We start from the raw sequence: 57671 nt of genomic DNA on the forward strand, positions 1-57671 counted from the left end.
ATTGCAATGGCCAGTGACGCCTTGTCGTCGGCAGCGCTACATAACTCCCGCAATTCATCGAACCGGTCGCCTGCCGCATGTGCATGGACTCGCCAGGCGATCCCGCACAACATAGTGCGCGGGGCAATGCGCATGGCCGTGCGGTGCGGGTCCTCGGTGGAAAGCACATCGGAGATTTTTCGGGCGCGCTCCCAGCTCAGGCGGGCGGCGGCGATGTCGCGATTGGTCGCCCACGTTGCAGCACGCATGTGCCAGCCGAATGCGGCCTGCCCATCACCGGCGGCCTCCAGATGTTCGGCGATCAGCGCCGCGAACTGCTCGGCCGATTCTGGCTCGCGGGCTTCGATCATGGCGGCCAGCTGCCGATGCATCTGGGCGCGATCGGATTTGAGTTGTGATTCGTAGGCTACGGTGCGGATCAGCGGATGCCGAAACGCATACTCGGCGCGTGGGGCGAACCGTACTTGGTCGATCAGCTCGGCACTAATCAGCTCGTCGACGCAGGGATCGATGCCCAGGCTTGCCAGCAGGTCGTAGCTGACCCGCGACCCGATGACCGCTGCCGCGCCCAGGGTGTGTTTGGCCGCCGGGCTGAGCCGGTCAATGCGCGCAGCGATCGCCGCCTGCAGCGTTGCCGGCACACCGACCGCTGCCACATCGGTGCGGCAAGCGTAGCCGCCACGCTGCCCCACTAGCACGCCACGTTCCGCGAGCTCACGTGCTATCTCCTCGGCGAAAAAGGGGTTACCGGCAGAGCGCGCGGCGATGATCTCGGCGACTTCACCGACGGACGGATCGGGGCCCAGCAATTCAGCAACCAGCATCGAGGTTTCCGACTTGCTCAGGGGCACCAGAGCAATCGTCTGTGCGCCTGGGACATGATGCAGGGCTCCGTGGTATTCGGGGCGATAGGTGATTAGCAGCAACGAGTGAGTCTGGGGGAACACCGCGACAAAGTCGGCCAGCAGGGATTCGCTGGCCTCGTCGATCCAGTGCGCATCCTCCACGATGAAAATTGCCGGTTGGGTCCGGGCCAGCTGGGCCGTGTTGATCAGCGCGGTCAAGCGCCGCCGCCGCGCGTCCGGATCGATCTTGGGCAGTTCCACATCGGGATCGGCGATGCCCAGCAGATCATCAAGCAACAGCAGGTCCTGCGGATCAGCGTCGGGAACGGGAAATTGCGCCCGCACGCGCGCCCGCGCGGTCTGATCGTCCAGACCGCTGAGCTGCCCTACGGCGCGCAGCAGGCGCGCCACCACCCGGAACGGGACGTCGCTGGCGTGTGATTCGCAGAAGGTGAAAAACACCTCCACACCACGGTCTTTCGCCAGCTGCACGGCTTCGCGGGCAAGTCGGGTTTTCCCGATACCAGCAGGACCCGTCACGCCGACCACCGACCCGCGTCCAGCCATCGAGCGGTCCAGCATCGCCGCCAGTGTGCCCAATTCCCACTCACGGCCGACCAGCGTCGAATACGACGGACCCGTCTGCTGGCGCTGCGCGGCCACGCCCAGCAGCCGCCGCGTCGGCACCACGTCATCGCCTTTGATGTGCACCATCTCCGGCTCTCCCAGCACCGCCGCGCCCTCGACCAGCCGCGCAGTGGTTTCGCTGAGCACCACCCCACTCGGCGGAGCTACGGACTCCATCCGCTGAGCCATCCCCACCTGCGCACCAACGGCGGTGTAGCCCAACGCAGCCGAACCGATCTGACCGGCAATCACCTCGCCGGAATTCAGCCCTATCCGCAGCTGCAGATCAACACCGTCGCGGCCATCGATCTCAACCGCCAGCCGCTTGGTCTCCTCCTGAATAGCAAGCGCAGCCAAACACGCCCGCAGCGCGTGATCTTCCAAAGCCGCCGGCGCACCAAACACAGCCATCATGCCGTCACCGGTGAACTTGTCGACCCTACCGCCGTAGCGGCCCACCACCGTGGACGAACGGTTGAGTAGCTCGGTCACGATCTCGCGCCAGCGCTCTGCGCCGACCGCTGCCGCGATATTCATCGAGTGCACCACGTCGGCGAACAGCACCGTCACCTGCTTGTACTCGGCAAGGATGCTCGACATCGCAACCGGCCCACCGCACTCGTCGCAGAACTTAGCGTTCGACCGCAATTCTGCGTGGCAGATCATGCACGCGAACTTAACGGGCATGCAGCACCACCGATCCCGGAGTACCAGCCAACAATACGTCGAAAGCGTAACGTCAACGCGACCGGCGCGCGCGAAATGCAGAGGTGGCATTCGCAAGGCGAAATGGCCTTCCCCGTTCCGTTTGCCTTCCGCATGGTAGGTCGTACTGGTCCAAACACGACAAATGCTGACGACAACAACTCGCCGTCCAACACTGGCCACCGACCCATTTCGGCGTACCGTGCCTGGTCACGTGTTCGGCCTGGCCATTAGCGGCTGTGAAATCAGCGCCGGCTGCATGTTCGCACGTCGGACCGAGCATCACATGCCCTGACGCATCATCGTTCATTGTCGTCGTCCCAAGAGAGTCGTGATCGCGAAATTATTCGCCGTGCGGGACCGCGTCCGCATGCGTAGCGAGCTACTCGAACTTTGGTGAATGCGTTCTCGTGCAAGACGAAAGCCAGATACGAATGTCTCCGTGACAGAAGAGGCGTCACGATTCGTCTCCCCACCCCGGAGGCGGCAGGGGTGACGGTCCGGCCGCGGGGACGAAAATGGCCCCCGGAGGATCCCGGGGGCCATCTCGCGTTGTAGCGGGGACAGGATTCGAACCTGCGACCTCTGGGTTATGAGCCCAGCGAGCTACCGAGCTGCTCCACCCCGCGTCGGTAAATGCAAGGTTACCGGCCCGGTGTCGAGCCGACCAAATCGCACGCTCAGCGGGGGTAACGACCTCGTTCAGTGCGAAGGCGGGTTCAGCCCGTATCGCTGCGCGATGTCGTCCATCCAGGCCGGCGACCCGTAGGTCAGCCCGTACTTGTCGGCGAGTTCGCCGAACTCGGGCAGCTCGTGCAGCGGCGTGCCCACCGGGTCCTGCGCATGCCCGACGAGCAGCTCGCCGAGTTCCCGGAAGTAGTTCTCGAACCCGCCCGGGGTGATGATCTCGACGATGCGGCCCGGCTCGCTGCCGGCGTTCCACATGGCGTGCATCTGCCCCCGCGGCTTGGTGATGTAGCCGCCCGGACCGAGCACCACCTCACTGTCGTCGGAGCGGAAGCCGATCTCACCCGCCAGCACGATCGAGTGCTCGTCCTCGCGGGTGTGCCGGTGCGCGGCGGTGAGCAAGCCGACCTCGAACGGGTGCTCCACGATGGACACCTCCCCGCCGTTGGTTTTGCCGGCCAGTTTGAACACCGCCCCAAAGCCCGGGAGCGCTACGACGTCGCCCTCCCCCGGCTGCACCACGGTCACCCCGATTTGATTCATGTCACCCAACTTCCTCGGAATTCCCTTGCGCTGCAATGCCTCATTCATTCCGCCACGCTCTGCCGCGGCCAGAGTGGCTGCGGCACTTCGATCCCGAACGGCTTGCCCCAGCCGTTTCGAGATGAAACCTCGTGCACGGGATGGCGATTGGCCGCCACACCCCACTTGCCCAGCGGATAACCGAGGCTCAGCATGGCCGACATTTTCCAGCCCTCCTCGACCGGCACGCCCAATAGCTCGTTCACCCTGTCCTCGAAATTGCGGAGCACCATCGTCATGACGCCGCCGACTCCCTCGGCGCGGGCGGCGAGCAACACGCTCCAGATCGCCGGGTAGATGTTGGCGCCGCCGAGGTCGTCGATGGCGAAAACGAAGAGCAACAAGGGAATTTCTTCAAAATGGTCGGCCAGGTAGTCCCCCGAGCCTTTCATCCGGCGCATCGTGTCGGCGTGAGCGGCCGGGTCCGCGCCGGGCGCGGTCGCGACCATCGGTCCCGTCCCCGCCTTGAATTTGTCGTATTCGAGCGCGCGGGCCTGCCGGTACAGCTGGGCGAACTCGCGGATGAGTTGCGGATCGTCGACGGCCAGAAAGTGCCAGCGTTGGGTGTTCCCCCCATTGGGAGCGCGCACGGCCGCGTCGAGAATGCGGGCCTGCGTCTCCAGCGGAATCGGCTCCGGCCGCAGCCGCCGCATCATCCTGGTGGTGTAAAGGCCTTCATAGATATCCATTTCGATGTTCCTTTCCGCTACTCGGGCAGGCTGCTGTTGAGAATGAGATCGACCACGTTCACCCGCTCGAACGTCGGGTCGAAGTGCGCCAGTACGTCGTCGTTCATCGTCCCGAAAGTGGAGGCCGGACGATGCTTCATGCCGTCGTTGAAAGCAGCCAGGATGCGGCTTTTGAAGTCCGGACGCGGGTGGGCGGCAATCACCGCGTCAATGGCTTCCACAGCGAGCTGCTCTCGGCCGACACCGACCACGTCGGTCTTGACACCGGCTGCGAGCAAGGCGGTTTCGGGATCCAAGCGGGCGGGAACCTCGGGCGTTGAATGCAGCGCGATACCGAGCCAGACCCGGTCGGCATCGGCTTGTCCGACACCGCGTTCCAGCAGAAAATCGCGCGCCGCGTCGGCTCCGTCGATCTCAAAGCGCTGGGTCGACGTGCGGTAATGGGCGGTGAGGCCGAGGTCGTGGAACATGGCTGCCACGTAGAGCAGTTCGGGGTCCGGTTGCAGGCCAAGCCGACGACCGTGCAGTGTGCCGAACAGGAATGTGCGACGGGAATGGTGAAAGAGCACGTCTTCTTCGGCGCTGCGAACGAACTCCGTTGCCTCGCGGGCAAGTGCGGTGTCGGGTATCGCGATGCCGGCGATGGTTTCGATTGACCGAATGGCCATAATTGCTTCTCCTTCCATGCCTTTCGCTAAAGTTTGCGCCGCTGCAGGCCCAGCGCCGGTCAGGCGGCCAGAATCAATCCATTGCAGCCCTTCGGTAACCGTGCCTACTCGGGCCAGGTGTTGCTGAGGATGATGTCGACGAAGTTGTCGCGAACGAATGTCGGGTCGAAATGCGCGAGCACGTCGTCGTTGACCGTGCCGAAGGTGCTGTGCGGGCGGTGCTTCATTCCGTCGTTGAACGCAGTCAGGATGCGCTGCTTGAAATTCGGACGCGGATGAGCCGCGGTGACGGCGTCGAGAGCCTCGGGAGAAAGCTCGTCGCGCTCGATGCCCAGCACGTCGGTTTCGACGCCGGCGGTCACCAGGGCGACTTCGGGAGCCAGGAACTCGGGGATGCCGGGAGTCGTGTGCAAGGCGATACTCAGCCACACCTTGTCGGCGTCGGACTGATCGACGTCATGCTCCAGCAGGAATGCGCGTGCTGCGTTGGCGCTGTCGACCTCGAAGCGCAGCATCGAGGTGCGGTAGCGCTCGGTGAGGCCGATGTCGTGAAACATCGCCCCGGCGTAGAGCAGCTCCAGGTTTGGTTCCAGCCCGCGGCGACGTCCCTGCAGGGCGCCGAACAGGAACACCCGGCGGGAGTGGTCAAAGAGCAAGTCGTCTTCGGCGTCGCGGATGTGGGCGGTGATCTCGCGCACCAGTGCGGTGTCGGGTATTGCGATGTCGGCAATGGTGTCCATCAACTGAATATCCATGATCTGCCTCCTCGTTGGTGTTGGTTGCCAGTTTGCGGGGGAATGGGCAAACCGACCCTTGTCGTTCCAGCCGTCTTCTCCACAGAAAGCGACACAATGGTTTGGTGGCTGAGGACGTGGCGCGTGCGCGAGTGGTGGTAATCGTCGTCTACGACGGGGTGACGCTGTTGGATGTCGCGGGGGCGGGTGAGGTCTTCGTCGAGGCCAACAGGTTCGGCGCCAACTACCAGCTCAAGATCGCGTCGCTGGACGGGGGCGACGTGACGAGCTCGATCGGGACCCGATTGGGCGTCACCGACGGCATTTCGGCAATCGAGTCCGCCGATACCGTCCTGGTCGCCGGCAGCGACAACCTGCCCGGGCATGCGGTCGACCCCGCGCTCGTGGAGGCTGTCAGATCAGTGTCGGCCAGAACCCGGCGCCTGGCGTCGATTTGCACGGGCTCGTTCATCCTCGCGCAGGCCGGCTTGCTCAGCGGCCGACGCGCCACCACGCACTGGCACGAGACACGGCGATTGGCCCGGTCCTTCCGGGATGTCACCGTCGAGCCGGACGCGATCTTCGTCCGCGACGGCGACGTCTTCACCTCTGCCGGAGTCTCGTCGGGCATCGACCTGGCGCTGGCGTTGGTCGAAATGGACTACGGGACCGAGCTGGTCCGCGATGTGGCCCGGTGGTTGGTCGTCTATCTCAAACGCGCAGGCGGCCAATCACAGTTTTCGGTGCTGGTCGAGGCCGACCCGCCGGCGGGCTCGCCGTTGCGCTCGGTCACCGAGGCGATCGCGGCCGATCCCGCTCACGACCACAGCGTGTCGAAGCTCGCGGCCAAGGCGTCGTTGAGTACGCGCCAGCTGACCCGGCTATTTCAGTCCGAGCTGGGGATGACGCCCGCGCGCTACGTCGAGCTGGTGCGAATCGACTTCGCACGCGCCGGACTCGAAGCCGGCCGAACCGTCACGGAGACAGCTCATCTCGCGGGTTTCGGCAGCATCGAAACCCTGCGCCGGGTATTCGTCAACCACCTGGGTATCAGCCCGAAGGCCTACCGGGATAGGTTCCGCACCGCGTGCGCGTGAAAATGGCTGCGGCTCAGCCCAAATCGGCCGGCTTCAACAGGTCCGAGGCGAGCTACTTCGTGTTGTTGTACTTGGTGATCGCGTCGTCGAGCCGCTGCAGCGCCGCTCCATAGCTGGCGAAATCACCCTTCTTCTGAGCGTCACGCGCGGCGTTGATCGCGGTCTGAATATCTTGCAGCGCAGCGGCTTTCGCGGGCGACAACGTCGTCGCCCCGTCCGGAGCCGGAGGCACGGCCGTGGGCGGGCTGTTCGGGCCCGGTGCGGCGGCCGGTGTCGGTGGAGTCGCGGGCGGGTTCGCGGGCGCGCCCGGCTCGGTGGGAACGATCCCCGTCGCGGCCGCGCCCGCACCGGGCCCGAACAACCCGGTGAGTGCGTCACCGACGGTCGGGCCGTAGCCGATCTTGTCGTTGTACATCATCGCCACCCGGATCAACCGCGGGTACGACGAGGCGGCGTCGCTGGCGCCCGGAGAGGCGTAGACGGGCTCGACGTAGAGCAGTCCACCCTGAGCAACGGGCAGGGTCAGTAGATTGCCCCAACGTATTCGGTTTTGGTTGTCCCGCCCGATCACACCGAGGTCTTGGGACACCGCCGGGTCGGTGGTGATCGCGTTATTCGCCAGCTTTGGACCGTTGACCTGACCCGGGATGGTCAGCACCGTGATCCTGCCGTACGTGGAGGGATCGGAGCTGGCGCTGATATAGGCGGCCAGATAGTCGCGTTTGAACCTGTTCATCGCGCTCGTCAACTGATATGACGACGTATTGTCGTTCTTCGCAATGTTTTTCGCGACGATGTAATAGGGCGGCTGATAGCTGCTGGCAGTCGGATTCGGATCCAGCGGCACGTCCCAGAAGTCAGAGGTGGAGAAGAACGTCACCGGGTCGTTGACGTGATACTTCGCCAACAGCATCCGCTGCACCTTGAACAGGTCCTCGGGATAACGCAGATGGTCGGCAAGCTCGGGGCTGATGTCGCTCTTGGGCTTGACGGTTCCCGGGAACACCTGCATCCAGGCCTTCAGCACCGGGTCCTGCTCGTCCTGCTGGTAAAGCGTCACGGTCCCGTCGTAGGCGTCCACCGTGGCCTTCACCGAGTTACGGATGTAGGAGACCTGCTTGTCGGGACCCAGCTTGTTGAACGCCACCTCGGTGGAGTCGGCGGTCGCGGACTCCAGCGACGTGAGTTCGGAGTACGGGTAGTTGTCCAATGTGGTGTAGCCGTCGATGATCCACACCAGGCGCTTGTTGACGATCGCCGGGTAGACGGCACTGTCGGTGGTCAGCCACGGTGCCACCGCCTCCACCCGCGCCGCCGGATCCCGGTTGAACAGAATCTTGCTGTTGGAGCCGATCACGCTGGAAAACAAGAAGTTTCGCTCGGCGAACTTGGCGGCGAACACGCTGCGGGACAGCCAATCGCCGATCGGGACTCCCCCGAGCCCGGTGTAGGTGTAGTTCTTGGTTTCGGTGTTGGTCTCGTAGTCGTATTCGCGGTCGGTGCCGTTGCGTCCGACGATCGCGTAGTCGGCCGAGGTGTTGGAGATCACCGGCCCGAAGTAGATACGCGGCTGGTCCAGCGGCGCCGGCCCGTCCGACACCACGCTGCCGTTGGCGCCGACGACGTTGGCCAGAAACTCCGGGTAGCCGCCGTTCTGGGTGGGATCGTTGGCGATGCCACGCACCGTGTTGGCCGGCGACGCGATGAATCCGTTGCCGTGGGTGTAGACGGTGTGCCGGTTGATCCAGTCGCGCTGGTTGTCGATCAGCCTGTCCGGGTTGAGTTCTCGGGCCGCGACCACGTAGTCACGCAGCGAGCCGTTGCGGTCCAGGTAGCGGTCGATCGACAGCTGGTCGGGGAAGTAGTAGAAGTTCTTGCCCTGCTGGAACTGGGTGAACGCCGGGCTGATGATCGTCGGGTCGAGCAACCGGATGTTCGAGGTCGTCGCGCGGTCGGCGGCGACCTGCTGGGCGGTGGCGGCGCCGTCGCCGCTGTAATTGCGATAGGTCACCTGGTCGGCCGTTAGCCCATACGCTTGTCGGGTCGCGGTGATGCTTCGCCCGATGTATTCGCTTTCCTTTTGCGCGGCATTGGGTCTCACGCTGATCTGCTCGACGATCAGCGGCCAGCCCGCGCCCACGATCAACGACGACAGCAACAACAGGACCAGGCCGATCGCCGGAATCCGTAAGTCCTTCAGCACGATCGCCGAAAAAACCGCGGCCGCGCAGATCAGCGCAATCGCCATCAGGATGAGCTTGGCCGGCAACACGGCGTTGATGTCGGTATAACCCGCACCGGTGAACGGCTTGCCGCCGCGCGTGTGCGACAGCAGCTCGTAGCGGTCCAGCCAGTAGGCAAAGGCCTTGAGTAGCACCAGCGTGCCGATCAGGCTGACCAGCTGAATCCGCGCCGAACGACTCAGGGCGCCGGTACGGCCGGACAGCCGAATGCCACCGAAGATGTAGTGCGACAGCAGGTTCGCGATGAATGCCAGGAACACCGACACGAACAGGTAGCTGAGCACCAGCCGGTAGAACGGCAGCTCGAATGCGTAGAAGCCGAGGTCCTTACCGAACTGCGGATCCCTGATCCCAAAGCTTTGGCCGTGCAAGAACAGCTGGATGCGCACCCAGTAGCTCTGCGCGATTACGCCGGCCAGCAGCCCGATCCCCGTCGGGATACCGACGGCCACCAGCCGCAACCGGGACATGACGACGGTGCGATAGCGCGCCACCGGGTCGTTGTCGTTGCTCGGGACGAAGACCGGACGGGTGCGGTAGGCCACCGCGAGCCCGGCGAACACGATGCCGCCGACCAGCAGGCCGGCGATCAGGAACACCACGATGCGGGTCACCAGCACGGTGGTGAACACCGAGCGGTAGCCGAGCTCGCCGAACCATAACCAGTCGACGTAGGCGTCGATGAGTCGCGGGCCGGCGAGCAGCAACGCGATCACACCGAGCGCGATCAAAATCAGAATCCGGCTGCGCCGGGTCAGCTTCGGCATCCTTGCGGTGGGCCGCATCCCCACTAGGTACGCTCCCTGATCAATGTGAGCTGGACGTCACAACTGTACGCAGAATTGCGGGCTAGCAACTCGGCGCCTGACCTCCCTGTTGGATCGCGTGTAGCGCGTCCACCGCTTGCCCGAGGGTCTCGACCTTGATCAAGCGCAACCCGTGCGGATTGTCCGAGGTCGCCTCGTAGCAATTCTTCGCCGGAACCAGGAACACCGTGGCGCCGGCCTCCTGGGCGGCAACCATCTTGTGCGTGATGCCACCGATCTGGCCGACCTTGCCGTCGGACGAGATCGTGCCGGTCCCCGCGATGAACGTCGAACCGGCCAGATCGCCGGTGGTGAGCTTGTCGACGACCGCCAGGCTGAACATCAGGCCGGCCGAGGGCCCACCGATGTTGGCCAGGTTGAAGTCCACCGCGAACGGCGCCCAGGGCGCATCAAGTACCGCGACACCCATGAAGCCGTAGTCGCGGTCTTTATTTGTGCCCAGCGTGATTTGCGCGACGCCGGCCGGTTCGTTCTTGCGGCGGAAGTCGATCGTCACCGTCTGGCCGGGCTTGGTGTTCTTCAGCAATCCGGTGAACTGCTCGACATTGACCACGGGAGTGCCGTTGACCGCGTCGATCGCGTCGCCGGCCTTCAGCTTGTCCGTCGACGGTCCGGCGTCGGTGACGGTCGCGACGGTGACGGCGGGCGCGAATTTCAGATAGCCCAGGGCGGCGTAGGCGGCGCTGTCCTCGGAGTCTTTGAAGTCGGCGTTGTTGGCCTTGTCGACGTCTTCGCGTGACTTGCCGGGCGGGTAGATGAGGTCACGCGGCACCAGCTGTTCCTGTCCGGAGAACCACAGCGTGAGCGCTTCGCCGAGGGTCAGATCGTCACGCTGGGACACCGTCGTCATGTTGAGATGACCGGTGGTCGGGTGAGTTTGGGTGCCTTCGATCGCGACCACTTGCTTACCGTCGACCTCACCGAGCGTGTCGAAAGTCGGGCCGGGGCCCAGCGAGACGAACGGCACCGTCACCACCGCGAGCAACACGCCGAAGACCAGGATGGGCACCAAAGCGACCATCAAGGTCAGAATCCGCCTGTTCACGCCGCTTACCCTAACCGGACACCGCGGCGGCTCGTTCAGCTACAAGCGTGACGCCGGATGGCGCCTTCTGTTCCGCCGGTGAGTACCGTTGAGGTCATGGCTGACCTGCCTTTCGGCTTCTCATACGGAGAAGACCCCGAGCGCGACAAGCACGGGAAGAAGAACCCCGAGTCCGGCTCGGGCCCGTCAGACCCGCTCGGTGCGTTCGGCATGGGCGGGGACTTCAGCATGGGTGACCTGGGCCAAATCTTCACGCAGCTGGGTCAGATGTTCAGCAACGCGGGCACCGGGCCGGCCGGGGGCACCCCGTCGGGACCCGTCAACTACGACCTGGCCCGGCAAGTCGCGTCCAGCTCGATTGGATTCGTCGCACCGATCCCGGCCACGACGAACTCGGCGATCGCCGATGCGGTACACCTCGCCGACACCTGGCTCGACGGCGTCACCGCGCTGCCCGCCGGCACCACCAAGTCGGTCGGCTGGAGCCCCAACGACTGGGTGGACAACACCCTGGCGACCTGGAAGCGGCTGTGCGACCCGATGGCCCAACAGATTTCGACGGTGTGGGCGTCATCGCTGCCCGAGGAGGCCAAGGGCATGGCGGGCCCGCTGATGGCGATGATGTCGCAGATGGGCGGCATGGCGTTCGGCTCGCAGCTGGGCCAGGCCCTGGGCCGGTTGTCCCGCGAGGTGCTGACGTCGACCGACATCGGTTTGCCGCTGGGGCCCAAGGGCGTGGCGGCGATCATGCCGGACGCGGTGGAAGCGTTCGCCGCCGGGCTCGAGCAGCCCCGCAGCGAGATCATGACGTTTTTGGCCGCCCGGGAAGCCGCCCACCATCGGCTGTTCAGCCACGTTCCCTGGTTGGCCAGCCAGCTGCTCGGGGCCGTCGAGGCCTACGCCGCCGGCATGAAGATCGACATGAGCGGGATCGAGGAGCTGGCCCGGGACTTCAACCCCGCCTCGCTGTCCGATCCGGCGGCGATCGAGAACCTGCTCGGTCAGGGCGTTTTCGAGCCCAAGGCCACGCCGGCACAGACCCAGGCGCTGGAACGGCTGGAGACATTCCTCGCGCTGATCGAGGGCTGGGTGCAGGTCGTGGTCACCGCCGCGCTGGGCGACCGGATTCCCGGCGCAGCCGCGCTGAGCGAGACGCTGCGGCGGCGGCGGGCCAGCGGCGGCCCGGCCGAGCAGACGTTTGCCACGCTGGTCGGCCTGGAGCTGCGGCCACGCAAGCTGCGGGAGGCCGCCGCGCTCTGGGAGCGCCTGACCGACGCCGGCGGCATGGATGTTCGCGACAGTGTCTGGCAACATCCCGATCTGTTGCCGCGCGCCGAGGATCTCGATGAGCCGGCCGGCTTCATCGACCGCGTCATCGGGGGCGATACCAGCGGAATTGACGAGGCAATCGCTCGACTCGAGCAAGAAGACCCCGGCGCTGACGGCGGTTCTGCCGAGAACTGAGCGAGGCGTCCGCCCCGCGTAGCAAACCCCTTTTGACAGGGCACCTGCAGCACGTCGTTATCAAAACGTTACATGAACAGCGTTAGATCACTTATTAAACCTCTGTTTAACAAAGTGAGAACGCTAATGGATTACGCTTTGCTGTGCCCGGAGATCAACTCCGGGCGTATGTATGCCGGGCCCGGGTCGGGGCCGATGCTGGCCGCCGCGGCGGCCTGGGATGCGGTGGCCGCCCAGCTGGAATCGGCGGCCAGCGGCTACGCCGCCGAGATCTCGGGGCTGACCGGCCGGTGGTTCGGTCCCTCGGCGCTGGCGATGATCGCTGCGGCCGCACCCTATATCGCCTGGCTGCAAGCGGGCGCCGGCCAAGCCGCCCAAACTTCGGCCCAGGCCTACGCGGCGGCCGCCGCTTACGAGGCGGCGTTCGCCATGACGGTGCCCCCGCCGGTGATCGCGGCCAACCGGGTGCAGTTGACGGCGTTGGTCGCGACCAATTTCTTCGGGCAGAACACCGCCGCGATCGCGGCGACCGAAGCCGAATACGCCGAGTTCTGGGTGCAAGACGCCACCGCGATGTACGCCTACGCCGCCGACTCCTCGACCGCGAGCGCACTGACGTCGTACAACGAGCCGCCCCGCACCACCCGCGATACCGGGCAGGCTACCCAGGCCCGCGCGTTGGCCCAGACCACCGCCAACACCACCAGCGGCCAGACCCAGGCCGCGATGCAGCAGCTGACGTCGGCCAACGTCGCGGCCCAGACCGTCGACGTGCCCATACCCGAGGGCGGCACCGCCACCGTCCCGGCCGGCAGCACGGTCACCATCGGGACCAGCACTCAGATGGTCGTCGACAGCGGCTCGGTCACCGTCACCATCCCGGCTGGCGGGGGCGTCAATGTCCTTGCGCTTTCCCCCGTCACCGTCAACCCCGGCAGCACATTCTTCGCCGCGTCCGGATGGCTAGGAGTGGCCGATGGGACGATCTTCACTCCCACGTCCAGCGCCGTCACCCTCACTCCCGTGGGCGGACCCACCGGGGTGGGCATCGGCTCGCTGCTCGGCAGTGGCTCCGTCACGATCGGTGCCCAATCCGGCGTCATGACCCTGGGCAACACCGCCACCGGCCTCGTCGGCTCCACCGGCGCGACGATCACCAACCTGGCCGGCACCGTCGCCTATACCGCCCCTAGCTCCGGCTTGTCCGGCGCGTTCGCGGCAGTGTCCCCGCTGAGCAGTTCCCCGGGCCTGGCGGGCACCGCGGCAATCCAGCCTCAGCTCGATGCGGATGGGCTCGCGCAATGGGCTCGCACCCTGTCCGGTGTTGACCTGGCCGACGGCCAGCCTAGCCGGTGATCTTGGCGATCTGGGCGTCGGATAACGTCCGGACCGCGTCCGGCAGCGGCCGAAGGTAAATGTGAACCGCGTCAAGGAATTTGGGGCCGCTGCCGTCCGTCACCACCCAGTGCAGGAAGGCCTGCATTGTCTGTGCGATTGCGGGGTCCTTCTGCTTGCTGTAGACGATGGCGTATTCGTAATTGACGATCGGGTATCCGTTCGCGGCGGGTCCGTTGACCAGGGAAACCACCTGATTCGCCGGTGTTTGCGAAGCGGACCCGGCGGCCTCGGCCTCCACGCTTTCGGGGTCGGGCATCACGTAATTGCCTGAGGCATTGGCCAACTCGGCTTCGATCAGCCCCTTCTGCGCGGCCTCCGCTTGGTAGCGGGTGCCGAGGTAGGCGATGCAGCCTGGAGTTTGGGCACAGGTCGTCACAACGGCCACCATGCCGTTCTGACCCGAGGCGCCCGGAACCGCGGGAAAGTCGACGGAGGTCGCGAAGCCGGGCGACTTGCCCCACCCGTTGGGGTCCTGCTTGGACAGGTACTGAGTGAACAGGAAGGTGTCGTTGCTCCCGCTGTCCGTACGGTGCAGCGGAACCACCGGGATGGCCGGCAGGTTTACCCCGGGATTGAGCTCGGCGATCTGCGGGTCGTTCCAGGCCTTGACGGTGCCCTTGTACATGGCCGCCAGCACTTTGCCATTGAGCCTCAGGTTTGCGACGACACCGGGCAGGTTGTAGTTGACGTGCAGGGAAGAAACGGCCAACGCGATGTTCAGCAGACCCGGGTGTGCGGACATGTCACCGTCGGTCAGGTAAAGCCCGGATGCGCCGATGTTGACCGCCCCACCGGCGGCCTGCGAGACCCCATTGCCGGATACGTCGCTCTCGACGGTGATCGTGACGTTGGGGTATTTCGCGTGATAGGCCGCAGCCCACGCATCCATCAGCGGGTAGAGATTGTTGGAACCGGTCTCGGTCAACGTCACGTTCGACGTCGGCGGCGCGGTAGCGACGCGCGGGGCAGGAGCCGACGAACCGGCCGTTGAGGGCGAACCGCAGGCTGCCGCGACCAGCATCACCGGTATGGCAAGTCGCAGCCCACACAGACGAATTTTCATCGACCGACCTCACCTTTGCCCCGGTTTGGTTCTGTGGGCACCGACTGCATCGAGGAGCCCGCGATCACTATCCCAGCTCCGTACTTCGACCGCAGGGGCAACTGGGTGACGGTTTCTTCGGATCACTGAGCGAGGCGATCTCCCGCCCGGCAAACGGCCTTATTGGAATTGCGTCAATACCGCTGCACTTGTTTGCTGAGAGTGCTATCTTGTCGACGAATCAATCGTCCGACTGGCCTTGGCGGCAACATGTTCAGCTCCCGAATTGCGACCGCGGTACGCGCCGCATTGGTTTGCGCTTGCATCGGTGTGGCCAACGTTTCGTTGGTCACGGCATGCGGCTCGGCACCGTCATCGACACGTGCGGCGACGACCTCACCAGCCGCCGCGACCTCTCCTGCCGCCGCGACCGGTGGCACGTCCGGCAACCCGACGGCAAAGCCGACGACGGCGGCCAGCGGCGTCTACGGCGACCCGCAGGCGGCCGCCAAGTATTGGGTGCAGCAGTCGACGGAGGACACCTGCGGGCTGGCTTCGGTGGCCGATGTGGTCGGCGAGGTCACCGGCAAACCCGCGACGGAGGCCCAGATCATCAAGCTGGCGCAGAACACCCCCTCGGTGATCCGCGACGGTCCGATTTACCTCCCCACCGGCGACCCGGGCCACGAAACCGAGAAGGGTGGCATCGATGCGGCCGACACCGTCGTGCTGCTCGACCACTACGGCATCAAATCGCGCATGACGTGGGACAAATACCCCGATGAGGTGACTCTGCCCGCGTTAGAGCAGTACCTCGGCGCCAACCGCAAGGTCATTGCCTGGGTCAACGGCGGAACCATCCTGGACAGCAACGACCAGCGCAAAACCGCCGATCACCTGCTCGTGGTCACCGGGATCGACACCAACAACGACACCGTTCACCTCAACGACCCCTACGCCGATAACGGCGACACGAAGGTCAGCATCACGAGATTCATGACCGCTTGGAAAGCCGGGGAGCACACCATCGTCGTTACCGCCGGCTGACCATCGCCCGGTCGTCCCGGCGGCACCGCTGTGGATAACTGAACCGGCCGTTCGCTGCGGCGTGGCAAAGGAACAACGAAACGCTAGCGCGCACAACATCATTTGCGCGCTGTTCACGGCATCGTCGCACAGTCGACGGGCAGCGTGGGTAACCGTCCGCAGCGGTCGATCGCATCGGCCCGATGCACTAGGCCAGGAACGGGATGCTGGCCACGGACGATAGATCGAGGTGAAGGAAATGCGCAAACAACCAATCATCGCTGTGGGATCGGCGCTAGTAGCCCTGGCGTTCGGTACTGGGATCGCGCACGCTGACCCGGACCCGGACCCGGACGATCTCGGCGAACCGCGCAACTGGCCCTGTGGATACACGTTCGGACCAGTAAATACGCACGCACCAATAGGAACGATCTTGGAATGGCGTTACGCACGGCCGTGTCCACCGCCGCCCGCACCGGCTGAATAGCACTAACGGTCACGGCCAGTTCAAGGTTCACGGCAACGTCCGGGCTCATGATCCTCGGGCCCCGCGCTGGTCCTGACGGCCCTGTGGACAGCTGATCGGGCGTGCGCGGCCGGCGTGGCACAGTCTGGATTCATGCCGCGGGACGCGGAGTATGCGCTGGACCCGGCGATGCCGGTGCTGCTGCGACCCGATGGTGCGGTGCAAGTGGGCTGGGATCCCCGCCGCGCCGTGCTGGTCCGTCCACCACGTGGCCTGGCCGCGGCGGCGCTGGCCGCGCTGCTGCGCGCGATGCGATCACCCCTACCGATCACCGAGTTGCAGCGCCAAGCGGTCGAACGCGGGCTGACCGAACCCGACGGCCTGACACGTCTGGTCGCGCAGCTGGTGAACGCCGGGGTGGTGACCCGTGGCTGCCGCCAGGCCGGCGGGCGGGCGGCCTCGATCCGGGTCCACGGCCGCGGGCCGCTATCGGACCTGCTGATGGAATCGCTGCGTTGCTCGGGGGCGCGGATCGCGCACAGCAGCCAGCCACACGCCGCGATGTCGCGCGCCACCGTGGATCTGGTGGTGCTGGCCGACTACCTGGTCGCCGACCCGCGCCTGGTGCGCGACCTGCACAGCCAGGGCGTCGCGCACCTGGCGGTCCGGGTGCGCGACGGCACCGGGCTGGTCGGGCCGCTGGTCATCCCCGGCGTGACCAGCTGCCTGGGCTGCGCCGACCTACACCGCAGCGATCGCGACGCCGCGTGGCCGGCGGTCGCGGCCCAGCTGCGCGAGACCGTCGGCGTGGCCGATCGGGCCACCCTGCTGGCGACCGCGGCGCTGGCGCTCAGCCAGGTGAATCGGGTGATCGCCGCGGTGCGCGGCCACAATGCCGGTCCCGATCCCGGGCCACCGCAGGCGCTGAACGCCACCCTGGAATTCGACCTGCACGCCGGCGCCATCGTTACGCGGCAGTGGACCAAGCATCCGCTGTGTTCGTGCTGACGCCCGGTGTTACGCAGATCAATCCCGAGACTGACCACCGGTCGTGGATGATGGGGGTTGTGTCTGAGATCAAACGGGGTCGGGCGGCGCGCAACGCAAAGCTGGCGACCATTCCGGTCGGCTTTGCTGCGCGGTCCGCGCTGGGCTTCGGCAAGCGGCTGACCGGCAAGTCGAAAGACGAAGTCCAGGCCGAATTGCTGGAGAAGGCGGCCAACCAGCTGTTCCAAGTGCTCGGCGAGCTCAAGGGCGGGGCGATGAAAGTCGGCCAGGCCCTGTCGGTGATGGAAGCCGCGATTCCCGAGGAGTTCGGCGAGCCCTACCGCGAAGCGCTGACGAAGCTGCAGAAGGACGCCCCGCCGTTGCCGGCCGACAAGGTGCACCGGGTGCTCGATGCGCAGCTGGGCACCAAGTGGCGGGACCGGTTCAGCACGTTCGACGACACCCCGGTGGCCTCGGCCAGCATCGGCCAGGTGCACAAGGCGGAGTGGTCCGACGGTCGCGAGGTGGCCGTCAAGATCCAATACCCGGGCGCCGACGAGGCGCTGCGGGCCGACCTGAAGACCATGCAGCGGATGGTCGGGGTCATCAAACAGCTCGCGCCCGGCGCCGACGTCCAGGGCGTGGTCGACGAGTTGATCGAGCGCACCGAGATGGAACTCGACTACCGGCTCGAGGCCGACAACCAGCGGGCGTTCGCCAAGGCGTATCGCGACCATCCGCGTTTCGCAGTGCCGCGCGTGGTGGCCAGCGCGCCAAAGGTGGTGGTTCAGGAGTGGATCCAGGGCGTGCCGATGGCCGAGATCATCCGCCACGGAACCCCCGAGCAGCGCGACCTGATCGGCACCCGGCTTCTCGAGCTCACCTTCGACGCGCCGCGCCGGCTGCAGTTGCTGCATGGCGACGCGCACCCGGGCAACTTCATGCTGCTGCCCGACGGACGGATGGCCGTCATCGACTTCGGCGCCGTTGCGCCCATGCCGGGTGGTTTTCCGATCGAGCTCGGGATGACCATCCGGTTGGCCCGCGAGAAGAACTACGACCTGTTGTTGCCGACGATGGAAAAGGCCGGCTTCATCCAAAAAGGCCAACAGGTTTCGGTGCGCGACATCGACGACATGCTGAAACAGTACGTCGAACCCGTCGAGGTCGAGGTCTTCCACTACACCCGCAAATGGCTGCAGAAGATGTCCGCCGTCGAGATCGACCGGTCGGTGTCGCAGATCCGCACGGCCCGGCAGATGGACCTACCGCCCAAGCTGGTGATTCCGATGCGGGTGATCATGTCGGTGGCCGCCATTCTGTGTCAGCTGGACGCCCACGTGCCGATCAGGGCGCTGTCCGAGGAGCTGATCCCCGGCTTCGCCGAGCCCGACAACGCGGTGCTCTAGGCAGCGACCGAACCCTTGCGGGGGCGCCCGCGCGGCCGTTTGTAACTCACGACCTCACCCCGCTCGAATATCTCGCCGCCCCAAACACCCCATGGTTCGGCACGGTCCAGCGCCGCGGCCAGGCACTGCCGTCGAACCGGGCAATCCGTGCAGAGCGTCTTGGCGCGCTCCAGGTCCGCCGGGGTCTCGGCGAACCATAGGTCGGGATTGCCGGCGTGACATGGCAACACCGGCCGCGGCTGTCTGGGGACTGTCAGTGCCGACATGTCCTGCTCACCTGCTTCCTGGTTGGGTGTCCTATTTCGGTGATCCGGACCAGGTTGCGGGTTGCCGACCCAAAACTATGGCCACGGATCCTGGTGACTCGGGTCCGTGGCCATGTGGTGAAAACGGGGCAGTTAGGTAAGACCCCAATCCACGGACGCTTGAGTCGCGGCGGCGGCGCGATGCTTAAGCGCGGCCGCCGGCGTAGCGGCGGCGTGGGCAGCGTGGGAGGTCCACGCGGACAGCACCGCGCCGGCCACGCCTACCTCGAACGTGTCGTTGATCATCGTGGCCACCTCCTCTCACCTGTGCGCATGCCGGCGGCAGCCGGCAGCAGATTGCGTTTCCGAGAGTAAATGGTAACCGACGGAACTGACAACCGATTTTCTGACCTGCGCGTTTGTCGTCAGCGACCGCGGACCATTTCCAGCACGTCGGGTCCGTACTGCTCGAGTTTGCGCGCGCCGATACCCGGGATCGCGATCAGGGCCGCTTCGTCGCCGGGTAATAATTCGGCAATCGCGATCAGAGTGTTGTCGGTGAAGACGACATACGCGGGCACCTTCTGCTCCTTGGCGACGTCCAACCGCCACTCCTTGAGCCGCAGCAACAACGCCTCGTCGATGTCCGCGGCGCACGTTTCGCAGCGGCGCAGCATGACGGCCGCCGGCGTGGTCAGGTTGTTGTTGCAGATACGGCAGCGTGACGCGCCTTGCTTGCGCCGGGATTTGCCCGGCGCCGGGTCGGCACGCGTCTGCGGCGCAATACCGTTGAGAAACCGAGACGGCTTGCGGGTCTGCCGCCCGCCCGGGTTGCGCGACAGCGCCCAGGACAGCGCCAAATGCACTCGGGCCCTGGTGATTCCGACGTAGAGCAGGCGACGCTCTTCCTCGACCGGCTCGCTCTCGGCGCCGTGGGACAACGCGTGCGAAATGGGTAGGGTGCCGTCGGCCAATCCGACCAGGAACACCGCATCCCATTCCAGCCCCTTGGCGGCATGCAACGACGCCAGGGTGACGCCCTGCACCACCGGTGGATGCCGCGAATCGGCCCGAATCAGCAGCTCGGCCACCAGGCCCGGCAGGTCCAGCTGCGGGCGCTGCGCCACCTCCCCCTCCACCAGCTCGGCTAACGCGGCCAGCGCCTCCCAGCGCTCCCGGGCCCGGGTGCCGACGGGTTCCTCGGCTGTCAGCCCCAGCGGTTCCAGCACCGCGCGGACCACCTCGGGCACGGGACCCTCGGCACCGCGCTCGGCGGCGCGTCGCAGCGCCACCATCGCCTGCTTGATCTCCTGGCGGTTGAAGAAGCCCTCGCCGCCGCGAACCTGGTAGGCGACGCCGGCCTCGGTCAATGCTTCCTCGTAGATCTCGGACTGCGCGTTGACGCGGTAGAGCACCGCGATTTCAGATGCCGCGGTGCCGGATTCGATCAGCCCGGCGATCGCCTTCGCGACCGCGGCCGCCTCCACGGTTTCGTCGGGATGCTCCTGAAACGTCGGGACCGGACCCGGCGCACGCTGGCCGGATAGCTGCAGCTTGCTGCCGGCGACCCGGCCGCGGGCCGCGGCGATCATCTGGTTGGCCAGCGAGACGACCTGCGGGGTGGAGCGGTAGTCGCGCTCCAGGCGCACCACGGTGGCGTCCGGAAACTGCCGCGAGAAGTCGAGCAGGAAGCGGGGCGAGGCGCCGGTGAACGAGTAGATGGTCTGGTTGGCGTCGCCGACGACCGTCAGGTCGTCTCGATCGCCCAGCCACGCCGACAGCACCCGCTGCTGCAGGGGCGTGACGTCCTGGTATTCGTCGACGACGAAGCAGCGGTAGCGGTCACGGAACTCCTCGGCGACCGCGGCATCGTTCTCGATCGCGGCGGCGGTGTGCAGCAGCAGGTCGTCGAAGTCGAGCAGCGTCACCGTTTCGTCGCGAACCTTGAGGGCCTCATAGGCGGTGTAGACGTCGGCGACCTTTTTGGCGTCCAGCGGGATGTCACGCCCGGCGGCGGCGACCTCGCTCGGGTACGCCTCGGGGCCGATCAGCGAGGCCTTGGCCCATTCGATCTCGCCGGCCACGTCGCGCACGTCGTCGGTGCTGACATTGAGCCTGACCCGGCTGGCCGCCCGGGCCACGACGGCGAACTTGGTGTCCAGCAGTTGCCAGCCGGTGTCACCGACCACCCGCGGCCAGAAATACCGCAACTGCCGGTGTGCGGCCGAGTGAAAGGTCAGCGCTTGCACGGCGCCGACGCCCGATCCGTTCTGCGCCGCGGCGTCCAGGGTCCGCAATCGGGAGCGCATCTCGCCGGCCGCACGCTGGGTGAACGTGACCGCCAGCACCTGTCCGGCGGCGACGTGACCGCTCGCCACCAGCTGGGCGATGCGGTGCGTGATGGTGCGGGTCTTGCCTGTTCCGGCACCCGCCAGCACACAAACCGGTCCGCGCGGTGCCAGCACGGCCTCACGCTGCTCGTCGTCCAGTCCGGCGGTCAGTGGATCGGCGACCATCGGCATGACGTCCATCTTGGCAGCGGTCGCCGACAAACCGGGTGTTTCGCCACGCCGGAGCGCCCCGCCGTCTGCGGTGCCCCGAGCGCGGAACGCATCGTCGCCGGGCTCGTCCGAATTGCCCGTCTCCTCAGCGCCCGCTGCGCGGAACGCATCGTCGCCGGGCTACGTTATCGGGTTATGAGCAACGCTCCGATTACCGTTTACACGACGTCATGGTGTGGCTATTGCCATCGCCTCATGACCGTGCTCAAGTCCAACGGAATCCCCTACGAGACGGTCGACATCGAACACGACGCGGCGGCCGCGGAATTCGTCGGTTCGGTCAACGGCGGCAACCGGACGGTGCCGACGGTGAAGTTCGCCGACGGATCGACGCTGACCAACCCGAGTGCGGCCGAGGTGAAAGCGAAGCTGGCTCAGGTCGCCGGTTAAGCGCTCGGCCTGAACTCGCACTCTCGGCCGGAGCATCGCGTAGGCAGCGCCCTACCATCGGACTATGGCGTCGAATTTGCGTTCGCGACAAGACAGCCCGCTTCGCAAATTCTGGTCGGCCACAATCCTGTGCTGCGCGGTGGTGCTGATGTCGGCTTGCTCGCATTCGAGCACTCCGGCCAAGTCGCACACCACCGTCACACACGTCGACGACATGATCGTCGGCCTCGACGACGTCCGGCGCATCGCCAAAGCGGGCGACCTCGACCGCGCCGAGGCGGACCTGAACAAGCCGGCGCCGTCGGACGCCAACGCTCCGGGGCCGTGTCGGGTGGTGGGACACAACGACCTCACCTTCGGCAACAACTGGACGGAGTTTCGTGCCGCGGGGTATCACGGTGTCACCGACGACATCCAGCCGATGGGCCGGGCCATGATCAATGGAGTCACCCAGGCGGCGGGGCGCTATCCGAACTCCGATGCGGCACAGGGCGCGTTCCATCAGCTGGAATCGTCGCTGCAAGCGTGTATGGATCTGCACGATCCCAACTACAGCTTCACCCTCGACCGACCGGATCCGTCGACGCTGAAGCTCAGCGCCCACCAGTGGACCCATCTGTACCGCACCAAGTCGGCTTATCTGGTGTCGGTCGGCGTGGTGGGTCTTGAAACCGCGGATCCGATCGCGAATTCCGTCCTGCAAATCATCACCGATCGCATCGGTTAGCGGCTCAGTCGATCTCAGCCCAAGATTCGATGATGACCCGTGCGATCGAAATCGAACCGGGCAGAAGCAGTTTCGACTGCGACGAACTGCTCCAGTCACCGACCGCAAGCGCCGCGCGCACTTCGTCGCGAGTGAACCACGCGGCCTCGGCGATCTCACCGTCGTTGAACGAGAACTCCTCGTCGGGGTTGCCGAGCGCGTGGAAACCGACCATCAGCGAACGCGGAAAGGGCCACGGCTGGCTGCCCAGGTAACGAACATCGCGCACGTTCAGGCCGATTTCCTCACGGATCTCCCGGACCACGCAGACCTCGAACGACTCGCCGGCTTCGACGAATCCGGCCAGCAGGGAGAACATTCGCTCGGGCCACACCGCCTGGCGGGCCAGCACCGCGCGGTCACCGCCGTCGTGCACCAGACAGATGACCGCCGGGTCGATGCGCGGGAACTCCTCGTGCCCGGTGACCGGGTTGACTCGTGACCAGCCCGCCCGGGCCGGTTTCGTCGGGGAGCCGTCCACCGCGCTGAATCGTGCCCTGTCATGCCAATTCAGCAGCGCTACGGCCGACGACACCAGTTGGCTGCTGGTGTCGTCGAAGATCGGGCCGAGACTGCGCAGGTTCACCACTTCGGTTTGGACGTCCGGATCCTCCGGTGCTTGCAGCGCCCCGCGGATGGCCCAGACGTGTTGGCCGTTCTCGATGCGGCCGAGGAATACCGCGTCGTGCGGCGGCTTTTCGCCCAGTTCGGCCGCCGAACGAAGTACCACCCGGCCGTTGGCGACCAGCACCTGGTTGCGCGAGTCAACGCGCAGCAGCGCCGCATCCGCCCATCCGACGGTGGCCGCGTCGACGTCGGTGCGCAGTTGGTCGGCCCGGTCGGCGCCGACGCGCGAGAGCAACGGGACGCTGCTCAGCTGGAAGTCCACTAGTGCCCCGCGTTTTTGATGTAGAGCAGCCGGTCGGTGGCCTCGATCGCGTCCACTTCGGGTGCGCCGATGCGAAGCAGATGCCCGTCCCGCACGACGCCGAGCACGATGTCGCGCAGGTGCCGCGGCGATCCGCCGACCTCGCTCGCCTCCACTTCGCGTTCGGCGATGGCCAGCCCGGCGTCCGGGGTCAATAGGTCTTCGATCATCTCCACGACGCTGGGCGTGGTGGTGGCGAGACCGAGCAGCCGGCCCGCGGTCTCCGAGGACACCACCACCGAGTCCGCGCCCGATTGCTGCAGCAGGTGCGAATTCTCGGCCTCCCGGATCGCGGCCACGATTTTGGCCTTGGGCGCGATCTCTCGCGCGGTCAAGGTCACCAGCACGGCGGTGTCGTCACGGTTGGTGGCAACAATGATCGACGACGCGTGCTGCGCCCCGGCCAGCCGCAGCACGTCGGACTTGGTGCCGTCGCCGTGCACGGTGACCAGACCGGCGGTGGTGGCGTGCTCGAGGGCGCCGCGATCCGTGTCGACGACCACAATCTCGCCTTGGGCGGCCTCGTCACTGACCCGCGCGGCGACGGCACGTTTGCCCTTGGTGCCGTACCCGATCACGATGGTGTGGTTACGCACTCTGTTCCTCCAACGCTGAATTTTCCACCCCTGCCGGGATCGCTCCGAGAGCACCTCGAGCGTGGTTCCGACCAGCACAACCAGGAACGCGATCCGCAGCGGAGTGAAGACGACGGTGTTGACCAGGCGCGCGGCTTCGGTAACCGGCGTGATGTCGCCGTAGCCGGTCGTCGACAGCGAAACCGCCGAGAAATAGAGGCAGTCCAGGAATGTCAACCGATCGCCGCGCACGTCGCGGTAGCCATTGCGGTCCAGGTAAACGACGAGGGCGGCACCGAGCAAGACGAGCAGCGCGATGACCAGCCGTCGGGTGATGACGCGGGCGGGACTGCCCGGGTCTTCGGGGATGCGCAGCACGCCGACCAGCAGGTGACCGGGCTGAGTGGTCAGTCTCTCGTCGAGACCTCTCAGCCGTCGCAATCTACCCTTGGGCACAGCGGTCCATCGTTGGCCGGACAACACCGCACGCCACACGCACGACTCAAATGTAACCACGATCGCCGGTCGGCAGACACTTGATCGCCTCAGACGGCGACATCGCGCCCGCCCGCGGAGTCGGTCTGGAGGTACCGGCCGCCGGCCGGCGCCAGCCCGGCCAGCTCGGTCAGATCGGGCAGCTCGTCGGGGACCACGGTGACGCCCCTGCGCACGTAGTGGAACGCGGTCCGCACCGAGGACTCCGGGCATCCGGACAGCGCCGCCCACGCCAACCGGTAGACGGCCAGCTGGACCGCGGCCTGACGCATCGCCTCGGGCCCGCGCGGAGGTTCGCCCGTCTTCCAGTCCACCACCGTGACGCCGCCGTCAGGTTCGGCGAAGACCGCGTCGATGCGCCCGCGCACCACGGTGTCGCCGATCGGCATCTCGAACGGAACCTCGACGGCAATGGGGGTGCGCGCGGCCCACTGCGATCGGGTGAAGGCCGCCTGCAGCGCGGCCAATTCTTCGGCGCCGCCGAGATCGGAGTCCGCCGCACCCGGCAGGTCGCCGAGGTCGAACAGCCATTCGGTTCCGTAGAACTGTTGCACCCAGGAGTGAAAGGCATTGCCCAGCAATGCATGTGGATCGGGACGGGTCGGCAGGCGATGCACCAACCGCTGCACCGCACCCTCGGGATCGCGGGCCAGGTCCACCAGGCCGCTGACCGACAACTGGCTGGGCAGCGCGCGGGCAACCCGTCGTTCGGCGCGAGCGCGTTCGGCCAGTAACGCGTCGACATCGGCGGCCCAGCCGTCGACGTCGGCACAGTCTTCGGTCGGCGCCGCCATCGCCGCGGCCACCAGCGCCGCCCCGCGTTCGACGTCGGGACGGCGCCCGGCCAGCGGATCGGCGGGCCACACCGCTTCGATGACACTGTTGCGCAATGGGTTCCGTTCGCCGTCGGCGGGCGCGGGAGCCCACTGCTCCACCACCCCGCAGGGGTCACCGGCCGCGGCCGATCGGTCGATGACGTCTTTGAGTTCGCACAGGAAGTCCGACGGCCCACGCGGTTTGATCCCGGTCGAGCCCCACTGATGACCGGAGACAAGCAGCGTGTCCTCGGCCCGGGTGATCCCGACATACAACAGACGGCGCTCTTCGTCGACGCGCCGCTGTTCGAGCTGACGGCGATGATCGGAGATCTTGTCCGACAGCTGCTTTCGATTGGTGACGTCCGAAAGGTCCAGCACCGGGATGCCCAGTGCGCCCGCCGAAGCGCGATCCCCGCGCAGCAGCGGCGGCAGCTCGGCGGCGTCGGTGAGCCAGCTGCTGCGCGACGCGGTCGACGGGAATGTTCCGCCGGACAGGTGGGCAACCGCGACGACTTCCCACTCCAACCCTTTCGCGGAGTGCACGGTGAGCACCTGGACTCGATCCCGCGCAACCGTCAACGGCGCCAGCGCCAAGCCGTTTTCGACGACCTCGGCGGCGTCCAGGTAGGCCAGTAGTCCCAGGACCGACGCCGCGGCGGACCCGTCGGCCGCGCTGGTTCGTTCGGCGTATCCGGCAACCACGTCGGCGAACGCGTCGAGGTGTTCGGCGCCGGCCCAGCCGCCATGGCCCGCGGCGGCGCGGACTTCGCAGTCGACGCCCAGCACGCGCCGCACCTCGGCGACCAGGTCGGGCAGCGAATGACCCAGATGACCACGCAGGGTGCTCAGCTCGGCGGCCAGCGCGGTGATGCGTCGATGCCCCGCAACCGAATACGCGGCGGCCGGGCCGGGATCACCGATCGCGTCGGCCAGGCATGCGGTGTCGGTGTCGGGACCGGCCGCCATCGCGATCGACTGGGCCGAGGCCGAGTCGGCGGGGCGTCCCGCGCCAAGGAACGCCGCGCGCTGCCAGAGCGCGGCGATATCCCGGCCACCGAGTCGCCAGCGTGGCCCGGTCAGCACCCGCATCGCCGCCGCACCGGCCGTGGGGTCGGCGACCAGGCGCAGCATGGCGACCAGTTCGGCCACCTCCGGGATCGACAACAGACCGGCCAGCCCGACGACCTCGACCGGGATCCCGCGCGCGCGAAGCGCATCGGCGACCGGTGCGGCGTCGGCGTTGCGGCGCACCAGCACCGCGGCGGTCGGCGGGCTGACGCCGTCGGCGTGCGCCCGCCGGTAGTGCTCGTGCAGGTGGTCGGCAATCCACTCACGTTCGGCCTGCGCGTCAGGCAGCAGCGCGGCGCGAACGGTGCCGGGCGGGGCGTCCGGGCGCGACCGCAAGGCGTGCACGGCCACGGATCGGCGTCGCGCTTCGGCCGAAATGGCGTTGGCGATGTGCAGGGTGCTGGGCGGGTTGCGCCAACTGGTCCGCAGCTCCAGCACCGGCGCGGGAGTGCCGTCGGATTGCGGGAAGTCGGTGGTGAACCGGGGCAGATTGGTTGCCGAAGCGCCGCGCCAGCCGTAGATCGACTGAATCGGATCGCCGACGGCCGTGAGCGCCAACCCGTCGTCGATGCCGCCGCCGAACAGGGCCGACAACGCGACGCGCTGGGCATGGCCGGTGTCCTGGTACTCATCGAGCAGGACCACCCGGTAGCGGTTGCGCAAGTCCTCTCCGACTTGCGGGAAATTCGCGGCAAGCCTTGCCGCCGAGGCCATTTGCACGCCGAAGTCCATGACCTTCGCGGTGCGCATCCGCTCCTGCAACGCGTCGAGCAGCGGTACCAGCTCGGTGCGCTCGGTCTGAGCGGCCAGCAGCCGCAGTAGCCATTGGCTCGGTCCGCGGTCACGTTGGTAGGGGCCGGCGGGCAGGGCGTGGACCAACCGCTCCAACTCCAGGTGGGTGTCGCGCAGCTGGCCGGTGTCGACCAGATGCTCGGTCAGCTGGCCCCACAGTCGCAACACCATCGAGGTGACCGCCGCCGGCGTCTTTTCGGTGTTCAGCTGCCCGCCGTAGCCGTTGACCACGTCGAAGGCCAGCTGCCACAGCTCGGTCTCGCTGAGCAGCCGGGTTTCGGGTTCGATCGGCAACAGCAGCCCGTAGTCACGCAGCAGCGAGCCGGCGAACGCGTGATAGGTGCCGACCGCCGTGGCGCCCAGCGGTTCGAGGGCGGCGGGGAAGCCGATACCGGCCAGCCGGGCCAGCCGGGAGCGGACCCTGCGCAGCAGCTGTCCGGCGGCCTTGCGGGTGAACGTCAATCCCAGCACCTGACCGGGCTCGGCGTACCCGTTGGCGATCAGCCACACCACTCGCGCGGCCATCGTCTCCGTCTTGCCCGCGCCCGCCCCCGCGATCACGACGAGCGGACCCGGTGGCGCGGCGATGACGGCGGATTGCTCCGCGGTCGGCGGGAAAAGCCCTAATGCACAAGCTAATTCGTCCGGGCTGTAGCGCGGGGTCATAGCGCCGACCCTTCGACGTGGGCCGGGCAGGACGGACGGATCGGGCAGTGCGAGCAACCATCATTGCGCCGGGCGACGAATTGCGGACCGGCGGTCGCGTCGGCCGCGCGCGTGACGAGGTCGCGCCATTCGTCGCGGGCGGCCGGCGTCAGTGGATCCTGCTCTCGCACGGTGGCGCCCGCCGCCCCGCTCTTGCCGATGTAGACCAGCCGCGCGCCGCCGGGCTCGTCGCCTTCGGGAACCAGGCCTTCGGCCACCGCCAGCTGGTACATCGCCAGCTGAGCGTGCTGCTGGGCATCGTCCTTGCTGACCGGCGTCTTGCCGGTCTTGACGTCGACGATCACCAGCCGGCCGGCCCCATCGCGTTCCAGCCGGTCGACCCGGCCGCGCAGCCGGATTTCACCACCACCCGCACGCGGCGTGCCTAGGACTCCGTCGACGTCCACCTCGACGCCGACTTCCCTCAGCTCGCCCCGGGTCTGCGCTCGCCACTCGACGAACGCCTCGAGCATGGCTCGGTGCCGGGTCAGTTCGTTGGCCGAATGCCACCGGGCGTCGAAAGGCAGGTGCTCCCAGGCTCGTTCCAGCTCGGCCAGCAGTTGGGCTTCGGTTTTGCCCGGGTCGGCGATCAGCGCGTGCAGCACCGAGCCGATCATGGACCGCAGCTCTCGCGGGTTGGTTCCGCCGTGCCGCTCGGCCAGCCAGCGCAGCGGACAGTCGTTGAGGGTCTGCAACGTCGATGGCGTCAACGTGACCGGATCGTGGCCGTCGCTCAGTGGATCGCTGGTGCTGACCGCGGTCAGACCGTGCCAGCCGGACGGGTCGGCGCCGGGCACATCGGCGGCGGCCAACCGAGCCAATTGCGTTGCCGCGCAATGACGAGCGGCATCGTCAACCGCACCGCCCGGCGCGCAGACGACACCGCGCAACCGGCCGACCAGCGCCGCGATCGAGAGCACGCGCGGTGCCGAAACCGGCTGTGCTACCGGGATATTGGCGTCTGGATCGGCCCACTGCGCGACCTCGAAGAAGAACGGCGAGGGCAGCGCTGCTTCCCCGTCCGCCCCGCCACCATCGCTGTCAACGGCGGTCACCAGCAGTCGGCGCCGGGCGCGGCCCATCGCGGCCACCAGCAGTCTGCGTTCCTCGGCCAGCAGCGGCGCCCGCACCGAGGCGTCGGCGGAGACGCCGTCCATCACGTCGAGCAGTCGCTGCGTGGCCAGCACTCCGCCGCGCGGAACAGTGTTGGGCCACAACCCATCCTGCAGGCCGGCGATGACCACCACGTCCCATTCGTGCCCCAGCGCGGCGTGTGCGCTGAGCAGCTGGACCTGCTCGGCCGTCGACGCGGGCTCGGTCTTGACGCCCGGCAGCTGCAGCGCCGCGACGTGCTCGAGTAGACCGCGCAGTGACGCCCCGGGGGTGCGGGACACGTATTGGTCGGTGACGTCGAACAAACCGGTCACCGCCTCGAGGTCCCTGGTGGCCTGGGCTCCGGCGTAGCCGCCCCGCTCGCTGGCCGCCAACCAGCGGCGCTGCAGACCGGACCGATGCCACGCCGCCCAAAGCGTGTAGCGCGGGTCTTGACCGTCGCGGTGGCAGCGCGCGGCCGCGTCGAGGACCGCACGTACCCGCTGCAGCGGCCGAGACCCGGAAGCCGGCGCCCCGGCGCCCAGCGCGGCCACCACCAGGTCGCCGAAATTCCCTGCCACATCGGCGGGTTTGCCGCGCATCAGGGTGCGGCGCAGCTGCCGCAGCGAGACCGGGTCGACGCGACCGATAGGCCCGGTCAGCAGTGCCAGCGCCTGGTCGCCGTCGAGGCCCTCGGCGGTCGCGGCCAGCACCGTGAGCATCGCCCGCACCGCGGGCTCCTCGGTCAACGACCCGCTCACCGCGGCTGCGGCCACCGGCACCCCGGCGGCCGCCAGCGCTCGCGGCAACCGGGCCCCGGCGCGCGGCACCGACCGCACGATCACCGCCATCTGCGACCACGGCACGCTGTCGACGAGGTGCGCACGCCGCAGCGCGTCGGCGATCAGCGCGGCCTCGGCGTGTGCCGAGGCCGCCAGCCGCACGCTGACCGATCCCTCCTCGGCGCCGGTGCCGTCGATCTGGCGGCCGCCGCTGCTGCCGGGCAGGCGTCGCGCGATGCCGCTGACGGCGCGCGCCACCGCCGGCGCGCACCGATGCGACTCCGTCAACGTCACCGACGGGGTCTCGCCGTCAAGGAGTCCGGCCGGCTCGCCGCCGCGGAAGCCGAACACCGCCTGGTTGGGGTCGCCGGCGACAAGCGCCAGTTCCCTTCCGGCCGCCAGCACCCGGACCAGGCGGGCCGCCTGCGGGTCGAGTTGCTGGGCGTCGTCGATCAACAAGACCCGGATGCGGGCGCGCTCGGCGGCCAGCAGTTCGGCGTCTACCGCGAACGCCTCCAGGGCGGCGCCCACGAGTTCGGCGGCACCCAGCGCCGGCGTCGTCGCCTGCGGTGCCGCGGTCCCGACCGCCGCGCGCAGCAACATCACCTGCTCGTACTGCTGCGCGAAGCGGCCCGCCGCGGTCCAGTCCGGTCGCCGGCACCGACGACCCAGGCGCTGCAACTCCTGCGGGTCCACACCGCGTTCCGCGCAGCGCGCCAACAGGTTTCGTAGTTCGGTGGCGAATCCCGCGGTGCTCAGGGCGGGCCACAGCTGCGCCGGCCATCCGGAGGTGCCGGCGTCCTCGAGGTCACCGGCCAGCAGCTCGCGGATGATCGCGTCCTGTTCGGCGCTGGTGACCAGCCGCGGCGGTGCGTCCCCGGCCCGCTCGGCAGCCCGCCGCAACACCGCGTAGGCGTAGCTGTGCACGCTGCGCACCACCGGCTCGCGGATCGCCGACCGGCCCGCGCCGGTGGCGCGCAGCAATGCCATCGTCATCGCGCTGCGCTGCCGCATCCCGATCCGGCCCGAACCGGTAAGCAGCAGAACCGATTCCGGATCGACACCGGCGTCGACCTGAGCGACCGCGGCATCGACCAGCAGGCTGCTCTTCCCGGTGCCCGGGCCGCCCAGGATGCGGATCAGGCCGCGGGCACCGGGAGCTTGCACGGCGCTCGCCTCGGCACCCCAGGTCAACGACATACCGGCATGACATCACGAGGGTCTGACAAGTTGGTCCGGCTACGACCGGCGACGTCCCCCGGGCCTGGCATCATCGACGCGTGACCACCGACCTCCATGTGCACCGCTGCGGTCCGTCGGGCCCGGTGCAGATGCTCGCCCTGCACGGACTGACCGGTCACGGCCAGCGGTGGCAACAGTTGGGCGACTATCTGCCCGAAATCGCCATCGCCGCTCCTGATCTGCTCGGCCACGGCAGGTCGTCGTGGGCCGCGCCGTGGACCATCGACGCCAACGTCGCGGCGCTGGCCGCGCTGCTCGACGAGGTGGCGCAGGCCCCGGTGCTAGTCGTCGGGCACTCGTTCGGCGGAGGCCTGGCGATGAACCTGGCCGCGACCCGGCCGGACTTGGTGGCGGCGCTGCTGCTGCTCGACCCCGCGGTCGGCTTGGACGGCGGCTGGACGAGCCAGATTGCCGAGGCGATGTTTTCCTCGCCCGACTACCCGGATCCCGCGGAAGCCCGCATGGAAAAGGCAACCGGCTCTTGGTCGGACGTCGATGCGGGCGTGCTCGACGCCGAACTCGACGAGCATCTGATCCGGCTGCCCAGTGGAAGGTACGGCTGGCGGGTCAGCATGCCGGCGATGATGTCCTACTGGAGCGAATTGGCCCGTCCCACCGTGCTTCCGCCCGCGGGAACGCCGACGACGTTGGTGCGCGCGGCGTGGACGTCGCCGCCCTACGTCACCGAGCAACTCGTCACGAGTCTGCAGGAACGATTGGGATCCGATTTCGAGTTGCTGACCTACGAGTGCAACCACATGGTGCCCGGCGCGATGCCGACCGAGGTCGCCGCGCTGATCCGCAAGCAGCTGCAGGCCGGCTGACCGTGGCACCGGTGACCGAGGAGCAAGTCGAGCGGGTGCGGGCACTCGTCGCGGCCATCCCCTCCGGCCGCGTCTGTACCTACGGCGACATCGCCGCTGTCGCAGGGCTTTCCAGCCCGCGGATCGTCGGGTGGATCATGCGCACCGATTCCTCCGACCTGCCCTGGCACCGGGTGATCACCGCATCCGGACGCCCGGCCCGGCATCTGACGACGCGGCAACTGGAACTACTGCGCGCCGAAGGAGTTCTCTCCGTCGACGGCAGGGTCGCGCTCGGCGAGGTCCGCTACGAGTTTCCGCCGGACTAGAGCACCAGGCGGATCAGGGCCGCCGTGCGGGCCAGGCCCGGGAAGGCCTCGGCGGTCGACCGCGGATGCAGTGCATGCACCGCAAGCCGGAACATCAACGCGCGCAACAACATCTGCGGCCACTCCGGCAGGGCGTTCCAGCGTTCGATCAGTCCGTCGTCGGCCTCACCCCAGGACAGCGCGTCCACGACCACCACACCGGCAGCCCACGACGCGGGCCGCCAGTACGGCGTGATGTCGGTGATCCCCGGCGCGGCGGTGCCGACGAAAAGCACCGTCCCGTAGAGATCCCCGTGCACCAGCTGGTTGGGGCTCTTGGTCGGCTTACGCAGCGTGGCGAGCTGGCTGATCAGTTCGACCGAGCGATCGGCGTCGGCGCTGGGCGGAGCGGTCCGCGCGCCCGGCGGAATCGACTGCAGCGGTCGCTCTTCCCATGCGCTGCGGTCGGCGGCGATGAACACGTCGACGTCCGACCATGGCGTGGTCGGTCCCTGGGTCAGGAATCGGGGGCGCTCCAGTTTGCCGGTGGCCTCGTGCAGCCGCACCGCCGCCGAGACGACTTCGTCGTGGCGGGGCTCCGGCGTGCCGGCGACAAACGTGTCCGCTCGCCATCCCGAGACCACGTAGCGGCCGTCGGTCGAGCGGACCGGCCGGGCCAGCCGCACCCCGTCGACGAACAGCGTTTCCCGCACTCGCGCAGACCACGCCGCGCGCGCATGATCCGCCACGGTGGAGAGGACGACTTCGCCGCATCGCCAGCCGCCTTCCCAGCTGGCGCCCAGGGCGATGGGCTTGACGCCGGCCAAACCAAACGCCGAAAGCACGTGCTCCGGCGGTGGTTCGACGCTCACGGGGGTTAGCCTAGCCGGGCGACGATGCGGCCCCGCACGACGCGCTGATCGCGGTTAATACATCACCATGTCGGGCTGCATCTGCTGCGCCCACGCCACAATTCCGCCCTGCAAGTGGACGGCATCGGCAAAACCGGCCTTCTTCACCGCGGCCAGCGCCTCGGCCGAGCGCACGCCCGTCTTGCAATACAGCACGGCCTTGCGGTCGTGCGGCAGCTTTGCCAGACCCTCCCCGGAGCTGATCGACGACTGCGGGATCAGCTGGGCGCCGTCGATGTGGTTGATGTCCCACTCGACCGGCTCACGCACGTCGATCAGGGCCAGCTTCTTACCCGAGTCCAGCAACGCTCGCAGCTCCCGGGGGGTGATCGTCGACCCGGTGGCCGCCTGCGCCACGTCTTCGGAAACCGCGCCGCAGAATGCCTCGTAGTCGATCAGCTCGGTGATCCGCGGCGTGGCCGGGTCCTTGCGGATCTTGATCGTGCGATAGCTCATCTCCAGCGCGTCGTAGATCATCAGCCGGCCCAGCAGCGGTTCCCCGATTCCGGTGATCAGCTTGATCGCCTCGGTGCCCATCACCGACGCGATCGACGCGCAGATGATGCCCAGCACGCCTCCTTCGGCGCAGGACGGCACCATTCCGGGCGGCGGCGGCTCCGGGTAGAGATCGCGGTAGTTCAGACCACGCTCATTGCCGGCCTCATCGGCCGGGGCGTCTTCCCAGAACACCGAAACCTGGCCTTCGAAGCGGTAGATCGACCCCCAGATGTAGGGCTTACCGGCCAGCACGGCGGCATCGTTGACCAGGTACCGGGTGGCGAAGTTGTCGGTGCCGTCCATGATCAGGTCGTACTGCCCGAACAGGTCGACGGCGTTGCTCGCCTCCAGCCGGAACTCGTGGAGTCGCACCTCGACCAGCGGATTGATCGCGTGGATCGAGTCGCGCGCCGAGTGCGCCTTGGGCCGCCCGATGTCGGCGACGCCATGGATGATCTGGCGCTGCAGGTTGGACTCGTCGACCACGTCGAAGTCGATGATGCCGATCGTCCCGACGCCGGCCGCGGCCAGATACAGCAGCGCGGGTGCGCCAAGTCCGCCGGCGCCGATCACCAGCACCCGGGCGTTCTTCAGGCGCTTCTGCCCGTCGACGCCCAGGTCCGGAATGATCAGATGGCGGCTGTAACGCGCCACTTCGTCCCGACTCAACTCACCGGCGGGCTCGACCAGTGGCGGCAACGATGTGGACACCGAATATCTCCTCGGTCGACTTCACGACTCAACTGCTACTAGTCAACGCTTCGATCGCCGGCATCGCTTCCCCTTTTCGGAGCTAGGCGATCGGATACGGCCAGGGGTTGAAGCGGCAGGTCTTGCCGTCGGCCTTGACGTACTCGGGGTCGAACTTCGCGGCGTCGTCGTTGGACGTGGAGAACGTCTGTTGCATCATCACGGGCGCCAGTCCGCCCTGCTTGTCGCACGGTTCGTGGCGCACGTAGCCGATGGCGTGGCCGACCTCGTGGTCGATGACGTACTGCCGGTACGAGCCGACGTCTCCCTCGAACGGCACGGCGCCGCGCACCCAGCGCGCCTCGTTGATGAACACCCGCGCCTCCCGGCTCGGCCCAAATGCCGGGTTGTAGCAGGAAGTCTCCAGTCGGAATTCGTAGCCGCAGCCCTCGCGCACCGTCACCGGAGACACCAGCGAAATCCGGAAGTCGGGTTTCCCGTTGTCGATCCTGACGAACGCGAACTGCGGATTGTGCGTCCAGCCCTTGGGGTTGGCCAGCGTCTGATCGACCATCGTGGCGAATGCGTCCTCACCGCCGAACATCGCGGGGTCCAGACCGTTTTCGACCTCGACGGTGTACCGGAACACCTTGGCGGTGCCCTGACCGATCTGCGGCGTGGTGCCGGGCACGACACTCCAGGTCTTGTCGCCGGCTTCGGTGAACGGACCGCCGTCCGGCAGCGTCCCGGCCGGCAGATTGGCGTCGAAGGTGGCCAACCCGCGCGGCGGAGCATCGAGGATGGCCGTGCCCACCGCGCCGATGGCCGGGGGCCCTTGGATGGGCTTGCTCGCCGTCGGTTTGGGCGCGCCGACGCCGGTCACCGTCTGGTAGATGACCACCGCGGTCAACGCCACCAGAACGGGCAGCGCGTACGCACGCCAGCCGTAGGTGGAGATGAATCGGCCCAGCCACGTTTGTTTCCGCCACTGGCGGCCACGGTCGCGATCGGCCCGGGCCCGGCCGGTGCCCAGCGCCATCGGGTCTCGCAGGGCGCGAAGCGGTTCTCGCCACTCGTCACGCAGCACCGGCACTCGACCGGTGCCGTGCACAGGCGGCTCGGACGTCATTGCCCCAGGATGGCACAGCTGCGACCTTGGGTGTCCCTGGCGCGCCCTACGACACCGGTTCGGCCTGCGCTGACACCGGCGATCCCGGTCGCAGGTACACCATGGGTAGTAATGTCTGTGCGACGAGCGGCGCGCGGCTGGCCCGTCGATATCCGAAGGCCAGTCGCCACAATTCAAATGAGGAACAAGTGAGCGATCTCGCCAAGTCGGCGGCACGGCGTGCGGTCAGGTCGGCTGAGCGCGGTCGGCCGAGTGACGGCATAGCGGCCTCGAACCGACGGGGCAACCGGTTGCCGCGCGACGAGCGTCGCGGCCAACTGCTGATAGTGGCCAGCGATGTTTTCGTCGACCACGGCTACCACGCGGCCGGTATGGACGAGATCGCCGACCGGGCAGGCGTCAGCAAACCCGTTCTGTATCAACACTTCTCGAGCAAACTGGAGCTGTATCTGGCAGTGCTCGACCGACACGTCGAGAACCTGGTCTCGGGCGTGCAGAACGCACTGAGCACCACCACCGATAACCGGCAGCGGTTGCGCGCGGCGATCCAGGCGTTCTTCGACTTCATCGAGCACGACAGCCAGGGCTACCGGCTGATCTTCGAAAACGACTACGTCACCGAGCCCGAGGTCGCCACGCAGGTGCGGGCGGCCACCGAATCGTGCATCGACGCGGTTTTCGCGCTGATCAGCGCCGATTCCGGCCTGGATCCGCACCGCGCCCGGATGATCGCGGTGGGCCTGGTCGGCATCAGCGTCGACTGCGCCCGCTATTGGCTGGACTCCGACCGCCCGATCTCGAAGTCGGACGCCGTCGACGGCACCGTTGCGTTCGCGTGGGGCGGGCTGTCACACGTGCCGCTTACTCGCTCTTAGCGGCCTTCCCGCCGGCCTTCGCGCCGGCGTCGGCACCGATTCCGAAGCCGACCCGACGGGAGTCGGCGACACCGATCTCGACGTAGGCGATGCTGGACGTGTGGATCAGGAAGCGGCGGCCCTTCTCGTCGCTGAGGCTCAGCAGACCCGAGCCTTCACGCAGCGCGGCGCTCACGGCCTCCTCGACCTCCGCAGGCGTCTGCGTACTGGAGAAGACCAGCTCGCGCGGACTGTCCGTGATACCGACTTTGACCTCCACGATGGCCCCTTCCGTTTGATATTCCGTCGCAGGCGTGTCAGCAGCAGGTTAGTGGACGCGGCCGGTGCGCCCCGAGCAGAGGGGGACCACTGCGAGTTCGCGGTCAGCGAAACGCTTTCTAACGACAGGTAACGATTGGCTCCCAGCTGGATCAAGGTGGCGCTCGGCAGCCGTTCTTGCACTTTCACGTCAGTAACATCGGCATCATCAGAAACACGCTTGATGATCGCCCCGGCCTAGCTCGTGGCCTTGCACACGACTACCCCGAAGACGCGACTGACGACGGAGCCGAGTACGACGGCTACGACGATGACGAGTACGCCGACGACGACTACGACGACGAGTACGCGGACGAGGGCTACGGCGCCCTGCTCTGGCCCTCGAATGGCTGGCGTCCGGCGGTCGCGGTGCTCGGCGCGGTGGTGGCGATCGGCGCGATCGCGACCGCGGTGATCATCAACAGCGGCGACAGCGCATCGACGAAGGCCACCATCGGGCCACCGGCTCCGACGACCGTGACCTCCGCACCACGGACCACCAGCCCGCCGAGCGCGTCGCAGCGCCCGGTACCGAGCACCTCGCAAGCCCCCCAGCTACCGCCGGAAACCGTCACCACCCTGACCCCGCCGAGCGCTGCGCTGACAACTCCGCCGTTGGCCGTGCCGCCTCCCGCGGTCGTATCACCAAGGGCCACACTGAATCCGAGCACCATCTACTACAGCGTGACCGGGACGAAGTCGCTCCTGGACCTGGTGAACGTCGTCTACACCGACGCCCGTGGCTACCCGCAGACCGAGTTCAACGTATCGCTGCCCTGGACGAAGGTGGTCGTGCTGAATCCGGGCGTGACGACCCAGTCCGTCGTCGCGACCAGCATCGTGGGCCACGTCAACTGCGCGATCGTGAATGCCCAGGGCCAGGTCGAGGTGGCGTCGGCCAACAACTCGAACCTGGCGACCTGCACCAAGTAGGACTCAGCTCAGGCCGAGCTCGTGCATCCGCCGGGCGTGTGTTTGCTGCAGGCGCTCAAAGAACGCGCTGAGCTGACCCAGACCGCCGGTGCCCGATACCACCAGGTCGACCAGCTCGTCATGATCGGCCAGCAGGTATTGGGCCTGGGTGATCGCTTCGCCGTACAGCCGGCGGGCCCACAGCGCCAACCGGCTGCGCTGTTTGCCGCTCGAGGTCACCGCGGCGCGAACCTCGGCGACGACGAACTGCGAGTGCCCGGTTTCCGACAGCGCCGCGCGCACGACGTCGGCGACCTCGTCGGGCAGCCCGTCGGCGATCTCGAGGTAGAGGTCGGCGGCCAGCGCGTCACCGACATAGGTCTTCACCAGTGCTTCCAGCCAGGTGCTGGGCATCGTCAACCGGTGGTAGTTCTCGATCGCCGACACGTACCTCGACATGGCCGTAACGACGTCGATGCCCCGGCTTTCCAGCGCTTGGTGCAGCAGCTCGTAATGCTGCATCTCGGCCGCCGCCATGCTCGCCATCGAGATACGTCCGCGCAGGTCAGGCGCCATACGCGCCTCGTCGGTCAGCCGGTAAAACGCGGCCACCTCGCCGTAGGCGAGCACCGCGAACAGCTCGTTGACGCCCGGATGATCCGCGGTCAGTCCTACGGAAGGCGAATCGTCTACTTGGTCGGCAGAGGAGGCCGAAGTCATGGGCATCACTGTAGTCGGCGGACCTGGAAGAAGATGGGTGTGAGCTGACGACCAGCTATCATGCAGATAGATAGTGGCTGTATTTCTTCATACCGCCGCCATCGGCGAAATGTGCGTGCACCGCTGGCCCGCCCAAATCTCAGCAGGGCCTGGCGACTCGGAGACGTATTCGGAGTCGGAACTCGTGCGCGCGTGACCGCGATAGAGAACCGACCCAAACCGAATAAGTCACCGAAAGGTACATCACCCACGCATGACTGCATTGACAAGCACAACTGAACCAACCTTCGCCGAGCTCGGCGTCCGCGACGAAATCGTCCGGGCACTCGCCGAAAAGGGCATCGAGCATGCCTTCGCTATCCAGAAACTGACCCTGCCGATGGCGCTGGCCGGCGACGACGTCATCGGCCAGGCCCGCACCGGGATGGGCAAGACCCTCGCCTTCGGCGTCCCGCTGCTGCAGCGGATCACGAACGGCGTCGGCGTGCGGGCGCTCAACGGCACCCCGCGCGCCCTGATCGTGGTTCCGACCCGCGAACTATGCCTCCAGGTCACCGAGGACCTGGCCGCTGCCGCCAAACACCTGGTCGCCGAAGAGGGCCGCCGACTCTCCGTGGTGTCCATCTACGGCGGGCGGGCCTACGAACCGCAGATCGATGCGCTGCGAACCGGCGCCGACGTCGTGGTGGGCACCCCGGGCCGACTCCTCGACCTGGCCCAGCAGGGCCACCTGCAGCTCGGCGGGCTATCGGTGCTGGTCCTGGACGAGGCCGACGAGATGCTGGACCTGGGCTTCCTACCGGACATCGAGCGCATCCTGCGGCAGATCCCGGCCGAGCGCCAGGCGATGCTGTTCTCGGCTACGATGCCGGGCCCCATCATCACGTTGGCCCGGACCTTCATGACACAGCCGACGCACATCCGCGCCGAGGCCCCGCAATCTTCGGCCACGCACGACACGACCGAGCAGTTCGCCTTCCGCGCCCACGCGCTGGACAAGGTCGAAATGGTCAGCCGCGTGCTGCAGGCCGAGGGCCGCGGCGCGACGATGATCTTCACCCGCACCAAGCGCACCGCCCAGAAGGTCGCCGACGAGCTCGCCGAGCGGGGCTTCAAGGTCGGCGCCGTGCACGGCGATCTCGGGCAGATCGCCCGCGAGAAGGCGCTCAAGGCGTTCCGCAGCGGCGAGGTTGACGTCCTGGTGGCCACCGACGTCGCCGCCCGCGGTATCGACATCGACGACATCACCCACGTCATCAACTACCAGATCCCCGAGGACGAGCAGGCCTACGTGCACCGCATCGGCCGCACCGGCCGCGCCGGCAAGACCGGCATCGCGGTCACCCTGGTCGACTGGGACGAACTGCCCCGCTGGACGATGATCGACAAGGCCCTTGGCCTGAACAACCCCGATCCCGTCGAGACCTACTCCAACTCACCGCACCTCTACGCCGAGTTGGGCATTCCGAGCGACGCCACCGGCACGGTCGGCGCCGCGCGAAAGTCACCGGTCAAGCGCCGGGAGACCACTGAACGCGGCGCGCCGGCGGAGAAGCCGGCGCGAGCCCGCTCGGCCAACCCGCGCCGCCGCACCCGTGCCGGCCAGCCCGTGAACGGCCACCCGGTTGGCAACGGTAGCGACGGCGAAGCCGCCGCGGAGACGCCGTCGGACTCGGCGTCCGGCAATGGCAGTAATGGCAGCACCAACCGTCGTCGCCGTCGTCGCCGCAAGCCGGCGGAAGCCACCACGCACGCCAACTGAGCCAACGAAGCCGATAGCCCAGGCATGGTCAAACCCGAACGCCGGACCAAAGGCGATCTGTTGGCCGCCGCGGCGATCGCGGTCGTCGTCGCGGCAACCGCGTCGTTGATCTGGTGGACCAGCGATGCCCGGGCCACCATCAGCCGGCCCGCCGCAACGCCGGCACCCAACCCGACATCGGCCCGGCAGGTGCCGGCCAGCCTGAAACAGCTGTGGACCGCCCCCAGCGCCGCCACCACGGCACCCATGATCGTGGGCGGGACGGTCGCCACCGGCGATGGCCGCGAGGTGGACGGCCGCGACGCCGGCACCGGCCAGACTCGCTGGAGCTACTCCCGCGACACCGACTTGTGCGGCCTGTCCTGGGTCTACCACTACGCGGTCGCGGTCTACCGCGACGACCGCGGTTGCGGCCAGGTCAGCACCATCGACGGGTCCACCGGGCGCCGCGGATCCGCCCGCAGTAGCTACGCCGACCCGCAGGTGCGGCTGTCCTCCGACGGCACGACGGTGTTGTCGGTCGGCGATACGCGTCTGGAACTGTGGCGTTCGGACATGGTCCGGATGCTTACCTACGGCGAGACCGACGCCCGGGTGAAGCCGTCGTCGCGGGGACTGCACTCCGGCTGCAAGCTGTACTCGGCGGCGGCCAGCTCGTTGCAGGTTTCGGTGCTGGAGAAATGCGCGAACCAGGCCGATCTGCGACTCGCCCTGTTGCGCCCGGGCAAGGAGGACGACGAGCCCACGCAGCATCTCGTCTCCGAGCCCGGAATCGGGGTGAACTCGGGTGCTCGCGTGCTGGCCGTCTGGCAAAGCAACACGGCCGTGTATCTTCCGGCGCCGCAACCCAGGGTCGACGTGATCGATGAAATGGGCACCACGGTGGCGAGCGCGCTGCTGCCCAAGGCGCCGACGAATTCGGCGGTGTCGCAGGCGGGCAACCTGGTGACCTGGTGGACCGGTGATTCCGTTCTGGTTTTCGAGGCGAGCACGCTGAACCTGCGCTACACGATCGCCGCGGGCGACACGACCGTGCCGTTGGGACCCGGCACCATGATGGCGGGCAAGCTGCTCATTCCGGTCACCGGCGCGCTCGGCGTCTATGACCCCGTGACCGGAGCCAACGAGCGCTACCTTCGGGTGGACCGGGCGCCGAGCACCCGCGCGGTGGTCCCGGCCGTGTCGGGCTCGCACGTGTTCGAGCAGCGCGGCGACACCGTGGTGGCGTTGGGCTAGGCCTCGACGGCGAAAGTCGGCAGCGGTTTGCCGGACTTCCAGTGTTTGATCAACGCCTGCGCCAGGGTGGAGTAGGCCACCGCGCCCTTGTTCTTGCGCCCGGACATCACCGACGAGCCCGACGCGCTGGCCTCGGCGAAGCGCACGGTGCGCGGGATCGGCGGTGCGAGCACCGGCAGGTCGTAGCGGTCAGCGACGTCGAGCAGCACATCGCGGGTGTGGGTGGTCCGCGAGTCGTACAGCGTCGGCAAGGCGCCCAGTAGCCGCAGCTTCGGGTTGGTGATCTGCTGGACATCGGCGACGGTGCGCAGGAATTGGCCGACGCCGCGGTGCGCCAGCGTCTCGCACTGCAACGGCACGATCACCTCGTCGGCGGCCGTCAGCCCGTTGAGGGTGAGCACCCCCAGCGACGGCGGGCAGTCGATGATGACCACGTCGAATTGATCGGCGACTTTGGCCAGCGCGCGCTTGAGCGCGTACTCACGCCCGGCCCGCATCAACAGCATCGCCTCGGCGCCCGCCAAGTCAATGTTGGCCGGCAGCAGGGTCATTCCCTCCATTGTGGTGACCAGCGCCGCGCTCGGCTCGATCTCACCGAGCAACACCTCGTGCACCGACACCGGCAACTTGTCGGGATCTTGACCGAGCGAGAACGTCAGGCAACCCTGCGGATCGAGATCGACGAGCAGCACTCGTCGTCCCTTTTCCACCATCGCCGCGCCCAGCGAGGCAACCGTCGTCGTCTTGGCGACTCCGCCCTTCTGGTTGGCCACCGCCAATACCCGCGCTTCACTCACACCTGCCATCCTGGCACGTTCTGGGCTGGGAGCTAGGGACGACGGCCCCGCAAGTCTGGGGCAGAATCACCGACATGGGCTTGCACAACCACAGACTTGTACTCCTCCGACATGGTGAGACCGAATGGTCCAAATCCGGCCAGCACACCGGCCGCACCGACATCGAATTGACCGATACCGGCCGGGTCCAGGCCGAGCTTGCCGGGCGCGTTTTGCGTGAACTTGAACTCGACGACCCGCTGGTGATCAGCAGCCCGCGCATACGTGCCCTGACCACAGCAAAGTTGGCTGGGCTCGCCGTCGACGAGGTGTCTGAGCTGATCGCCGAATGGGATTACGGCGCCTACGAAGGGTTGACCACCCCGCAGATACGGGAATCGGTGCCCGATTGGCTGGTCTGGACGCACGGATGTCCCGGCGGCGAGAGTGTGGCGCAGGTTAGCGACCGTGCTGATCGGGCCGTCGCATTTGCGTTAGAGCACATGAGCTCGCGCGACGTGGTGTTCGTGGGCCACAGCCACTTTTCCCGCTCGGTGATCACCCGCTGGGTACAGCTGCCGCTCGTCGATGGCAGCCGCTTCTGGATGCTCCCCGGCTCGATCGCCGCGTGCGGTTTCGAGCATGGGGTGCGACAGCTCGCTGCGCTCGGATTGACCGGCCAACTGCAGGCCATCGCGCCCGGGTGAGCTCGGTCGAACCGCCGTTCGCGCTGTGCGGACCGCGAGGCACTCTGATCGGCGAGGGGGTGCGGACGCGCTACCGCGACGTGCGCGCCGCACAGGCCGCGCTGATGTCGGGATCATCTCCAATAGTGTTGGGCGCGTTGCCTTTTGACGTGGAAAGACCAGCCGCATTGCTGGTGCCGGACACCGTGCTGCGCAGCGACGGGCCACCCGACTGGCCAACGGACCCGCTGCCCAACGTGCGCATCACCGCGGCCATTCCGCCGCCGGCCGACTACCGCGCCCGGATCAGCCGTGCCCGCGATGAGCTGACGGCGCCGGGCACCGCACTGAGCAAGGTGGTGCTGGCCCGGGCGCTGCGGCTGGCCGCCAACGAGGCGCTGGACGCCCGCGTCGTCCTGCGCCGGCTGGCCGCGAACGATCCGGCGGCCTATTGCTATCTGGCCGACCTGACCGCCGCCGGCGCGGACTACGCGGGCGCGGCCCTGGTGGGCGCGAGCCCGGAGCTGCTGGTCGCGCGCTCCGGCGACCGGGTGACCTGCCAGCCGTTCGCCGGTTCGGCCCCACGCGCCGCGGATCCGGAACTCGATGCCGCCAACGGCGCCGCGCTGGCCGCCTCCGCCAAGGACCGGCACGAGCATCAGCTGGTCATCGACACGATGCGAGCCGCGCTGGAACCGCTGTGCGACGAGCTGACCATTACGCCCGAGCCGCAGCTGAGCCGCACCGCCGCGGTGTGGCATCTGTGCACACCGATCAGCGGCCGGCTGCGCGATAAGTCAATCACCGCAATCGATTTGGCGTTGGCGCTGCACCCCACCCCGGCGGTCGGAGGCGTGCCGGCCAAGGCCGCATCCGAGTTGATCGCCGAACTCGAAGGCGACCGCGGCTTCTACGCCGGCGCGGTGGGCTGGTGCGATGCCAACGGCGACGGCTACTGGGTGGTGTCCATCCGCTGCGCGCAGCTGTCGGCCGATCGCCGCACCGCCCTGGCTCACGCCGGCGGCGGCATTGTCGCAGAATCGGATCCCGACGCCGAAGTTGAGGAAACCACAACGAAATTCGCCACGATTCTTAACGCGCTAGGAGTTGAGCGGTGAGCGAAAACATCCGTCGCGCCACACCCGACGACGCCGACGCCATTACCGACATGATCCACGCGCTGGCCGAATTCGAACACGCCGCCGATCAATGCACCGTCACCGAAAAGCAGATTTCCACAGCGCTTTTCGGCGATTCGCCGATCGCATACGGCCACGTTGCCGAAGTCGACGGCGAGATCGCCGCGATGGCGCTCTGGTTCGTAAACTTCTCGACGTGGGATGGTGTCGGAGGTATCTACCTCGAAGACCTGTTCGTACGGCCCGACTTTCGCCGCCGCGGCCTGGCCCGCGGACTGCTGGCGGCCCTGGCGGCCGAATGCGTCGACAACGGCTACACGCGGTTGTCGTGGGCGGTGCTGAACTGGAACGCCGACGCGATCGCGCTGTACGACGAGCTCGGCGGGCAGCCGCAACGAGAGTGGACCACCTACCGGCTGTCCGGGCCGCCGCTGTCCGAGCTGGCCGGCCCGCGCTGATCGCCACCCGCGACCCAGCGCAGGGCCGAGGGGCTGAAGAGCAGGAGCAACGCCGTCAGCGCGACGACGGCCAGCGGTATGCCGAAGACGGGCCGATGCGAGCCGACCGCGAGGTACCAGGCCACCGGCAACAGCAGCAGCTGGGTGAACACCGCCAGCCCGCGCCCCCAGCGCCGGCCGACGACCAGTGCGCGTCCGGCGGCCAGCACCACGGCGCCGATCACCAGAAACCAGAGCGCGGTACCCAAACCGTTGACCACCCGCTGGTCGGCTCCGCCGATCGCCCGCACCACCAGAACCGCGGCCATCACCAGTGCCGCCAGACCCTGCACCGCGACGATGAATCCCGCGCCACGAACGACGGGCGGGGGCGGCGGTATCTCCTGGTTGCGGGGGTCGCGGTTCACAGCGTCAGCGTAGCCACGGCCGCACCTCCCCCTTCGCGGCCGGCGGTTCCCCCACAGCGCGGCCTTAACCGCCCCGCATAAGCTCGTGCGTCATGCGAGCCGTGCTGATCGTGAACCCCGCAGCCACGTCCACCACGCCCGCCGGCCGCGATCTGCTGGCGCATGCGCTGAAGAGCCGTCTTGAGCTCACCGTCGAGCACACCAACCACCACGGTCACGGGACCGAACTCGGCCACGCGGCCGCCGAGGGTGGGGTGGACCTGGTCGTCGTGCACGGCGGCGATGGCACGGTGAGCGGGGTCGTCAACGGCATCCTGGGCCGTCCCGGCGCCGCGCGGCCGGAGCACGTCCCCGCGGTCGCGGTGGTACCCGGTGGTTCGGCGAATGTGCTGGCGAGGTCGCTGGGAGTCTCCCGGGATCCGGTCGCCGCCACCAACCAACTGATCCAGCTGATTGACGACTACCGCCGCCACCAGACCTGGCGGCGCATCAGCCTGATCGACTGCGGCGAGCAGTGGGCGGTGATCAACGCCGGAATGGGCGTCGATGCCGAGGTGGTCGCGGCGGTGGAGGCCCAACGCAACAAGGGCGTCAAGGTCACGCCGTTGCGCTATTGGCGGGTGGCGGTACCCGCCACCGTGCGCTACAGCCGCCGCGCGCCGGACATGACGCTGGAGCTACCCGGGCGCGATCCCGTCTCGGGCGTGCAATTCGCCTGGGTGTCCAACACCAGGCCGTGGACCTACAGCAACAGCCGGCCAATGGTGACGAACCCGGGTTGCAGCTTCGAGTCGGGCCTCGGCGTGTTCGCGGTCACGAGTATGAAGGTGATTCCCACACTTCGATTACTCCGCCAGATTCTCGCCAAGAACCCGGACCCGGAAGCCAAACAACTTGTCCGCGATGACGACACCCCTTGCCTGCGAATCACTTGCAGCGGCGCGCCGGTCGCCAGCCAGTACGACGGCGAGTACCTCGGGCTGCGCGATTCGATGACGTTCCGGTCGGTGCGCGACGCTCTTCCGGTGGCGGCGCCGCCGCAAAGCAAACCGTCCTGAGCTGCGAAAACGCTGCGCCCAACGGTCAGCCGGGCCGAAAATTCTCGGCAGGGTAATCGGCGAGTGTAGTACAACGGAGTGAGGGCTTGACTAAGCCTTAATCAAAGTGAGATAGCCCACGCACTAACTAACGCTATTGACATCTGTTGTGCCTGTGAAACGATCGAAAGGTTGCATGCAGCGATTGTGGGGGTACCGAACGGACCCTTACTCATGCAAGCGTTAAGAGCCGAAGAATAACGCCCGTGCGCGATGCTGCGCACATAGTGAGGAGTAACTACTTATGGATTGGCGCCACAAGGCGGTGTGTCGCGACGAGGACCCCGAGCTGTTCTTCCCGGTAGGGAACAGCGGCCCGGCGCTCGCGCAGATCGCTGACGCGAAACTGGTCTGCAATCGGTGTGCGGTGACCACAGAGTGCCTCGGATGGGCCCTGAACACCGGTCAGGACTCCGGCGTGTGGGGCGGTATGAGCGAAGACGAGCGGCGCGCGCTGAAGCGCCGCAACGCCCGGACGAAGGCCCGCAGCGGAGTCTGATCCCAGTCTCTGAACAGCGCGGCCCCGACAATGTGTCGGGGCCGCGCTGTTGCGTGGGCAACTACAGCAGCAACCTGGACCGACGGCCGATCGGCACCCGCAGCACCACGTCGGTGCCGCCGCGGGGCGCTTCACGCATCCCCAGCGTGCCGTCCAGCTCGGCCGCCACCAGGGTGCGCACGATCTGTAGGCCCAGGCTGTCGGACTTCTCCAGGCTGAAGCCGTCGGGCAGTCCCCGCCCGTCGTCGTGCACCACCACATCGAGCCAGCGCGCCGAGCGCTCGGCGCGAATCGTCACCGACCCTTCCTGGGCAGCCGGGTCAAACGCGTGCTCGATCGCGTTCTGGACCAGCTCCGTGATCACCATGATCAGCGCCGTGGCGCGGTCGGAGTCGAGCACGCCCAGATCGCCGACCCGGTTGATCCGGATCGGCCGATCCACCGACGCCACGTCGTTCATGATCGGCAGGATCCGGTCGATGACCTCGTCGAGATTCACCTGCTCGTCGACCGACATCGACAACGCGTCGTGGACCAGGGCGATCGACGACACCCGGCGCACCGATTCGATCAGTGCCTCACGGCCTTCGGCGTTGACGGTCCGGCGGGCCTGCAGGCGCAGCAGCGCCGCGACCGTTTGCAGGTTGTTCTTCACCCGGTGGTGGATCTCGCGGATCGTGGCGTCCTTGGATATCAGGGCCCGGTCGCGGCGTTTGACCTCCGTCACATCGCGAATCAGCACCGCGGCACCCACGCCGGCGCCGTGCACCACCAGCGGCAACGTCCGCAGCAGCACCGTGGCACCGCCGGCGTCGACCTCCATGCGCATGCTCTTGCCGCCGGCCAACAAGTCCTGCACGTGCTCGGCCATCTCTTGGGCTTCAAACGAATCCGAGATCAGCGGTCGCGTGATGCGGATGAGGTTGTGGCCCTCCAACTCGCTCGTCAGTCCCATGCGGTGATACGCCGACAGGGCGTTGGGGCTGGCGTAGGCGACCACGCCGTCGACGTCGATGCGGATGAATCCGTCGCCCACGCGTGGCGTGGAGCGCGACATGGCGACGTCACGCACGTCGGGAAAGGTGCCGTCGGCCAGCATGTGGACCAGATCGGAAGCGCAGTCGCGGTAGGCGGTTTCCAGATGCCCGGAGTTCTGATTGGCCGTCAGCGCGGTTTGGTGCTGGGTGAGCACCGCAACCACCTGGTCGGCGTAGCGCACCGGGGACGCCGCGACGTGCGGCCCGGGAAGTTGCCACGAATCTTGTTGGCGTGCATCGGTTTCCCGCTGCGGGGTGCCCGACGCGAAGGTCTCGGCAACCAGCGGTAGCCGTTCGGCGGTCACCACGCTGCCCACCGAATCGGACTGCAGAACCGTGGGCGCGGTGTTCGGCCGGCATTGCGCCACACACACCAGCACGCCGTCGTCGCGGCGAACCCACATCAGGTAGTCGGCGAACGACAGGTCGGCCAGCAGCTGCCACTCCCCGACCACCGCGTGCAGGTGGTCCACGGCGTTGCCGGGCAACATCGTGTGTTCGGCCAGAAGATCACCGAGCGTGGACATCAAGTACTCCCGTGTCGTCCCACGGCGGTATGCGCGAAGCGCCGAACGGCTAGCTGATCACGGCGATGAGGTCGCCGGCCTGGATGACATCGCCGACGGCCACGCTCACCTTGCTGATCGTGCCGTCGATCTCGGCCAGGACCGGAATCTCCATCTTCATCGACTCCAGCAGCACCACGATGTCGCCCTTGCCGATTTGGTCGCCCTCGTTGACAACGACTTCGAGCACGCTGGCCACGATCTCGGCACGAACATCCTCGGCCATCTTCACCCCACTCGTTTCGGCCATTGCGCATGCTGGCTGGTCCGGGCTTCCGTCAAGCTCATGTATATCGAACCACAACATCATCGGGCACACCGGCGCGCGGGCTCGCGCCCGGTGGGGTGGAAAAAGCATGGGCGCCGCCGTGAGAGAATTGTCGGCAACCTGACGGGTGCCCGGCGCCCCGGATCATGAACGAACGACGGAGGTTCTCCCATGGCCAAGCGTGGCCGCAAGAAGCGTGACCGCAAGTACAACAAGGCCAACCACGGCAAGCGTCCCAACGCCTAGTCCCAGGTAGTCGCGCTGGAGCCGCCGTTACTACACGTCCCGGATGATCGTGGTGCGGCGGATCTCGAGCCGCAGGCGCTCGCGCAGGCCCTCGGGGGCCCTGTCACCACTGCATTTGGTTGCGATCAGCGCCTTGAACTGCTCTTCAATCCCGAACAGCCGCAGACATGGCGGGCACTCGTCGAGGTGTTGCTTGAGCTTTTGTCGCGTCTCGGCGGTGCACTCACCGTCGAGCAGCGTCCATACCTCGGCGATCAATTCGGCGCACTCGGCCTTGGTGCGCGGATCCTTACCCGCTGAGGCGCCATCGGGCGAAATCTCACTCATGACGACACCTCCTCGTGCGCCTGCGGACCCCGGATGAAGCCGCGCTCCTTGGCCACGTCTTCCAGCAACGAGCGCAGCTGACGTCTGCCCCGATGCAGCCGAGACATTACCGTCCCGATCGGCGTGTCCATGATTTCGGCGATCTCCTTGTACGGGAAGCCCTCGACGTCGGCGTAGTAGACCGCCATCCGGAACTCTTCCGGCAGCGCCTGCAGGGCCGCCTTGATCTCGGTGTCCGGCAGCGCCTCCAGGGCCTCGACCTCTGCCGAACGCAAGCCGGTTGAGGAATGCTCCGCGTTGGACGCCAGCTGCCAGTCGGTGATCTCCTCGGTCGGATACTCCGCGGGCTGGCGCTGTTTCTTGCGATAGCTATTGATGTAGGTGTTGGTCAGAATCCGGTAGAGCCACGCCTTGAGGTTGGTGCCGGCCCGGAACGACCGGAATCCGGCGTAGGCCTTGACCATCGTTTCCTGAAGCAGGTCCTCGGCGTCCGCGGGATTGCGCGTCATGCGCAGCGCGCCGCCGTACAGCTGATCCAACAGGGGAATCGCGTCTCGTTCGAAGCGCGCGGTCAGCTCCGCATCGGTTTCTTCAGCCGGCGTGGGCTCGACATCGTCGGAACCGGTCACGGTATCTGGGCCATCGTCTAAGTCGGCCATCTCGATTAACACGGTCCCTTCTTTTGCGGCGTCGCCGCGCAGCACCCCCAGCGACACCGGACTCGCAAATAGGCGAGCCAACTGCTCCTCGCCTATTGAACTGCCTAGCAGGCTCGTCGCCGTTGACACCAGATCCTCCTCCCAATCTAAAGGCTGCGACCGACAATGTTTGCCCGGGGCGCTCACATGCGTTTCAGAGACCGAAATAAGCAACAGCGCCAGCCGACGTGCTATTTCCGATCTCGGCGCAACCGGCGCGGTCCCGCAATCCGGCCGGCCGAGGCCGAGCGTTAATGTGACGCCATGTCTCTCAACGGCAAAACCATGTTCATCTCCGGCGCCAGCCGCGGTATCGGCCTGGCAATCGCCAAACGCGCGGCGCAGGACGGCGCCAACATCGCGCTGATCGCCAAGACCGCCGAGCCGCACCCGAAACTGCCTGGAACGGTGTACACCGCCGCCAAAGAGCTCGAGGAGGCCGGTGGCCAGGCGCTGCCGATCGTTGGGGACGTCCGTGACCCGGATTCCGTCGAATCCGCGGTGGCCAAGACCGTCGAGCAGTTCGGCGGCATCGACATCTGCGTGAACAACGCATCGGCGATCAACCTGGGGTCCATCGCCGAGGTCCCGATGAAGCGGTTCGACCTGATGAACGGCATCCAGGTGCGCGGCACGTACGCCGTCTCGCAGGCATGTCTGCCGCACATGAAGGGCCGGGAGAACCCGCACGTCCTGACGCTGTCCCCGCCGGTGCTGCTCGGTCAGGAGTGGCTGAAGCCGACGGCGTACATGATGGCCAAGTTCGGGATGACGCTGTGCGCGCTGGGAATCGCCCAGGAGATGCGCGAGGAGGGCATCGCGTCGAACACCTTGTGGCCGCGCACCCTGGTTGCGACCGCGGCGGTGCAGAACCTGCTCGGCGGCGACGAGGCGATGGGGCGGGCCCGCAAGCCCGAGATCTACTCCGACGCGGCCTACGTCATCCTCAACAAGCCGTCCAAGGAGTACACCGGCAACATGCTGCTGTGCGAGGACGTGCTGCTGGAAAACGGCGTCAGCGATCTGTCGGTCTACAACTGCGTGCCGGGCGGCGCACTCGGCGTCGACTTCTGGGTGGACGGCGTCAACCCGCCGGGGTACACCGGGCCGTAGCCGTGGCCGCGACGCCGGCACTGGCGGCGCTGACCAAGGCCGGTGTGCCGCACGAGGTGGTGAAGTTCGACCACGATCCGCGGGAGCACTCGTTCGGGGCGGAAGCCGCAAAAGCGCTGAGCACGGCCGGCATTGCGCCCGCGCAGATCTACAAAACGCTGGTGATCGCGGTCCCCACCGGGCTGGCCGTCGCGGTCGTGCCCGCATCGGCCCGGCTCTCGCTGAAGGCGGCCGCCGCGGCGCTGGGCGTGGCCAAGGCCGCGATGACCGAACCCGCGGTCGCCGAGCGGACCACCGGGTACATCGTCGGGGCGGTCTCGCCGTTCGGCCAGCGAAAGGCGTTGCCGACGGTCGTCGATTCCAGCGTGCTGGCCTGGGAGCGGGTGTTCTGCAGCGCCGGCCGCCGCGGCTGGGACGTCGCGGTGGCCCCACAGGACCTGATCCGCGTCACCGGTGCGGTCACCGCCGACATCCAGGCCTAGCGGGCCTCAGCCCTTGGTGAGGGTGAACTGCGCGACGTCGGTGTAGCCCTCGCGGAAAAGGTCCGCGCAGCCGGTCAGGTACTTCATGTACCGGTCGTAGACCTCTTGCGACTGAATCGCGATGGCCTCGTCGCGTCGCGCGTCGAGGGCGGCCGACCAGTAGTCGAGGGTGCGGGCATAGTGCAGGCGTAACGGCTGGTAGAGCGTGAGGCTGAAGCCGGCGCGCTTGGCGTGCTCCTCGACAGACTTGGCGTTGGGCAGGTCTCCGCCCGGGAAGATCTCGTCCATGATGAATTTCATGAACCGAATCTTGGTCATGGTGATGGGCAGCTCACGCTCGGCGAATTCCTCATCGCTGGGCTTGATGATGGTGTGCAACATCATCACCCCGTCCGCCGGGAGCGCCTCGTAGGCGGTTTTGAAGAAGTCGTCGTACCGGTCGCGTCCGAAGTGCTCAAAGGCGCCGATCGACACGATGCGGTCGACCTGTTCGTCGAACTGTTCCCAGCCCTGCAGCAGCACCCGCTTGGTCCGCCCGGACGGATGCTTGTCCAGACGCTGCTGGACGTGCGCCTGCTGATTGCGGCTCAGCGTCAAGCCGACGACGTTGACGTCGTAACGCTCGAGGCCACGAACGATAGTGGTGCCCCACCCGCAGCCGATGTCGAGCAACGTCATGCCGGGTTGCAGCCCGAGCTTGCCCAGCGACAGGTCGACCTTGGCGAACTGCGCCTCTTCGAGTGACATGTCGTCGCGCTCGAAATACGCGCAGCTGTAGGTGCGCGTCGGGTCCAGGAAAAGCGCGAAGAAGTCGTCGGACAGGTCATAGTGTGCCTGCACGTCCTCGAAATGCGGCTTCAGGCCGGGAGTTTCGTTTTCCTTTGCGGACAAAAGGCACAACCTTTGAGATCGGAGCTTGACTGGGCATTGCGGCATGCGATCGAAGTTGATCGACTGCCGGTGTTCCAGTCTATGCGGCCCGCTGGAGCGCCCCGCCCAGCCCGTGTTCAGCGAACTAAATCTGCCGCATCCATCACCGCCCGGGGGTGTTGGACCATGGCCATGATCAGCCTAGACACCCTAGAAGACCGGCCCCCGGCCTCTGCACTCAGCAAACGGGGCCACACGGCTCGTCAGACGAACGCGCTGAGACCGGTCAGGGATCGTCCGACAATAAGGGTGTTCATCTCCCGGGTGCCTTCGTAGGAGTAGATCGCTTCGGCGTCGGCGACGAAGCGACCGACATTGTGCTCCAACAGGATTCCGTTGCCGCCCAGCAGTCCGGCGATGCCCAGCTCGCGCATGCCGGGCACGACCTCGAACGGAAACGTCGCGCGGGACCAGTGCTCGAGCAGGACGGGCGCCACGTCGGTCTTCATGAACTTGCGCACCGCGTGCAGCAGTTCACGTTCGTCGTCGGTGAGCAGGTGCTCGTACGAGTAGAAGTCCGACGTGTCGATATCGTTGTGGCTCATGGTCTCTCACCGGGTTCTTGCAGGAAACTCTCGATGACGGGCGCAAGTTCGACCGCATTGTGCACCAGGTCGATATGCCCACCGGAATGCAGATGCAGCCGCGAATGCGGCAGCAATGCGTGCAGGATGTGCCCGTTGACCACCGGGATGATCGGGTCATCGGTGCCCGCGACGATCAACGTCTGCTGCCGCACCGCCGGCAGCGCGAACAGACTGGTCCAGACCGAACCCGCCAGCAGTTGGTGCAGGTAGCCAAGCTTGGAACCCGCGTGCAATTGCCGCACGAACAGTTGCGCGACGTCGTCGCCGTGCGCACGGACGGTACCGCCGTATAGCTCACCGGCAATGGATGCGGCATAGCCTGGATCCGAGAACCTGCGTGGGGTAACCATTTTCGCCAGCACCCGCGGGTTGGCGGGCACCATCAGCAGGCCGGTACCCGTGGCCACCAACACCAGACGGCGGCACCGGCGCGGATTCTGGAAGGCGAACTGCTGGGCAAGCGCGCCGCCCCAGGACAGGCCGAGTACGTCCACCACGCCGATTCCCAGCTTGGAAAGCACTCGCCCGAGCACCCAGGCCAGGTAGGGAAAGCCATAGGGGGCAATGGATGTGGGCGATCCCCCGGTGCCGGGAACGTCGAATCTGACCACCGTCGAATTCGGATCCAACTGCTCCATTAGCGGATCGAGCACTTCCAGGCTGGCACCAATGCCATTGCACAGCACCAGCGGCACGCCGGTCCCGGGCCGCACGTTCACCCGGATCCGTTGACCGCCGGCGGTGATGTATCGGTGTTCGCCAATGGTGCTCACCGGTGTCAGCCGGCGCGCGGCGCTCATTTCTCCATCACATAACTGCCCGGGGCCGGGCCAAGCGGTGGCAGGTCTTCCCCACCAAGCGTTTTCGGAGCGTCGATCTCGGGGCCACTGCGCTCGGCGAGCCAGGCCACATAGTCCGGCCACCAGGAATCGGCCGACTTTTCCGCGGTGTCCAGCCACTGTTCGGGGTCCTCCACGTCGACCGGACCGGTCCGGAACGACGCCTTCGGGTTGCCCGGCGGATTCACCAGTGCGGCGATGTGGCCGCTGGTGGACAGCACGTAGCGGTTGTCCTTGCTGCCCAGCAGACGTGCGCTGCGATAGGTCGCCTGCCACGGGGAAATGTGGTCGGCCACACCGCCGATGACATAAGCGTCGGAGGTGATCTTGGCCAGATCAACCGGGCTGCCCAGCATGCGGACCGCCCCGGGTGTGACCAACGCGTTGCGCAGCCCCATCAGCACCATGTCGCGGTGCAGCGCGGCCGCCATCCGGGTGGTGTCGGCATTCCAGAACAACACGTCGAACGGGGCCGGCGTGCGGCCCTGCACATAGTTGTTCACCACGTACCGCCACACCAGGTCGGTGGGCCGCAGCCAGGCGAACATCTCCGCCATGTCGCGGCCGTCGAGGTAGCCCTTGCGACCGGAAACCCGGATCGCCGCCTGCGCCGCGCGGTCGCTCATTGCCGCGGCCGCGAAGCCGGCCCGGTTCTCGTCCAGCACGGTGACCGCCAAGGTCAGGCCCGCGACCCGGTCTTGCTCGCCGATCTCACCGAGGTGGGCCGCGGTCATCGCCGCGAGGATGCCGCCCGAGCAGGTGGCCAGCAGGTGAGTGCTGTCCGTTCCGGCGATTTTCTGCACCGCGTCCATCGCTTCGATGATGGCCGCACCGTAGGCGTCGAAGCCCCAATCGCGGTGGCGGGCTTGCGGGTTGCGCCAGGAGATGACGAACACCTGCTGGCCCTGCTGAACGAAGTATTCGATCATGCTGCGGCCGGGCGCGATGTCCATGATGTAGTACTTGTTGATCACCGGCGGCACCATGAGCAACGGGATGGCACGCACTTTGGGTGTCTGCGGCACGTACTGGATCAGTTCGAACATCGAGGTTTGCAGCACCACAGCGCCTTTGGTGACGGCAACGGTCTCGCCTACCGCGAAAGCATCCGGCTCCACCATGGCCGGCACCCGGGGCTTCGAAAGCATGTCGCGAGCAAAGGCTTTCGCGCCTCGCACCGCACTCAGACCGCCGGTGTCGATCAGCGCCTTCCAGCCGAGCGGGCTGATCAGCGGGTTGTTGGTCGGCGCCAGCCCTTCCACCAGGTTGTCCATCACGAAGCGCATCTTCTCGTTGTCGCGCCAGTCGAGCCCGGCATCGCTGAGCAACCCTTCGGCGGCCTCGGCGCCGGCCAGATAGGCCTGCATGATTCGGTGCAGCAACGGATTCTGTTGCCACGCAGGATCACTGAAGCGCTTGTCGGCGCGCGCCGGAGCGCGGTGCGACTTACCCGTGGCGATACTGCCGAGTTCGCGAGTCAGCGTGCCGGCCCGGTCGGCCACCGCTCCCGGATGCTGGGCGAGCCCGGCACCGAAACGGGCCCAGGTGGCGTCCGGCATCATGCGGCTGGCGAATGGCTTGGTGGCGCTGGTGAGTAGCAGGTCGAGCGGGGCAGCCAGCTCGTCGGCCTTGACCACAGGATTTGCAGACGTTGCCATGATTATCGCGTGCTTTCGCTTGTCGGGACGGTGATTTCGCGCTTCAGCAGCTTGCCGGTGGGCCCCTTGGGCAGAGCGTCCACCAGCCAGACCAGGCGCGGATATTTGTATGCGGCTACCCGGGCCTTGACGTACTCGCGCAGTTCGTCGGCCGTGACCGCAGCGCCCTTCTTGAGAGCGACTGCGGCACCGACTTCCTCGCCGAGGGAATCGTGCGGGATACCGATGACGGCGGCTTCGGCCACCGCCGGGTGCTCGTAGAGCACCTCCTCGATCTCGCGGGGGTACACGTTGTAGCCACCGCGAATGATCAGGTCTTTGGTCCGGTCGACGATGTAGAAATAACCGTCCTCGTCGATGAGGCCGACGTCGCCGGTGTGCAGCCAGCCGTCGGGCGTGATCGTGGCCGCGGTGGCGTCGGGCAGGTTCCAGTAACCCTTCATCACGTTGTGGCCCCGGATCTGGATCTCGCCCCGCTCACCTTGCGGGACCTCAACCCCGTCCAGGTCGACCACGCGCATCTCCACGCCTTCGATCGGGGTGCCGATCGAGCCGGCCTTGCGCGGCCGGTGCGGATGATTGAAGGCGGCGGCCGGAGAACTCTCGGATAGCCCGTAACCCTCGAGAACGGTGCAGCCGAATGCCTTTTCGAAGTCGGCAAGCACTTGCACCGGCAGGGCCGCACCACCCGAGACACAGGTCCGCAGACTCCGCGTCGCTTCGGGGGCGGCCTGTTCGGACACGCTCAGCAGCGCCGAGTACATCGTCGGCACGCCCTCGAACACCGTGACACCGTCGCGCTCAATCACTTCGAGAGCCTTGCGCGGCTCGAATCGGGGGATCAGCGTCAGCGTCGCGCCCGCCAGGACCGCCCCGTTGAGCCCGCAGGTCAAACCGAAGACGTGGAATAACGGCAGGCAGCCCATGATGACGTCGTCCGGCCCGGTCTCGACCAGGGTACGGACCGCCACGTCGGCGTTGCGGCCCAGATTGCCGTGGGTGAGCATGGCGCCCTTGGGTTTTCCGGTCGTGCCCGAGGTGTGCAGGATGACCGCGACGTCGTCGTCGGCGCGGTCGACCGGGGACCCCTGAGCCGGCAGGCCGGCGATCGCGTCGGTCAGCCCGGCGTCATCGACGACCCAGCACCGTGCACCGACCTCCGCCGCACCGGCGGTGGCCTGGTCGGCGAACGCCGGCGTCGCGAACAATGCCTTGGCGCCGCTGTTGGACAGGTAGTACGCCACCTCGCGGGCCTTGAGCAACGGGTTCATCGGAACCGCTACCGCACCGCGGTAGATGATGCCGTAGAACGCGATCGCGAAGGCCGGGGTGTTGGGCAGCATGATCCCCACCCGATCGCCTGGCTCGACACCAGCCTGCTCCAGCAGCGTCGCCACCCGGGCGGCCGCGTCGTCGAGCTCCGCGAAGGTGAATTGCAGGTCGTCGCAGCGCAGTGCTACGCGTTGGGGGTTGCGGTCCTTCGATGCAACGAGATTGGCGCTGAGGGCGGTCATGAGGTGCCTTTCGGAAATGTTCTGCAGTGCTGTATCCATGGTCATTCCGACATCTGCGCAGGACAATGTCGCTGAAGACAACAGCGGGACGGATTCGGTGTGACCGTTCACATCGGGCAATGCCCGGAATAGGGTTTCGGATATGAGCGTCGCATCGAAGACTGACGGCGACCGGCGGGGCACCGTGGCCGATCCGTACGTTGTCGAACTCGGCCAACTCCTGCTGGCGAGTGCGCCGAGATTGGGCGCGGAGATGGCGGATCTGCTCTGCCGGGACATCGACGCCTACCGCGACGGCAACGTCGTTGCGAAAGATCAAGTCGTCGAAAGTTGCATCGCGAACCTGACGTTCATTTTCGACTCGCTCAACCGTGAGGGCGATGCCGATGTGGCGCCCGCCGAGCGCACCGGAACCGAACGCGCCGTTGCCGGCGTTCCCTTGCCGGCCGTGATGACCGCTTACCGCATCGGATTCCGATTCATGTGGGAACAGACCCTTGCCACCGCCCGAGCCGCGGCAATTCCCACCGACTCCATCCTGGATGCCACGGCGCGCGTGTTCCTCGCCCAGGAAACCTTCACTCAGGCCATGAGCAACGCCTACCGTCAGCAGTTGACGGCGCAGATTCTTGAGCGCGAGGAAGAACGATCGGCACTGGTGGAAGCGCTACTGTCGCGGCGGATCACCGACGGGCAAAGCCTTTGGGAAGCAGCCGATTTGCTGCGGCTGCCGACTGCGGGGCCCTATGTGGTCGTGGCGGCGGAGTTGCCGGCGATCGGCAAGCTGGGACTCCCGGCGATCGAGAACAAGCTATCCGCCCGTGACATCCGTTCCGCGTGGCGACTGCTGCCCGACCTACAGGTCGGCATCGTCCACTTGAGCGGCGCAACGGCGGCAAGCCTGGCCACCTTGGTCGAGGTGCTCGGGCACGCGGCGACCGCCAGAGTCGGCATCAGCCCGCCCTTTCACGAGCTCGCGGAAACCAGCGACGGGTTGCGGTTCGCCCGGTTGGCAGTCACCGGGAAGGCCTCCGGTGACTCACTGATCGCCGTCTTCGACGACACTCCGCTCGCCGTCGCGGCGGTCAGTGCCCCGGAGGTCATGGCCAGGATCAGATGCCTGGTGCTGCAGCGACTCGACGAGCTGCCCGACGAGGAACGCACCGTTCTGCTCGGCACGTTCCGCGCCTGGGTGGAGGCCGG

54 protein-coding genes and 1 tRNA gene (2 of these 55 cut by a window edge) are annotated in these 57671 nt (G+C 67.1%); 23 read left to right on the forward strand and 32 right to left on the reverse strand.

The features are described from left to right. The 6 genes from LMQ14_RS21205 to LMQ14_RS21230 all read right to left on the reverse strand — a co-directional run. A protein-coding gene (locus LMQ14_RS21205; RefSeq protein ID WP_420714551.1) for an ATP-binding protein crosses the window boundary here: on the reverse strand, positions 1-2159 show its 5' portion. Its footprint begins 1003 nt before the window's first position; the window shows 2159 of its 3162 coding nt (coding positions 1-2159); the start codon lies at positions 2157-2159; the stop codon falls past the left edge of the window. Positions 2160-2732: 573 nt separating this feature from the next. Continuing rightward, positions 2733-2806 (reverse strand) — tRNA-Met (locus LMQ14_RS21210). A gap of 73 nt (positions 2807-2879) precedes the next feature. Then, positions 2880-3407, reverse strand: coding sequence for a cupin domain-containing protein (locus LMQ14_RS21215; protein WP_420714705.1), 528 nt, complete (start codon positions 3405-3407; stop codon positions 2880-2882). A 44-nt stretch (positions 3408-3451) separates the two neighbouring features. Then, entirely contained in the window at positions 3452-4135 is a 684-nt protein-coding gene (locus tag LMQ14_RS21220) for a nitroreductase family protein (protein ID WP_267731517.1), read from the reverse strand. A gap of 17 nt (positions 4136-4152) precedes the next feature. Further along, entirely contained in the window at positions 4153-4803 is a 651-nt protein-coding gene (locus tag LMQ14_RS21225) for an HD domain-containing protein (protein ID WP_267731518.1), read from the reverse strand. 104 nt (positions 4804-4907) lie between these two features. Then, positions 4908-5558 (reverse strand): HD domain-containing protein, encoded by a 651-nt coding sequence (locus tag LMQ14_RS21230; RefSeq protein WP_267731519.1) that lies wholly within the window; start codon positions 5556-5558, stop codon positions 4908-4910. A 104-nt stretch (positions 5559-5662) separates the two neighbouring features. On the opposite strand from LMQ14_RS21230, the gene LMQ14_RS21235 reads away from it, so the two are divergent. Beyond that, positions 5663-6634, forward strand: a complete 972-nt coding sequence (locus tag LMQ14_RS21235) for a GlxA family transcriptional regulator (protein ID WP_267731520.1) — start codon at positions 5663-5665, stop codon at positions 6632-6634. A 52-nt stretch (positions 6635-6686) separates the two neighbouring features. On the opposite strand, the gene LMQ14_RS21240 is transcribed toward LMQ14_RS21235, so the two are convergent. After that, a complete protein-coding gene (locus tag LMQ14_RS21240) occupies positions 6687-9668 on the reverse strand; it encodes a UPF0182 family protein (RefSeq protein ID WP_267731521.1) in 2982 nt (993 codons plus the stop codon). 58 nt (positions 9669-9726) lie between these two features. Beyond that, positions 9727-10749 (reverse strand): PDZ domain-containing protein, encoded by a 1023-nt coding sequence (locus LMQ14_RS21245; RefSeq protein WP_267731522.1) that lies wholly within the window; start codon positions 10747-10749, stop codon positions 9727-9729. 78 nt (positions 10750-10827) lie between these two features. Between LMQ14_RS21245 and LMQ14_RS21250 the strand changes: the two genes are divergently transcribed. After that, positions 10828-12213, forward strand: a complete 1386-nt coding sequence (locus tag LMQ14_RS21250; protein ID WP_267731523.1) for a zinc-dependent metalloprotease — start codon at positions 10828-10830, stop codon at positions 12211-12213. Positions 12214-12339: 126 nt separating this feature from the next. After that, on the forward strand, positions 12340-13569 hold the full coding sequence (locus LMQ14_RS28180) for a PPE family protein (RefSeq protein ID WP_324291072.1): 1230 nt from the start codon (positions 12340-12342) through the stop codon (positions 13567-13569). Here LMQ14_RS28180 and pstS read toward each other — a convergent pair. Next, positions 13559-14674 (reverse strand): phosphate ABC transporter substrate-binding protein PstS, encoded by a 1116-nt coding sequence (gene pstS, locus LMQ14_RS21260; protein ID WP_267731525.1) that lies wholly within the window; start codon positions 14672-14674, stop codon positions 13559-13561. The two genes, LMQ14_RS28180 and pstS, sit on opposite strands and share 11 nt — an antisense overlap. A 249-nt stretch (positions 14675-14923) precedes the next feature. Here pstS and LMQ14_RS21265 point away from each other — a divergent pair, with 249 nt between their 5' ends. The 3 genes from LMQ14_RS21265 to LMQ14_RS21275 all read left to right on the forward strand — a co-directional run bounded on the left by LMQ14_RS21265 (position 14924) and on the right by LMQ14_RS21275 (position 18541). After that, complete coding sequence (locus tag LMQ14_RS21265) at positions 14924-15700, forward strand: C39 family peptidase (protein ID WP_267731526.1); 777 nt, start codon at positions 14924-14926, stop codon at positions 15698-15700. Between the two features lie 598 nt (positions 15701-16298). Next, on the forward strand, positions 16299-17153 hold the full coding sequence (locus LMQ14_RS21270; protein WP_267731527.1) for a cyclodehydratase: 855 nt from the start codon (positions 16299-16301) through the stop codon (positions 17151-17153). A gap of 47 nt (positions 17154-17200) precedes the next feature. Next, positions 17201-18541, forward strand: coding sequence for an ABC1 kinase family protein (locus LMQ14_RS21275; protein WP_267735621.1), 1341 nt, complete (start codon positions 17201-17203; stop codon positions 18539-18541). Here LMQ14_RS21275 and LMQ14_RS21280 read toward each other — a convergent pair. The 3 genes from LMQ14_RS21280 to LMQ14_RS21290 all read right to left on the reverse strand — a co-directional run bounded on the left by LMQ14_RS21280 (position 18538) and on the right by LMQ14_RS21290 (position 21308). Beyond that, entirely contained in the window at positions 18538-18807 is a 270-nt protein-coding gene (locus LMQ14_RS21280; protein WP_267731528.1) for a WhiB family transcriptional regulator, read from the reverse strand. The genes LMQ14_RS21275 and LMQ14_RS21280 overlap by 4 nt on opposite strands. 132 nt (positions 18808-18939) lie before the next feature. Continuing rightward, positions 18940-19092, reverse strand: coding sequence for a hypothetical protein (locus tag LMQ14_RS21285; protein WP_267731529.1), 153 nt, complete (start codon positions 19090-19092; stop codon positions 18940-18942). Positions 19093-19211: 119 nt separating this feature from the next. Beyond that, positions 19212-21308, reverse strand: a complete 2097-nt coding sequence (locus LMQ14_RS21290) for an ATP-dependent DNA helicase UvrD2 (protein ID WP_267731530.1) — start codon at positions 21306-21308, stop codon at positions 19212-19214. A 174-nt stretch (positions 21309-21482) separates the two neighbouring features. Here LMQ14_RS21290 and mrx1 point away from each other — a divergent pair, with 174 nt between their 5' ends. Together mrx1 and LMQ14_RS21300 are read left to right on the forward strand one after the other, a co-directional pair. Next, a complete protein-coding gene (mrx1, locus tag LMQ14_RS21295) occupies positions 21483-21737 on the forward strand; it encodes a mycoredoxin Mrx1 (RefSeq protein WP_267731531.1) in 255 nt (84 codons plus the stop codon). Positions 21738-21801: 64 nt separating this feature from the next. Continuing rightward, entirely contained in the window at positions 21802-22464 is a 663-nt protein-coding gene (locus LMQ14_RS21300; protein ID WP_267731532.1) for a sensor domain-containing protein, read from the forward strand. Between the two features lie 4 nt (positions 22465-22468). Here the strand turns inward: LMQ14_RS21300 and nudC are convergent, their stop codons facing one another. From nudC to LMQ14_RS21320, 4 genes are all read right to left on the reverse strand, one after another. Beyond that, a complete protein-coding gene (gene nudC, locus LMQ14_RS21305) occupies positions 22469-23392 on the reverse strand; it encodes an NAD(+) diphosphatase (protein WP_267731533.1) in 924 nt (307 codons plus the stop codon). After that, positions 23392-24462 carry a potassium channel family protein gene (locus tag LMQ14_RS21310; RefSeq protein WP_267731534.1) on the reverse strand — a complete coding sequence of 357 codons (1071 nt, stop codon included), beginning with the start codon at positions 24460-24462 and terminating at the stop codon, positions 23392-23394. The genes nudC and LMQ14_RS21310 overlap by 1 nt, the downstream gene beginning before the upstream one ends. 89 nt (positions 24463-24551) lie before the next feature. Beyond that, a complete protein-coding gene (locus LMQ14_RS21315) occupies positions 24552-27845 on the reverse strand; it encodes an ATP-dependent helicase (protein WP_267731535.1) in 3294 nt (1097 codons plus the stop codon). After that, positions 27842-30958, reverse strand: a complete 3117-nt coding sequence (locus LMQ14_RS21320) for an ATP-dependent helicase (RefSeq protein ID WP_267731536.1) — start codon at positions 30956-30958, stop codon at positions 27842-27844. Before LMQ14_RS21320 ends, LMQ14_RS21315 begins: the two co-directional genes overlap by 4 nt. An 80-nt stretch (positions 30959-31038) precedes the next feature. Between LMQ14_RS21320 and LMQ14_RS21325 the strand changes: the two genes are divergently transcribed. Both LMQ14_RS21325 and LMQ14_RS21330 read left to right on the forward strand, forming a co-directional pair. Next, positions 31039-31824, forward strand: coding sequence for an alpha/beta fold hydrolase (locus LMQ14_RS21325; RefSeq protein WP_267731537.1), 786 nt, complete (start codon positions 31039-31041; stop codon positions 31822-31824). A gap of 2 nt (positions 31825-31826) precedes the next feature. Beyond that, entirely contained in the window at positions 31827-32132 is a 306-nt protein-coding gene (locus LMQ14_RS21330) for an MGMT family protein (RefSeq protein WP_267731538.1), read from the forward strand. Here the strand turns inward: LMQ14_RS21330 and LMQ14_RS21335 are convergent. The 3 genes from LMQ14_RS21335 to LMQ14_RS21345 form a co-directional block, all read right to left on the reverse strand. Beyond that, the gene (locus LMQ14_RS21335) at positions 32129-32983 is read right to left on the reverse strand and encodes a TIGR02569 family protein (RefSeq protein ID WP_267731539.1); all 855 of its coding nucleotides are present in this window, start codon (positions 32981-32983) and stop codon (positions 32129-32131) included. The two genes, LMQ14_RS21330 and LMQ14_RS21335, sit on opposite strands and share 4 nt — an antisense overlap. 54 nt (positions 32984-33037) lie before the next feature. Beyond that, positions 33038-34231 carry an adenylyltransferase/sulfurtransferase MoeZ gene (gene moeZ / locus LMQ14_RS21340; protein WP_267731540.1) on the reverse strand — a complete coding sequence of 398 codons (1194 nt, stop codon included), beginning with the start codon at positions 34229-34231 and terminating at the stop codon, positions 33038-33040. 82 nt (positions 34232-34313) lie between these two features. Beyond that, positions 34314-35339 (reverse strand): DUF3152 domain-containing protein, encoded by a 1026-nt coding sequence (locus LMQ14_RS21345; RefSeq protein ID WP_267731541.1) that lies wholly within the window; start codon positions 35337-35339, stop codon positions 34314-34316. A gap of 188 nt (positions 35340-35527) precedes the next feature. Between LMQ14_RS21345 and LMQ14_RS21350 the strand changes: the two genes are divergently transcribed. Further along, a complete protein-coding gene (locus tag LMQ14_RS21350) occupies positions 35528-36214 on the forward strand; it encodes a TetR/AcrR family transcriptional regulator (RefSeq protein WP_267731543.1) in 687 nt (228 codons plus the stop codon). Here the strand turns inward: LMQ14_RS21350 and LMQ14_RS21355 are convergent. Then, positions 36201-36473, reverse strand: coding sequence for a DUF3107 domain-containing protein (locus tag LMQ14_RS21355; protein WP_267731544.1), 273 nt, complete (start codon positions 36471-36473; stop codon positions 36201-36203). The genes LMQ14_RS21350 and LMQ14_RS21355 overlap by 14 nt on opposite strands. A gap of 176 nt (positions 36474-36649) precedes the next feature. Here LMQ14_RS21355 and LMQ14_RS21360 point away from each other — a divergent pair, with 176 nt between their 5' ends. Next, positions 36650-37444 carry an MmpS family transport accessory protein gene (locus LMQ14_RS21360; protein ID WP_267731545.1) on the forward strand — a complete coding sequence of 265 codons (795 nt, stop codon included), beginning with the start codon at positions 36650-36652 and terminating at the stop codon, positions 37442-37444. Positions 37445-37447: 3 nt separating this feature from the next. On the opposite strand, the gene LMQ14_RS21365 is transcribed toward LMQ14_RS21360, so the two are convergent. Beyond that, positions 37448-38143: a ferritin-like fold-containing protein gene (locus tag LMQ14_RS21365; RefSeq protein ID WP_267731546.1), complete on the reverse strand. Its 696-nt coding sequence runs from the start codon at positions 38141-38143 to the stop codon at positions 37448-37450. Positions 38144-38396: 253 nt separating this feature from the next. Here LMQ14_RS21365 and LMQ14_RS21370 point away from each other — a divergent pair, with 253 nt between their 5' ends. Then, positions 38397-39905, forward strand: coding sequence for a DEAD/DEAH box helicase (locus LMQ14_RS21370; protein WP_267731547.1), 1509 nt, complete (start codon positions 38397-38399; stop codon positions 39903-39905). A gap of 24 nt (positions 39906-39929) precedes the next feature. After that, on the forward strand, positions 39930-41141 hold the full coding sequence (locus LMQ14_RS21375; protein ID WP_267731548.1) for a hypothetical protein: 1212 nt from the start codon (positions 39930-39932) through the stop codon (positions 41139-41141). Here the strand turns inward: LMQ14_RS21375 and LMQ14_RS21380 are convergent. Continuing rightward, entirely contained in the window at positions 41138-41938 is an 801-nt protein-coding gene (locus tag LMQ14_RS21380) for a ParA family protein (protein WP_267731549.1), read from the reverse strand. The genes LMQ14_RS21375 and LMQ14_RS21380 overlap by 4 nt on opposite strands. A gap of 74 nt (positions 41939-42012) precedes the next feature. Here LMQ14_RS21380 and LMQ14_RS21385 point away from each other — a divergent pair, with 74 nt between their 5' ends. Genes LMQ14_RS21385 through LMQ14_RS21395 form a run of 3 tightly spaced genes read left to right on the forward strand, consistent with a single transcriptional unit; the run spans position 42013 to position 44200 of the window. After that, complete coding sequence (locus LMQ14_RS21385; protein ID WP_267731550.1) at positions 42013-42624, forward strand: acid phosphatase; 612 nt, start codon at positions 42013-42015, stop codon at positions 42622-42624. Then, the gene (locus tag LMQ14_RS21390; RefSeq protein WP_420714552.1) at positions 42621-43721 is read left to right on the forward strand and encodes an isochorismate synthase; all 1101 of its coding nucleotides are present in this window, start codon (positions 42621-42623) and stop codon (positions 43719-43721) included. The genes LMQ14_RS21385 and LMQ14_RS21390 overlap by 4 nt, the downstream gene beginning before the upstream one ends. Continuing rightward, complete coding sequence (locus tag LMQ14_RS21395) at positions 43718-44200, forward strand: GNAT family N-acetyltransferase (protein WP_267731551.1); 483 nt, start codon at positions 43718-43720, stop codon at positions 44198-44200. Before LMQ14_RS21390 ends, LMQ14_RS21395 begins: the two co-directional genes overlap by 4 nt. Here the strand turns inward: LMQ14_RS21395 and LMQ14_RS21400 are convergent. Then, the gene (locus LMQ14_RS21400; protein WP_267735623.1) at positions 44152-44580 is read right to left on the reverse strand and encodes a hypothetical protein; all 429 of its coding nucleotides are present in this window, start codon (positions 44578-44580) and stop codon (positions 44152-44154) included. The two genes, LMQ14_RS21395 and LMQ14_RS21400, sit on opposite strands and share 49 nt — an antisense overlap. Positions 44581-44699: 119 nt before the next feature. On the opposite strand from LMQ14_RS21400, the gene LMQ14_RS21405 reads away from it, so the two are divergent. Together LMQ14_RS21405 and whiB1 are read left to right on the forward strand one after the other, a co-directional pair. Beyond that, positions 44700-45665 carry a diacylglycerol/lipid kinase family protein gene (locus tag LMQ14_RS21405; protein WP_267731552.1) on the forward strand — a complete coding sequence of 322 codons (966 nt, stop codon included), beginning with the start codon at positions 44700-44702 and terminating at the stop codon, positions 45663-45665. A gap of 283 nt (positions 45666-45948) precedes the next feature. After that, positions 45949-46203 (forward strand): transcriptional regulator WhiB1, encoded by a 255-nt coding sequence (gene whiB1 / locus LMQ14_RS21410; protein ID WP_085220076.1) that lies wholly within the window; start codon positions 45949-45951, stop codon positions 46201-46203. Between the two features lie 61 nt (positions 46204-46264). On the opposite strand, the gene LMQ14_RS21415 is transcribed toward whiB1, so the two are convergent. Continuing rightward, positions 46265-47767, reverse strand: a complete 1503-nt coding sequence (locus LMQ14_RS21415) for a sensor histidine kinase (protein ID WP_267731555.1) — start codon at positions 47765-47767, stop codon at positions 46265-46267. Positions 47768-47816: 49 nt separating this feature from the next. Then, positions 47817-48032, reverse strand: coding sequence for a biotin/lipoyl-binding carrier protein (locus LMQ14_RS21420; RefSeq protein WP_267735624.1), 216 nt, complete (start codon positions 48030-48032; stop codon positions 47817-47819). 213 nt (positions 48033-48245) lie between these two features. On the opposite strand from LMQ14_RS21420, the gene LMQ14_RS28330 reads away from it, so the two are divergent. Beyond that, a complete protein-coding gene (locus LMQ14_RS28330) occupies positions 48246-48320 on the forward strand; it encodes a 50S ribosomal protein bL37 (RefSeq protein WP_108637559.1) in 75 nt (24 codons plus the stop codon). 30 nt (positions 48321-48350) lie between these two features. On the opposite strand, the gene rsrA is transcribed toward LMQ14_RS28330, so the two are convergent. Together rsrA and LMQ14_RS21430 are read right to left on the reverse strand one after the other, a co-directional pair. Continuing rightward, on the reverse strand, positions 48351-48647 hold the full coding sequence (rsrA, locus tag LMQ14_RS21425; protein WP_267731556.1) for a mycothiol system anti-sigma-R factor: 297 nt from the start codon (positions 48645-48647) through the stop codon (positions 48351-48353). Then, a complete protein-coding gene (locus LMQ14_RS21430; protein WP_267735625.1) occupies positions 48644-49306 on the reverse strand; it encodes a sigma-70 family RNA polymerase sigma factor in 663 nt (220 codons plus the stop codon). Before LMQ14_RS21430 ends, rsrA begins: the two co-directional genes overlap by 4 nt. Positions 49307-49609: 303 nt before the next feature. Here LMQ14_RS21430 and LMQ14_RS21435 point away from each other — a divergent pair, with 303 nt between their 5' ends. Both LMQ14_RS21435 and LMQ14_RS21440 read left to right on the forward strand, forming a co-directional pair. After that, positions 49610-50458, forward strand: coding sequence for an SDR family oxidoreductase (locus LMQ14_RS21435; protein WP_267731557.1), 849 nt, complete (start codon positions 49610-49612; stop codon positions 50456-50458). Positions 50459-50460: 2 nt separating this feature from the next. Beyond that, positions 50461-50940: a YbaK/EbsC family protein gene (locus LMQ14_RS21440; RefSeq protein WP_267731558.1), complete on the forward strand. Its 480-nt coding sequence runs from the start codon at positions 50461-50463 to the stop codon at positions 50938-50940. 6 nt (positions 50941-50946) lie between these two features. Here LMQ14_RS21440 and LMQ14_RS21445 read toward each other — a convergent pair whose 3' ends face one another. The 5 genes from LMQ14_RS21445 to LMQ14_RS21465 form a co-directional block, all read right to left on the reverse strand. Next, positions 50947-51831: a cyclopropane mycolic acid synthase family methyltransferase gene (locus LMQ14_RS21445; RefSeq protein ID WP_267731560.1), complete on the reverse strand. Its 885-nt coding sequence runs from the start codon at positions 51829-51831 to the stop codon at positions 50947-50949. Positions 51832-52073: 242 nt separating this feature from the next. Continuing rightward, complete coding sequence (locus LMQ14_RS21450) at positions 52074-52415, reverse strand: acyl-CoA dehydrogenase family protein (protein ID WP_267731562.1); 342 nt, start codon at positions 52413-52415, stop codon at positions 52074-52076. Further along, positions 52412-53257, reverse strand: coding sequence for a poly(3-hydroxyalkanoate) depolymerase (phaZ, locus tag LMQ14_RS21455; protein ID WP_267731564.1), 846 nt, complete (start codon positions 53255-53257; stop codon positions 52412-52414). Before phaZ ends, LMQ14_RS21450 begins: the two co-directional genes overlap by 4 nt. Continuing rightward, complete coding sequence (locus tag LMQ14_RS21460) at positions 53254-54954, reverse strand: PHA/PHB synthase family protein (protein WP_267731565.1); 1701 nt, start codon at positions 54952-54954, stop codon at positions 53254-53256. Before LMQ14_RS21460 ends, phaZ begins: the two co-directional genes overlap by 4 nt. A 2-nt stretch (positions 54955-54956) precedes the next feature. After that, positions 54957-56468, reverse strand: coding sequence for a long-chain-fatty-acid--CoA ligase (locus tag LMQ14_RS21465; protein ID WP_267731566.1), 1512 nt, complete (start codon positions 56466-56468; stop codon positions 54957-54959). Between the two features lie 142 nt (positions 56469-56610). Between LMQ14_RS21465 and LMQ14_RS21470 the strand changes: the two genes are divergently transcribed. Continuing rightward, positions 56611-57671, forward strand: partial view of a PucR family transcriptional regulator gene (locus LMQ14_RS21470; RefSeq protein WP_267731568.1) — the 5' portion only. It continues 160 nt past the right edge of the window; only the first 1061 of its 1221 coding nucleotides appear in the window; the start codon lies at positions 56611-56613; its stop codon lies off the right edge, out of view.

Origin of the sequence: Mycobacterium sp. Aquia_213, from assembly GCF_026625985.1 — a bacterium.
Taxonomy (GTDB): Bacteria; Actinomycetota; Actinomycetes; order Mycobacteriales; family Mycobacteriaceae; genus Mycobacterium.

Coding starts and splice junctions, on each gene's coding strand:
- LMQ14_RS21265 (WP_267731526.1), top strand. CDS start 14,924: ATGTTCAGCTCCCGAATTGCGACCGCGGTACGCGCCGCATTGGTTTGC.
- LMQ14_RS21460 (WP_267731565.1), bottom strand. CDS start 54,954: ATGGCAACGTCTGCAAATCCTGTGGTCAAGGCCGACGAGCTGGCTGCC.
- LMQ14_RS21420 (WP_267735624.1), bottom strand. CDS start 48,032: ATGGCCGAGGATGTTCGTGCCGAGATCGTGGCCAGCGTGCTCGAAGTC.
- LMQ14_RS21225 (WP_267731518.1), bottom strand. CDS start 4,803: ATGGCCATTCGGTCAATCGAAACCATCGCCGGCATCGCGATACCCGAC.
- LMQ14_RS21375 (WP_267731548.1), top strand. CDS start 39,930: ATGGTCAAACCCGAACGCCGGACCAAAGGCGATCTGTTGGCCGCCGCG.
- mrx1 (WP_267731531.1), top strand. CDS start 21,483: ATGAGCAACGCTCCGATTACCGTTTACACGACGTCATGGTGTGGCTAT.
- LMQ14_RS21280 (WP_267731528.1), bottom strand. CDS start 18,807: ATGTCGGCACTGACAGTCCCCAGACAGCCGCGGCCGGTGTTGCCATGT.
- LMQ14_RS21275 (WP_267735621.1), top strand. CDS start 17,201: ATGATGGGGGTTGTGTCTGAGATCAAACGGGGTCGGGCGGCGCGCAAC.
- LMQ14_RS21450 (WP_267731562.1), bottom strand. CDS start 52,415: ATGAGCCACAACGATATCGACACGTCGGACTTCTACTCGTACGAGCAC.
- pstS (WP_267731525.1), bottom strand. CDS start 14,674: ATGAAAATTCGTCTGTGTGGGCTGCGACTTGCCATACCGGTGATGCTG.
- LMQ14_RS28180 (WP_324291072.1), top strand. CDS start 12,340: ATGGATTACGCTTTGCTGTGCCCGGAGATCAACTCCGGGCGTATGTAT.
- LMQ14_RS21285 (WP_267731529.1), bottom strand. CDS start 19,092: ATGATCAACGACACGTTCGAGGTAGGCGTGGCCGGCGCGGTGCTGTCC.
- LMQ14_RS21405 (WP_267731552.1), top strand. CDS start 44,700: ATGCGAGCCGTGCTGATCGTGAACCCCGCAGCCACGTCCACCACGCCC.
- rsrA (WP_267731556.1), bottom strand. CDS start 48,647: ATGAGTGAGATTTCGCCCGATGGCGCCTCAGCGGGTAAGGATCCGCGC.
- LMQ14_RS21290 (WP_267731530.1), bottom strand. CDS start 21,308: ATGCCGATGGTCGCCGATCCACTGACCGCCGGACTGGACGACGAGCAG.
- LMQ14_RS21465 (WP_267731566.1), bottom strand. CDS start 56,468: ATGACCGCCCTCAGCGCCAATCTCGTTGCATCGAAGGACCGCAACCCC.
- LMQ14_RS21385 (WP_267731550.1), top strand. CDS start 42,013: ATGGGCTTGCACAACCACAGACTTGTACTCCTCCGACATGGTGAGACC.
- whiB1 (WP_085220076.1), top strand. CDS start 45,949: ATGGATTGGCGCCACAAGGCGGTGTGTCGCGACGAGGACCCCGAGCTG.
- LMQ14_RS21300 (WP_267731532.1), top strand. CDS start 21,802: ATGGCGTCGAATTTGCGTTCGCGACAAGACAGCCCGCTTCGCAAATTC.
- LMQ14_RS21415 (WP_267731555.1), bottom strand. CDS start 47,767: ATGTCCACGCTCGGTGATCTTCTGGCCGAACACACGATGTTGCCCGGC.
- LMQ14_RS21320 (WP_267731536.1), bottom strand. CDS start 30,958: ATGTCGTTGACCTGGGGTGCCGAGGCGAGCGCCGTGCAAGCTCCCGGT.
- LMQ14_RS21220 (WP_267731517.1), bottom strand. CDS start 4,135: ATGGATATCTATGAAGGCCTTTACACCACCAGGATGATGCGGCGGCTG.
- LMQ14_RS21215 (WP_420714705.1), bottom strand. CDS start 3,407: ATGAATCAAATCGGGGTGACCGTGGTGCAGCCGGGGGAGGGCGACGTC.
- LMQ14_RS21315 (WP_267731535.1), bottom strand. CDS start 27,845: ATGACCCCGCGCTACAGCCCGGACGAATTAGCTTGTGCATTAGGGCTT.
- LMQ14_RS21435 (WP_267731557.1), top strand. CDS start 49,610: ATGTCTCTCAACGGCAAAACCATGTTCATCTCCGGCGCCAGCCGCGGT.
- LMQ14_RS21270 (WP_267731527.1), top strand. CDS start 16,299: ATGCCGCGGGACGCGGAGTATGCGCTGGACCCGGCGATGCCGGTGCTG.
- LMQ14_RS21430 (WP_267735625.1), bottom strand. CDS start 49,306: ATGGCCGACTTAGACGATGGCCCAGATACCGTGACCGGTTCCGACGAT.
- LMQ14_RS21230 (WP_267731519.1), bottom strand. CDS start 5,558: ATGGATATTCAGTTGATGGACACCATTGCCGACATCGCAATACCCGAC.
- LMQ14_RS21345 (WP_267731541.1), bottom strand. CDS start 35,339: ATGACGTCCGAGCCGCCTGTGCACGGCACCGGTCGAGTGCCGGTGCTG.
- LMQ14_RS21365 (WP_267731546.1), bottom strand. CDS start 38,143: ATGACTTCGGCCTCCTCTGCCGACCAAGTAGACGATTCGCCTTCCGTA.
- phaZ (WP_267731564.1), bottom strand. CDS start 53,257: ATGAGCGCCGCGCGCCGGCTGACACCGGTGAGCACCATTGGCGAACAC.
- LMQ14_RS21370 (WP_267731547.1), top strand. CDS start 38,397: ATGACTGCATTGACAAGCACAACTGAACCAACCTTCGCCGAGCTCGGC.